The sequence below is a fragment of the Staphylococcus massiliensis genome (assembly GCF_043186315.1).
Taxonomy (GTDB): Bacteria; Bacillota; Bacilli; order Staphylococcales; family Staphylococcaceae; genus Staphylococcus; species Staphylococcus massiliensis.
Genome location: NZ_CP171119.1, coordinates 2,364,389 through 2,406,514, shown reverse-complemented (window position 1 = coordinate 2,406,514; position 42,126 = coordinate 2,364,389). Strand labels below are relative to the sequence as shown.

The 42,126-nt window shown below is 35.3% G+C and carries 35 protein-coding genes, 1 pseudogene and 1 riboswitch (1 of these 37 running past the window's edge); of the genes and pseudogenes, 21 read left to right on the top strand and 15 right to left on the bottom strand.

From position 1 onward, the window contains the following. Nucleotides 1-61 precede the first annotated feature (61 nt). Nucleotides 62-736, bottom strand: coding sequence for an IS6 family transposase (locus ACF3N8_RS11510; RefSeq protein WP_002512555.1), 675 nt, complete (start codon nt 734-736; stop codon nt 62-64). 170 nt (nt 737-906) lie between these two features. Here ACF3N8_RS11510 and ACF3N8_RS11505 point away from each other — a divergent pair, with 170 nt between their 5' ends. The 3 genes from ACF3N8_RS11505 (at nt 907) to ACF3N8_RS11495 (ending at nt 12,263) form a co-directional block, all read left to right on the top strand. After that, the gene (locus ACF3N8_RS11505; protein ID WP_017176827.1) at nt 907-1,446 is read left to right on the top strand and encodes a helix-turn-helix domain-containing protein; all 540 of its coding nucleotides are present in this window, start codon (nt 907-909) and stop codon (nt 1,444-1,446) included. 312 nt (nt 1,447-1,758) lie between these two features. Beyond that, the gene (locus tag ACF3N8_RS11500; protein ID WP_392449992.1) at nt 1,759-2,325 is read left to right on the top strand and encodes a CPBP family intramembrane glutamic endopeptidase; all 567 of its coding nucleotides are present in this window, start codon (nt 1,759-1,761) and stop codon (nt 2,323-2,325) included. 815 nt (nt 2,326-3,140) lie between these two features. Next, a complete protein-coding gene (locus ACF3N8_RS11495) occupies nt 3,141-12,263 on the top strand; it encodes an Ig-like domain-containing protein (RefSeq protein WP_392449990.1) in 9,123 nt (3,040 codons plus the stop codon). 201 nt (nt 12,264-12,464) lie between these two features. On the opposite strand, the gene ACF3N8_RS11490 is transcribed toward ACF3N8_RS11495, so the two are convergent. From ACF3N8_RS11490 to ACF3N8_RS11475, 4 genes are all read right to left on the bottom strand, one after another. After that, on the bottom strand, nt 12,465-13,106 hold the full coding sequence (locus tag ACF3N8_RS11490) for an IS6 family transposase (RefSeq protein WP_392450451.1): 642 nt from the start codon (nt 13,104-13,106) through the stop codon (nt 12,465-12,467). Between the two features lie 33 nt (nt 13,107-13,139). Then, nucleotides 13,140-13,814 (bottom strand): IS6 family transposase, encoded by a 675-nt coding sequence (locus ACF3N8_RS11485; protein WP_002512555.1) that lies wholly within the window; start codon nt 13,812-13,814, stop codon nt 13,140-13,142. Between the two features lie 731 nt (nt 13,815-14,545). Then, entirely contained in the window at nt 14,546-14,998 is a 453-nt protein-coding gene (locus tag ACF3N8_RS11480; RefSeq protein ID WP_009384930.1) for a DUF3021 family protein, read from the bottom strand. Continuing rightward, nucleotides 14,995-15,435 carry a LytTR family DNA-binding domain-containing protein gene (locus tag ACF3N8_RS11475; RefSeq protein ID WP_009384928.1) on the bottom strand — a complete coding sequence of 147 codons (441 nt, stop codon included), beginning with the start codon at nt 15,433-15,435 and terminating at the stop codon, nt 14,995-14,997. Before ACF3N8_RS11475 ends, ACF3N8_RS11480 begins: the two co-directional genes overlap by 4 nt. 171 nt (nt 15,436-15,606) lie before the next feature. Between ACF3N8_RS11475 and ACF3N8_RS11470 the strand changes: the two genes are divergently transcribed. Then, nucleotides 15,607-16,140, top strand: coding sequence for a hypothetical protein (locus ACF3N8_RS11470; RefSeq protein ID WP_009384926.1), 534 nt, complete (start codon nt 15,607-15,609; stop codon nt 16,138-16,140). Nucleotides 16,141-16,243: 103 nt separating this feature from the next. On the opposite strand, the gene ACF3N8_RS11465 is transcribed toward ACF3N8_RS11470, so the two are convergent. The 6 genes from ACF3N8_RS11465 to ACF3N8_RS11440 form a co-directional block, all read right to left on the bottom strand. Next, entirely contained in the window at nt 16,244-16,474 is a 231-nt protein-coding gene (locus ACF3N8_RS11465; RefSeq protein WP_009384924.1) for a hypothetical protein, read from the bottom strand. Nucleotides 16,475-17,061: 587 nt separating this feature from the next. Further along, nucleotides 17,062-18,027, bottom strand: coding sequence for a tagatose-bisphosphate aldolase (gene lacD, locus ACF3N8_RS11460; RefSeq protein ID WP_009384922.1), 966 nt, complete (start codon nt 18,025-18,027; stop codon nt 17,062-17,064). A 15-nt stretch (nt 18,028-18,042) separates the two neighbouring features. Then, nucleotides 18,043-18,978, bottom strand: a complete 936-nt coding sequence (lacC, locus tag ACF3N8_RS11455) for a tagatose-6-phosphate kinase (RefSeq protein ID WP_009384920.1) — start codon at nt 18,976-18,978, stop codon at nt 18,043-18,045. A gap of 18 nt (nt 18,979-18,996) precedes the next feature. Then, a complete protein-coding gene (gene lacB, locus ACF3N8_RS11450; RefSeq protein WP_009384919.1) occupies nt 18,997-19,512 on the bottom strand; it encodes a galactose-6-phosphate isomerase subunit LacB in 516 nt (171 codons plus the stop codon). Between the two features lie 33 nt (nt 19,513-19,545). After that, entirely contained in the window at nt 19,546-19,974 is a 429-nt protein-coding gene (lacA, locus tag ACF3N8_RS11445; protein ID WP_009384918.1) for a galactose-6-phosphate isomerase subunit LacA, read from the bottom strand. Between the two features lie 465 nt (nt 19,975-20,439). Further along, the gene (locus ACF3N8_RS11440) at nt 20,440-21,204 is read right to left on the bottom strand and encodes a DeoR/GlpR family DNA-binding transcription regulator (RefSeq protein WP_009384917.1); all 765 of its coding nucleotides are present in this window, start codon (nt 21,202-21,204) and stop codon (nt 20,440-20,442) included. 880 nt (nt 21,205-22,084) lie between these two features. On the opposite strand from ACF3N8_RS11440, the gene aroD reads away from it, so the two are divergent. Together aroD and ACF3N8_RS11430 are read left to right on the top strand one after the other, a co-directional pair. Next, nucleotides 22,085-22,822: a type I 3-dehydroquinate dehydratase gene (aroD, locus tag ACF3N8_RS11435; protein ID WP_009384914.1), complete on the top strand. Its 738-nt coding sequence runs from the start codon at nt 22,085-22,087 to the stop codon at nt 22,820-22,822. Between the two features lie 46 nt (nt 22,823-22,868). Continuing rightward, nucleotides 22,869-23,414 (top strand): nitroreductase, encoded by a 546-nt coding sequence (locus tag ACF3N8_RS11430; RefSeq protein WP_009384913.1) that lies wholly within the window; start codon nt 22,869-22,871, stop codon nt 23,412-23,414. Nucleotides 23,415-23,464: 50 nt separating this feature from the next. On the opposite strand, the gene ACF3N8_RS11425 is transcribed toward ACF3N8_RS11430, so the two are convergent. Next, on the bottom strand, nt 23,465-23,785 hold the full coding sequence (locus ACF3N8_RS11425) for a co-chaperone YbbN (RefSeq protein ID WP_017176632.1): 321 nt from the start codon (nt 23,783-23,785) through the stop codon (nt 23,465-23,467). Nucleotides 23,786-24,061: 276 nt separating this feature from the next. Here ACF3N8_RS11425 and ACF3N8_RS11420 point away from each other — a divergent pair, with 276 nt between their 5' ends. The 7 genes from ACF3N8_RS11420 (at nt 24,062) to ACF3N8_RS11390 (ending at nt 28,408) form a co-directional block, all read left to right on the top strand. Then, nucleotides 24,062-24,415, top strand: coding sequence for an arsenate reductase family protein (locus ACF3N8_RS11420; protein ID WP_009384911.1), 354 nt, complete (start codon nt 24,062-24,064; stop codon nt 24,413-24,415). A 64-nt stretch (nt 24,416-24,479) separates the two neighbouring features. After that, nucleotides 24,480-24,860 carry a glycine cleavage system protein GcvH gene (gcvH, locus tag ACF3N8_RS11415; protein WP_009384910.1) on the top strand — a complete coding sequence of 127 codons (381 nt, stop codon included), beginning with the start codon at nt 24,480-24,482 and terminating at the stop codon, nt 24,858-24,860. A 92-nt stretch (nt 24,861-24,952) separates the two neighbouring features. After that, a complete protein-coding gene (locus ACF3N8_RS11410; protein ID WP_009384909.1) occupies nt 24,953-25,348 on the top strand; it encodes a toprim domain-containing protein in 396 nt (131 codons plus the stop codon). Next, entirely contained in the window at nt 25,314-25,613 is a 300-nt protein-coding gene (locus ACF3N8_RS11405; protein WP_009384908.1) for a thioredoxin family protein, read from the top strand. Before ACF3N8_RS11410 ends, ACF3N8_RS11405 begins: the two co-directional genes overlap by 35 nt. Before the next feature lie 58 nt (nt 25,614-25,671). Then, a riboswitch (SAM riboswitch) is annotated at nt 25,672-25,775 on the top strand. Nucleotides 25,776-25,857: 82 nt separating this feature from the next. Further along, on the top strand, nt 25,858-26,889 hold the full coding sequence (locus ACF3N8_RS11400) for a methionine ABC transporter ATP-binding protein (RefSeq protein WP_009384906.1): 1,032 nt from the start codon (nt 25,858-25,860) through the stop codon (nt 26,887-26,889). After that, entirely contained in the window at nt 26,873-27,568 is a 696-nt protein-coding gene (locus ACF3N8_RS11395) for a methionine ABC transporter permease (RefSeq protein WP_009384904.1), read from the top strand. Before ACF3N8_RS11400 ends, ACF3N8_RS11395 begins: the two co-directional genes overlap by 17 nt. A 21-nt stretch (nt 27,569-27,589) precedes the next feature. Continuing rightward, on the top strand, nt 27,590-28,408 hold the full coding sequence (locus ACF3N8_RS11390) for a MetQ/NlpA family ABC transporter substrate-binding protein (protein WP_238093799.1): 819 nt from the start codon (nt 27,590-27,592) through the stop codon (nt 28,406-28,408). A 64-nt stretch (nt 28,409-28,472) separates the two neighbouring features. On the opposite strand, the gene ACF3N8_RS11385 is transcribed toward ACF3N8_RS11390, so the two are convergent. Then, nucleotides 28,473-29,333 (bottom strand): DUF368 domain-containing protein, encoded by an 861-nt coding sequence (locus ACF3N8_RS11385; RefSeq protein ID WP_009384900.1) that lies wholly within the window; start codon nt 29,331-29,333, stop codon nt 28,473-28,475. A 395-nt stretch (nt 29,334-29,728) separates the two neighbouring features. On the opposite strand from ACF3N8_RS11385, the gene sufC reads away from it, so the two are divergent. The 5 genes from sufC to sufB all read left to right on the top strand — a co-directional run bounded on the left by sufC (nt 29,729) and on the right by sufB (nt 35,012). Beyond that, nucleotides 29,729-30,502 (top strand): Fe-S cluster assembly ATPase SufC, encoded by a 774-nt coding sequence (sufC, locus tag ACF3N8_RS11380; protein WP_009384898.1) that lies wholly within the window; start codon nt 29,729-29,731, stop codon nt 30,500-30,502. A 27-nt stretch (nt 30,503-30,529) separates the two neighbouring features. Continuing rightward, a complete protein-coding gene (sufD, locus tag ACF3N8_RS11375) occupies nt 30,530-31,837 on the top strand; it encodes a Fe-S cluster assembly protein SufD (RefSeq protein WP_009384896.1) in 1,308 nt (435 codons plus the stop codon). A gap of 33 nt (nt 31,838-31,870) precedes the next feature. Continuing rightward, nucleotides 31,871-33,112, top strand: coding sequence for a cysteine desulfurase (locus ACF3N8_RS11370; protein WP_009384894.1), 1,242 nt, complete (start codon nt 31,871-31,873; stop codon nt 33,110-33,112). Next, entirely contained in the window at nt 33,102-33,551 is a 450-nt protein-coding gene (gene sufU, locus ACF3N8_RS11365) for a Fe-S cluster assembly sulfur transfer protein SufU (RefSeq protein WP_009384892.1), read from the top strand. Before ACF3N8_RS11370 ends, sufU begins: the two co-directional genes overlap by 11 nt. Before the next feature lie 63 nt (nt 33,552-33,614). After that, complete coding sequence (sufB, locus tag ACF3N8_RS11360) at nt 33,615-35,012, top strand: Fe-S cluster assembly protein SufB (RefSeq protein WP_009384891.1); 1,398 nt, start codon at nt 33,615-33,617, stop codon at nt 35,010-35,012. 67 nt (nt 35,013-35,079) lie between these two features. Here the strand turns inward: sufB and ACF3N8_RS11355 are convergent. Both ACF3N8_RS11355 and ACF3N8_RS11350 read right to left on the bottom strand, forming a co-directional pair. Then, a pseudogene (locus ACF3N8_RS11355) lies at nt 35,080-35,514 on the bottom strand (tyrosine-type recombinase/integrase); the annotation flags it as partial. A 143-nt stretch (nt 35,515-35,657) separates the two neighbouring features. Next, nucleotides 35,658-36,971, bottom strand: a complete 1,314-nt coding sequence (locus ACF3N8_RS11350) for an ISL3 family transposase (protein ID WP_009385730.1) — start codon at nt 36,969-36,971, stop codon at nt 35,658-35,660. Nucleotides 36,972-37,107: 136 nt separating this feature from the next. Here ACF3N8_RS11350 and ACF3N8_RS11345 point away from each other — a divergent pair, with 136 nt between their 5' ends. The 3 genes in view from ACF3N8_RS11345 to ACF3N8_RS11335 are tightly spaced (at most 11 nt apart) and all read left to right on the top strand, a layout consistent with a single transcriptional unit that may run on beyond the window. Beyond that, a complete protein-coding gene (locus ACF3N8_RS11345; protein ID WP_392449982.1) occupies nt 37,108-40,203 on the top strand; it encodes a hypothetical protein in 3,096 nt (1,031 codons plus the stop codon). Between the two features lie 11 nt (nt 40,204-40,214). Further along, the gene (locus tag ACF3N8_RS11340; RefSeq protein WP_009383408.1) at nt 40,215-41,198 is read left to right on the top strand and encodes a phage tail domain-containing protein; all 984 of its coding nucleotides are present in this window, start codon (nt 40,215-40,217) and stop codon (nt 41,196-41,198) included. An 11-nt stretch (nt 41,199-41,209) separates the two neighbouring features. Further along, on the top strand, nt 41,210-42,126 hold the beginning of the coding sequence (locus ACF3N8_RS11335) for a phage-like protein (RefSeq protein WP_009383409.1). It continues 1,312 nt past the right edge of the window; the window shows 917 of its 2,229 coding nt (coding positions 1-917); it begins with the start codon at nt 41,210-41,212; its stop codon lies beyond the right edge, outside the window.

Genomic DNA, 42,126 nt, shown 5'->3' with positions numbered 1-42,126 from the left:
GGTTCTGTTGCAAAGTCAGAAAAAATATAACTAATTATCATTTTAACATGGTAGTATTCTCTTAACTGGCCAACATGTGATTAATTTCGTAGCACGGCGAAAATCCGTAGATCTGAAGAGACCTACGGTTCTTTTTATATAGACCATAAATACATTCAATACCTTTGAGTGTATTCTTTGCCGTATTGACGCTTTGATATCTCGTCTTTCTCACTTTAATATGACGGTGATCCTGCTCAATGAGGTTATTAAGATATTTAGATGTACAATGACAGTCGGGATTAAGTTTAAAATCTTTAATCAACTTAGACATTGCCACCTTCGTCGAAGGTGCCTGGTCTGTAATTATCATTTGAGGTTTACCAAATTGTTTAATAAGTCGCTTAATAAACGCATATGCTGAATGATTATCTCGTTTCTTACGTAACCAAATATCCAATGTATGACCATCTGCATCAATGGCACGATATAAATAGCACCATTTTCCTTTTATTTTAATGTATGTCTCATCAACGCGCCATTTATAATAAGCTTTTTTATGCTTTTTCTTCCAAATTTGATACAAAATAGGAGCATATTCTTGAACCCAACGGTAGATCGTTGAATGATGAACGTTAACGCCGCGTTCTCTTAGTATTTCAGATATATCACGATAACTAAGCGCGTATCTTAAGTAATAGCCAACGGCTACAGTTATTACATCTTTATTAAATTGCTTATATCTAAAATAATTCATAGAGAACGCTCCTTTTTTGTTAAAATTATACTATAAAATTAACTTTGCAACAGAACCGAATGTTATAACCTTGTTACAAATTGTTTAATTAGCAATGTAACAAGGTTGTTTCTTTTAATTTATATTCATTGTGAGATTATAAGGTTATGAAAAGGAGGGAGAAAAAAATTATGCTATCTGAGAAGTTAAAATCTGCACGTTTAGCAAAAGAATTAACTCAATCTGAAGTAGCCAAACAATTATATGTAACAAGACAAACCCTCTCTCGTTGGGAGCAAGGTAAAACATTACCGAATATCTATGCTATCCAAGAATTAAGTAGAATTTACGACATATCATTAAATGATTTAGTGAAAAATACAGTGTTTGAAAATAAGGAGAGTCAAAATGTGAAAAGATTAAACTTTTTCGCTTTATTTGGAGCATTAGTTTTTAATATATTTTTGTTTTCTTTAGTCATATTATTTTTTAGTGCTTCTTTTATAATGTTATTAGGGATATCATTAACTATGATTTTTAGTCCATTGATTTTTATTATTTTTGTTATAAAAGATATACAAGATTTTAATATTTTCCAACTATCTTTAACTATATTTTTCTTTTGTATAGGTTTGTTTTCTATTCCTATATTAAAAAAGTCGATTTACATTTCGTTTAGAGTTTTGAAGAATTATTTAAAGTATAATTATAAATCAGTTTTTCTGAATTGAATTTCAACTCTAAAACTATAAAGAATATAGAAGAAGATACTAAGGAGTTTTTATGAATACGAATTATAGAACAAAGCCATTTATAATCTATATAGTCATCGTTTTTGGAACTACTTATGTTATTGGAGGAGTATTAAATTTTATAAATGATAAAAGCATATTATCAAATTTAATAATGTTATTTCCTTCTATATCTGCAATTATTGTTTGGAGTTATTTTTATAAAAAAAATGAAGGATTTGTCGAATTTTTTCGTTACGTATTGGTAAGCTTATACATTGGGTTATTTACCCACTTATGATGGTAAGTATTATGACTTTAATCTATTTAATATCTTATATTATAAATTCTAATCTGTTTTATAATTCATTTGGGATGAATTATAAATTATTAACTCCTTTATTAATTAATGTAACCATTGGCGTATTGATTAGTTTTTTAGCATATTTAGGTGAAGAATTAGGTTGGCGATCTTTTATGTATCCTCAACTAATAGCTAAATTAGGGACAAATAAGGGATTATTTATCGGCGGTATAATATGGGGATTATGGCATTTACCACTTATTTTACAAGGACACAATTATCCTAATAATCCTGTTTTAGGTAATTTTTTTATGATAGCTATGTGTATGCCATTAGGAATTATTCTTTATTATACGTATATCAAAACGAAAACTATATTTATACCTGCAATTTTACACGGTATTTTTAATCAATTTGCAACTACTGTTTATATATTTGCTATTAAAAAGGATGACTTTAACTCACTAATTTATGGTCCAACAGGAATAGTTGGAATAATAATTTTGAGTATTTTAGCATTGATGTTGCTTGTGAAAATGAATAAGGCATACAAAAGCACTACCCATAAGAACTAATTATGTTGAATAATTAATCCTATTAATCCTTTTTCAATAAAAATGAACTATCAGCACAGAGTTGTTTACACAATTGATGAAGATAATAAAGAAGTTTTTATTCTTTCCACATAGCCATATTCTTAGATAGAAACAATGAAATTTTTAGTATTGCTTTTTTATTACTTTGTCATATAAATTCCAAATGTTGTTCTCAATTTTTTAGATACTGTTATCTATTGTAATCCTCCCTTATAAACACCTAATTTTTATACATTTTTTGAAACTACACTAAATATATTTTTACTACGTATCGAATATTGTAATTGTTCTTTACACTGTACTGTCACACTTAATTTATTTAGCTTCTCTTGGGTATCTCCAGGACGACGTTTTAGGTAATAAATTAAAAGTGTTATTCAGTTCTTTCATATTTCTTTTAGATGGATTAATAAATTTATAGTTATCAGTGTTTTCATAAGATCTGCTTATAAATGTTTGAGTTCTATATTTGTCACGTTCGTTTTATTATTATAATTTTCACTTAAATTATAAATCTATTTTCTCTCATATATTTCAATGCAGTATAAAATTTAGCAATAAACAAAAACCGAAAGACTCTACACAAGTGATTCGATCCTATCTTTATTCTAAATGTAAAAAATATTAAAGTTTATGTTATTTTTATCTATAGGGTAGAATTATCTATATGCATTAAGTACTATATATAGATACACCTTTAATTCAAATTTTTTGAAATGTACATAATTAGATGTATATTAACTTTCAATAGTGTATCATAAAGTTGTAAAAAAATTATTTTGGGGTGAGTAAATATGGGGAATAAACAAGGTTTATTACCAAACAAGTTAAATAAGTATTCTATCAGAAAATTCACAGTGTGTACTGCGTCGTTGCTTGTGGGAGCAACACTTGTTTTTGGAATTGGAAGTGAGGCGCAAGCAGCAGAATTAGATACGATCACAAAAGAAGATGTTAAGAGCCAAGACAAAGGTGAAGCATTAGACATAAAAAATATTAAAGAATCAGAAAAAGATGTTACTACTGAGGATGACAACAATGCGCAAGTACAAAATAGTGCTCAGACAGTTGACAAATCAGAAAATTCCAATGACACTGCTGTTGAATCTACGAATGACAGTGTGAAAACAGATGAAACAAAAGAAACATCGGAAAATAAATCTGCACAAGATGATGATAACATTAAAGAGGACTCAAATACTCAAGAAGAATCAACGAATACATCATCACAATCTTCTGAAGTTCCTCAAACTAAAAAAGACACAAATGAAACATCAGAAACAGCAATAGATGAAGATGCATCTACCAAAGAACAAAATAATAAAGACAACGATACTGCACAAGATGATGATAACATTAAAGAGGACTCAAATACTCAAGAAGAATCAACGAATACATCATCACAATCTTCTGAAGTTCCTCAAACTAAAAAAGACACAAATGAAACATCAGAAACAGCAATAGATGAAGATGCATCTACCAAAGAACAAAATAATAAAGACAACGATACTGCACAAGATGATGATAACATTAAAGAGGACTCAAATACTCAAGAAGAATCAACGAATACATCATCACAATCTTCTGAAGATTCGCAAACTAAAAAAGAACAACCAGACAAATCATCTAATTCAATTAAAGAGCCAGATAAACAACAAGAAGAAGTAGCAAAAGAAGAAAAAGCTACTACTGAAATAGCTGATAAAAATAAAGAATTAGAATTAAAGAATAATAAAACTGATAAAAATGAAGAATCTGAATTAGAAAGTAACTTATCTTCTTCAGAAAATAAGAAGGATACAGTTGAATCTTTCTTAAATAGTCAACTGTCCGATTCAGAAACCAAAAAAATCATGGAAAATGCTAACATTGACTATGATAAAGCAACAGATGAAGAAATTAATACAGAAATTTTAAGAGCTTCATTAATTGAAATGGCGAACAATAAGAAAAAAACAGAAACTTTAGCAACACCACAAAGAACTATGTTCCGTGCTATGGCTACACCAACAGCATTGCGTGCAGCAGTTAACCAAGATGAAGAACTACAAAAATCTTTAGGTTACACAGATGATTATACATTTGCTTCAATGTTATTTGATCCAGGTAAATTAGATTCTGATGACGCATTAAATAGTAATATAATTCCATTTGACCTACATAGTTACATGTCAGGATCAAACTCTGGAAACAGATATAAAATTGATTTGAAATTAGATCCAATTATTGCTGAACATGTCACTAAAATTTCAGCGAATCCTTCTGGAAGCAATAAACCCGTTGAGTTTGTAAGAATTAAAGATGAAAATGGTAATCTAACAGATACTTGGGAAGTCAACTTTATTCGTGCAAATGATGGTTTATTTGGAGGTGCAGAAATTCTTTCACAATATACTGCTAAGAATGGCAAAATAGAATTGGACGATACAGTTGGTAATATCATATCTAACGCTGGCGATTTATCTAATAATAAATTGAATTATCAGGTGTTTGTTCGAGATTCTAGAGAAAATAAAATTATTCGTACTTCTGAAAGCAATGGTTATTTCTTAACAAAAGCTGATGATGATTTAGTTAATTTAGAAAATAATGTATCTACAGAAAATAATAATGCATTTAAAGCAAGTAGCGGTTCAGCTACATATAATGAAAACGTTGGAGAATTTGGTGGTATTTTAATTGACCAACAAATCATGAAGAACGGTATTTTCTCATATAGTAAAACAAAAGCTAACCAATGGGCATACAATTATCAAATTGATAAAGACTTACTACCCTATATCGAAGGTGTAGAATTGCACCAATACGATTATAAAGGCTTAAATGGTTTTGACAAAAATTATGATGCAAAAAATAAAGTTGCTGACTTAACCATTGACGAGGTTGGTAATGGCACAATTACGAGTGACAATTTAAATAAACTAATCGAATTTAATAATGCATTACCAGAAACTGTAGGCGTTAGAGTCGTACTTAAATTGAATCAAAGCGTAAATAACATTTTAACAAAAGATGCAAAATATGATTCAGAAGGTAATTTGATTAGAGAAACAACAAAACAAAAAGAAGATTTCACATTTGCTGGTTATTTAACAGATAGTAAAGGGGCATTAATTAATAATACTTTAGGTACTTCAACACTAGCGCTACAAGATTATGATAAAGATGGTTTATTAGATAGATATGAACGTCAATTATCATTATCTGATGCAGAAAACGAAGATACTGATGGCGATGGTAAGAATGATGGCGATGAAGTTGTAAATTATAAAACATCACCACTTGTAGGCAAACCGCAAGCAGCAGATATTACAACAGAAGACACAGTCGTTTCTGGTTCTGTTCCTCTTAAAGAAGGTGCAGCAACACAAACAGCTAAAGTAATTAATGCAGAGGGTACAACAGTTGGTACAGCAACTGTAAATTCAGATGGTACATTCTCAGTGTCAATTCCAAATTCACCAGAAGGAACCTATACTATTGCAATTGATTCACCAAATTATGATAATGATGAAGTAAACATTTTTAAAATTGTTGATAATTCTAAACTACCAGCACCATCTATTAATCCTGTTGACGATAACGATCAACAAATTGTTGTAAATGGTACGTCAGGTTCAACTGTGACAGTAACAGATAGTAATAATAATGTTTTAGGTACTGTAACAATTCCAGTAGATGATACAAGTGCAGCAATTAATGTTGATACTCCTTTAGAAGCAGGTACAGTATTAACTTCAACAGCTAGTAAGGACGGCAAAACAAGTGATGTATCTGATCAAATCACAGTAACAGATGCGACAGCGCCAGATGCACCAACATTAGATGAAGTAAATACAGATGCAACACAAGTTACAGGTCAAGCAGAACCTGGTTCAACTGTGACAGTTGCATTCCCTGGTGGTGGAAAAGCATCAACAACTGCAGACGATGCAGGTAATTTCATAGTAGATATTCCATCAGAAGTAAATCTAGAAGGTGGCGAGACGTTTACGGCGACTGCTACAGATGAAACTGGCAATGAATCTGAGCCAAGTACAACAACGGTTGTTGATACTACGGCGCCAGATGCACCGACAGTTAATGATGTAACAAGTAATGACAAAGTAATAAACGGCACAGCAGAACCAAATTCAACAGTAACTGTAACGTTCCCTGATGGCACAACTGCTACGGGTACTACAGATAGTAACGGAAACTATACAGTAGACATTCCAGAGAATATGTCACTCAAAGGCGGCGAGACAATTAGCGCTACTTCAAGTGACGCAGAAGGTAATGAATCTGAAAGTGCAACTACAACAGTTGTTGATGCGACTGCTCCAGACGCACCAACAATAAATGAAGTTGACACAAATGCCACTGAAGTTAATGGTACAGCAGAACCAAATTCAACAGTAACTGTAACGTTCCCTGATGGCACAACTGCTACGGGTACAGCGGATGATCAAGGGAATTATACAATCGAAATACCATCAAATGTTGATTTAAGAAATGGTAATAAAATAGAAGCTGTATCAGCAGATGAAGCTGGTAATGTATCTGGACCAGGTACGACAACAGTTGCAGGTGAAGATACAGCAACAGCACCTACAATTAATAACGTGACTAGTGATGATACACGAATCACTGGTACAGCGGATGCAGGTAATACAGTTACAATTACCTTCCCTGACGGTACAACTGCTACGGGTACTGCAGATGACCAAGGTAATTACACAATTGATGTTCCATCTAATGTTGATCTAAACGGTGGCGAAGAAATTCAAGTTAAAGCGACGGATAATAGAGGACGCGATTCAGTAACTGTTACAACAACTGCTACTGATGTAACAGCGCCAGACGCACCGGTTGTTAACGGAGTATCAAGTGACGATACGCAAGTTACAGGTCAAGCAGAACCTGGTTCAACAGTAACTGTAACTTTCCCTGACGGTACAACTGCTACGGGTACTGCAGATGATCAAGGTAATTACACAATTGATATTCCATCCAATGTTGACCTAAACGGTGGCGAAGAGCTACAAGTAACAGCAACTGACAAAGGCGGCAATACTTCTGAACCAAGCTCAGCGAACGTTACAGACACAACTGCTCCTGATGCACCAACGGTGAATGATGTGACTAGTGACGCTACTCAAGTTACAGGTCAAGCAGAACCTGGTTCAACAGTAACTGTAACGTTCCCTGATGGTACAACTGCTACGGGTAAAGTTGATGAAGACGGTAACTATACAATTGAAATACCTTCGAATTTGAATCTAGTAGGTGGAGAAAACATAACTGCTAGTACAAGAGATGAATCTGGAAATGAATCAGAAAGTACAGAAACAACAGTTGTTGATGCAACAGATCCAGACGCACCAACTGTGAATGACGTGACTAGTGACGCTACTCAAGTTACAGGTCAAGCAGAACCTGGTTCAACAGTAACTGTAACGTTCCCTGATGGCACAACTGCTACGGGTACAGCGAATGATCAAGGTAATTACACAATTGATATTCCAACAGGTGTAGAACTAGAAGGCGGCGAAGAAATCTTAGCTACAGCTACAGATGATAACGGGAATACTTCAAAAGCTACTACTACTACCGTTACAGACACAACTGCTCCTGACGCACCAACGGTGAATGATGTGACTAGTGACGCTACTCAAGTTACAGGTCAAGCAGAACCTGGTTCAACAGTAACTGTAACGTTCCCTGATGGTACAACTGCTATGGGTACTGCAGATGATCAAGGTAATTACACAATTGATATTCCATCCAATGTTGACCTAAACGGTGGCGAAGAGCTACAAGTAACGGCAACTGACAAAGACGGCAATACTTCTGAACCAAGCTCAGCGAACGTTACAGACACAACTGCTCCTGACGCACCAACGGTGAATGATGTGACTAGTGACGCTACTCAAGTTACAGGTCAAGCAGAACCTGGTTCAACAGTAACTGTAACTTTCCCTGACGGTACAACTGCTACGGGTACTACAGATGACGAAGGTAATTATACAATTGATATTCCAACAGGTGTAAAACTAGAAGGTGGTGAAGAAATTACTGCTACAGCTACTGATAATACTGGTAATGTATCTGATACAGGGGCTACGAATGTTACAGATACAACAGCGCCAGACGCACCAGTTGTTAACGGGGTATCAAGTGACGATACGCAAGTTACAGGTCAAGCAGAACCTGGCTCAACAGTAACAGTGATATTCCCTGATGGTACAACTGCTACGGGTAAAGTTGATGAAGACGGTAACTATACAATTGAAATACCTTCGAATTTGAATCTAGTAGGTGGAGAAAACATAACTGCTAGTACAAGAGATGAATCTGGAAATGAATCAGAAAGTACAGAAACAACAGTTGTTGATGCAACAGATCCAGACGCACCAACTGTGAATGACGTGACTAGTGACGCTACTCAAGTTACAGGTCAAGCAGAACCTGGTTCAACAGTAACTGTAACGTTCCCTGATGGCACAACTGCTACGGGTACAGCGAATGATCAAGGTAATTACACAATTGATATTCCAACAGGTGTAGAACTAGAAGGCGGCGAAGAAATCTTAGCTACAGCTACAGATGATAACGGGAATACTTCAAAAGCTACTACTACTACCGTTACAGACACAACTGCTCCTGACGCACCAACGGTGAATGATGTGACTAGTGACGCTACTCAAGTTACAGGTCAAGCAGAACCTGGTTCAACAGTAACTGTAACTTTCCCTGACGGTACAACTGCTACGGGTACTACAGATGACGAAGGTAATTATACAATTGATATTCCAACAGGTGTAAAACTAGAAGGTGGTGAAGAAATTACTGCTACAGCTACTGATAATACTGGTAATGTATCTGATACAGGGGCTACGAATGTTACAGATACAACAGCGCCAGACGCACCAGTTGTTAACGGGGTATCAAGTGACGCTACTCAAGTTACAGGTCAAGCAGAACCTGGCTCAACAGTAACAGTGATATTCCCTGATGGTACAACTGCTACGGGTAAAGTTGATGAAGACGGTAACTATACAATTGAAATACCTTCGAATTTGAATCTAGTAGGTGGAGAAAACATAACTGCTAGTACAAGAGATGAATCTGGAAATGAATCAGAAAGTACAGAAACAACAGTTGTTGATGCAACAGATCCAGACGCACCAACTGTGAATGACGTGACTAGTGACGCTACTCAAGTTACAGGTCAAGCAGAACCTGGTTCAACAGTAACTGTAACGTTCCCTGATGGCACAACTGCTACGGGTACAGCGAATGATCAAGGTAATTACACAATTGATATTCCAACAGGTGTAGAACTAGAAGGCGGCGAAGAAATCTTAGCTACAGCTACAGATGATAACGGGAATACTTCAAAAGCTACTACTACTACCGTTACAGACACAACTGCTCCTGACGCACCAACGGTGAATGATGTGACTAGTGACGCTACTCAAGTTACAGGTCAAGCAGAACCTGGTTCAACAGTAACTGTAACGTTCCCTGATGGTACAACTGCTATGGGTACTGCAGATGATCAAGGTAATTACACAATTGATATTCCATCCAATGTTGACCTAAACGGTGGCGAAGAGCTACAAGTAACGGCAACTGACAAAGACGGCAATACTTCTGAACCAAGCTCAGCGAACGTTACAGACACAACTGCTCCTGACGCACCAACGGTGAATGATGTGACTAGTGACGCTACGCAAGTTACAGGTCAAGCAGAACCTGGTTCAACAGTAACTGTAACGTTCCCTGATGGTACAACTGCTACGGGTACTGCAGATGATCAAGGTAATTACACAATTGATATTCCATCCAATGTTGACCTAAACGGTGGCGAAGAGCTACAAGTAACAGCAACTGACAAAGGCGGCAATACTTCTGAACCAAGCTCAGCGAACGTTACAGACACAACTGCTCCTGATGCACCAACGGTGAATGATGTGACTAGTGACGCTACTCAAGTTACAGGTCAAGCAGAACCTGGTTCAACAGTAACTGTAACGTTCCCTGATGGTACAACTGCTACGGGTACTGCAGATGATCAAGGTAATTACACAATTGATATTCCATCCAATGTTGACCTAAACGGTGGCGAAGAGCTACAAGTAACGGCAACTGACAAAGGCGGCAATACTTCTGAACCAAGCTCAGCGAACGTTACAGACACAACTGCTCCTGATGCACCAACGGTGAATGATGTGACTAGTGACGCTACTCAAATTACAGGTCAAGCAGAACCTGGTTCAACAGTAACTGTAACGTTCCCTGATGGTACAACTGCTACGGGTACAGCGAATGATCAAGGTAATTACACAATTGATATTCCAACAGGTGTAGAACTAGAAGGCGGCGAAGAAATCTTAGCTACAGCTACAGATGATAACGGGAATACTTCAAAAGCTACTACTACTACCGTTACAGACACAACTGCTCCTGACGCACCAACGGTGAATGATGTGACTAGTGACGCTACTCAAGTTACAGGTCAAGCAGAACCTGGTTCAACAGTAACTGTAACGTTCCCTGATGGTACAACTGCTATGGGTACTGCAGATGATCAAGGTAATTACACAATTGATATTCCATCCAATGTTGACCTAAACGGTGGCGAAGAGCTACAAGTAACGGCAACTGACAAAGACGGCAATACTTCTGAACCAAGCTCAGCGAACGTTACAGACACAACTGCTCCTGACGCACCAACGGTGAATGATGTGACTAGTGACGCTACGCAAGTTACAGGTCAAGCAGAACCTGGTTCAACAGTAACTGTAACGTTCCCTGATGGTACAACTGCTACGGGTACTGCAGATGATCAAGGTAATTACACAATTGATATTCCATCCAATGTTGACCTAAACGGTGGCGAAGAGCTACAAGTAACAGCAACTGACAAAGGCGGCAATACTTCTGAACCAAGCTCAGCGAACGTTACAGACACAACTGCTCCTGATGCACCAACGGTGAATGATGTGACTAGTGACGCTACTCAAGTTACAGGTCAAGCAGAACCTGGTTCAACAGTAACTGTAACGTTCCCTGATGGTACAACTGCTACGGGTACTGCAGATGATCAAGGTAATTACACAATTGATATTCCATCCAATGTTGACCTAAACGGTGGCGAAGAGCTACAAGTAACGGCAACTGACAAAGGCGGCAATACTTCTGAACCAAGCTCAGCGAACGTTACAGACACAACTGCTCCTGATGCACCAACGGTGAATGATGTGACTAGTGACGCTACTCAAGTTACAGGTCAAGCAGAACCTGGTTCAACAGTAACTGTAACGTTCCCTGATGGTACAACTGCTACGGGTACTGCAGATGATCAAGGTAATTACACAATTGATATTCCATCCAATGTTGACCTAAACGGTGGCGAAGAGCTACAAGTAACGGCAACTGACAAAGACGGCAATACTTCTGAAAGTACCAATACGACTGTAATCGATTCTGATGACAACTCTGATAACGGAAATAATTCAGGTGCTGGAGACAATTCAGATTCTGATAACAACTCTGGTAACGGAAATAATTCAGGTGCTGGAGACAATTCAGATTCTGATAACAACTCTGGTAACGGAAATAATTCAAATGCTGGAGACAATTCAGATTCTGATAACAACTCTGGTAACGGAGATAATTCAAATGCTGGAGACAATTCAGATTCTGATAACAACTCTAATAACGAAGATAATTCAAGCTCTAACAAAGATTCAATTAATCAAGACTCAAATGTAAATAGTAATGATAGTAAACATGATAAACAAAATGAATTACCAGAAACGGGTGAAAAAGAAGTACGTAATGGTACATTATTTGGAACGTTATTTGCTGGTTTAGGTTCTCTATTATTATTTACCAAACGTCGTAGAAAAGAAAATGATAAAAAATAAATATTTAAATTATTGTAAATAAGTACAGGGCTCTCCACTTACAAAGGTGGAGAGCCCATTTTATTATTACTTATTGAAAATGTCTCTTGATTCAGGTCATTCAATTAATTTGAATTTCATTTTTTATACAGAGGGTAATTATGGTTCTGTTGCAAAGTAAAAAAATATAGCTAACCACTAATTTATCATGTCAGTGTTCGCTTAACTTGCTAGCATGATGCTAATTTTGTGGCATGGCGAAAATCCGTAGATCTGAAGAGACCTGCGGTTCTTTTTATATAGAGCGTAAATACATTCAATACCTTTTAAAGTATTCTTTGCTGTATTGATACTTTGATACCTTGTCTTTCTTACTTTAATATGACGGTGATCTTGCTCAATGAGGTTATTCAGATATTTCGATGTACAATGACAGTCAGGTTTAAGTTTAAAAGCTTTAATTACTTTAGCCATTGCTACCTTCGTTGAAGGTGCCTGATCTGTAATTACCTTTTGAGGTTTACCAAATTGTTTAATGAGACGTTTGATAAACGCATATGCTGAATGATTATCTCGTTGCTTACGCAACCAAATATCTAATGTATGTCCCTCTACATCAATGGCACGATATAAATAGCTCCATTTTCCTTTTATTTTGATGTACGTCTCATCAATACGCCATTTGTAATAAGCTTTTTTATGCTTTTTCTTCCAAATTTGATATAAAATCGGGGCATATTCTTGAACCCAACGGTAGACCGTTGAATGATGAACGTTTACACCACGTTCCCTTAATATTTCAGATATATCACGATAACTCAATGCATATCTTAGATGGTTCTGTTGCAAAGTCAGAAAAAATATAACTAATTATCATTTTAACATGGTAGTATTCTCTTAACTGGCCAACATGTGATTAATTTCGTAGCACGGCGAAAATCCGTAGATCTGAAGAGACCTACGGTTCTTTTTATATAGACCATAAATACATTCAATACCTTTGAGTGTATTCTTTGCCGTATTGACGCTTTGATATCTCGTCTTTCTCACTTTAATATGACGGTGATCCTGCTCAATGAGGTTATTAAGATATTTAGATGTACAATGACAGTCGGGATTAAGTTTAAAATCTTTAATCAACTTAGACATTGCCACCTTCGTCGAAGGTGCCTGGTCTGTAATTATCATTTGAGGTTTACCAAATTGTTTAATAAGTCGCTTAATAAACGCATATGCTGAATGATTATCTCGTTTCTTACGTAACCAAATATCCAATGTATGACCATCTGCATCAATGGCACGATATAAATAGCACCATTTTCCTTTTATTTTAATGTATGTCTCATCAACGCGCCATTTATAATAAGCTTTTTTATGCTTTTTCTTCCAAATTTGATACAAAATAGGAGCATATTCTTGAACCCAACGGTAGATCGTTGAATGATGAACGTTAACGCCGCGTTCTCTTAGTATTTCAGATATATCACGATAACTAAGCGCGTATCTTAAGTAATAGCCAACGGCTACAGTTATTACATCTTTATTAAATTGCTTATATCTAAAATAATTCATAGAGAACGCTCCTTTTTTGTTAAAATTATACTATAAAATTAACTTTGCAACAGAACCTAATAATACACAGAAAAAATTTACATGAGCTTAAATTAAATTGAAGTTGTTTGAATTACGCTCAATTCGATAGGTTGAAATGGCTTTGTGACAACGTTGTAAACGTTATCAATGAAATTGTTTAGAAAATCAGATAATTTAATGTAAATATATGTCAAATTTATATTTAAACGCGCGTGATGTATTTGGGCGTAAGTTGTTATTTGAAAATAGTAATTATTGATTGTGTGTCATGGTCTTTTAAATGTTAATTAATTGTAAATTTGTAAAGACTTTTTGAAGAATCCCTCCTTGAAATGAATTTGAATTTTATATGAATGAAGTGCTTCTTTTGGCTCGAATTTTTAACAGTTTTTATACTATCATCATATTTTTGGGCTGAGTCAGTTATTGCCTAAATGTTTAAATTCGTGCCTTAATTGTTACTTCACGTTTTGATTAAAAAATTAATTAAACTCAAACAATTCATTATTCTTCTTAGAAATGAGGTAAATTGCATCACGCAAATTATGATTGAACGCCTGCACTATCACGTTTTAGTAAGTTTTGCATAGGTGATTTCAATATTTACCTAAAAGTTTTGATATGTATTTTCACAAATTATTCGGAAAAACTGATACATTTAGGCATTAAAAGACCTCGTTACTGTTCAATTTAGTAACGAGGTGAATGAATTATTTTTTTGAAGATAGTGTTTTGTTGATATCATAAATGATTTTTCTATGGTAGAAATATATAATGATCCAAATAATCGTGTACACAATGAGATACATGACTAAGAAGTTTAGAATCCAATATAAGCTGATTGGAAACCATCCTGCGAGTACAGCTACCGGGAAGAAGAAAACGAGCATGAGTATAAAATGTAATACCGTTGATTTTAGTAAAGCATAACCCTTTTCATATATGATACCGCCTATCGCAAAAATAATACCAATTATCGCCCAGTAGAACACGGAAAGTACCATAACTTGAATCTCGGTTAAGTGTTCATAGTAAATGTGACCCATAGTAGAGTACATAGATAGTGGATAGTAATTGCTACCATCTTTAATGAATGATAATATAATGGATAAGATGAGACCGACTGTTATACCAATGATTGAACCGGATAGTATTTTTTTCATAACTGTAAACACTCCTTGATTGTTTTTAAATAACGCCTAGATGAATACGTAAATGTATCGTTTTTAAATGTAATTTTGACAGTGCCGTTAGGCTTCATAGATACATGATATATGGCATGAATATTGATGATTTCTGATTTAGAAATTTGAAGAAAGTGAGTGCCGAGCTTTTCTTTGATTTGATAAAGACGTGTGTTTTTGGTGTACTGTTGATCGTGTGTGTAAATCATAAGTTTTCCATTTTCAATTGTAATGTTATAAATATCGTTCGTTTCGATTTCATAAATCTTATCATTGGATTTAACTGTTAAAGTTTGTTCTAAGTCGAAGTGCTTAAATGAAGTAACAAAATCAGTGAGTGCTTTGGATTGTTTTTGAGTGAGGATGTGCCACTCGTTATCTGGTATTTCAGGTTTGATTTTTATTAGTAGTTTCATAAGATTACCTCCAACTTAAGTAAACCACGGTCAACGGCTCTATGCTATAGCTTTTCAGTAAGTGGTCGTTATCTTAATGTAAGTGGTTTTATCATACGAAAGAGTTTTATATAAATAATGAATATGTTATGATTGGAAATTCAATGTGGCTTTTCAGGAGGTGAAAGAAAGATGCAATTAATATCTGCTATTGGTTCAATAGGTACCTTTATCATGGCGTTATTCTATTTAATATCTGTGTCAATTCAGTTATATCAACTACGTATTAACTTTATGCCAGCACTAGGGTTCAACCAGATTCTGCTATTTAGAAATGGGTCAGGGATGACGCTTAGAAATACGACAGAGGATAGTAAGCACGATAAGGAAGAGGACTTTATAAAACTGTACAACCTAGGTGGTGGTGCTGCTAAGGAAATCAAAATTAGTATTTCTATTGGTAAAGAGCGAGAATTACAGAATAAATATGTAAGCATCTTACCTAGTAAAGAAGGTTATTTATTACCAATTAACGAAGAAGTCTTTAATGAACTTGAACGTACAATCCAAGATAATGGTTATGAATCTAACTTAAACATTCATATTACGTATAAGCATAGTGTAAGTCGTAAAGTTCAACACACGCATTTAGTAGGTAAAATTGATATGTTTAGATCTCATAAGCAAGAAACGATTTATGAATTACAGTTTATTCAGAGCTCATAAAACTAAAGAAGTTGCTAAAACATTTCCCCTTGTTTTAGCAACTTCTTTAGTCTGTTTTATGTAAGGTTATGTCACATAACCATGTCATTACTGTACTATCTTATTAAATCACTAATTGTTGTTTGATGATTAAGCTTTTAATGTCTTGCGTTTTAAAATGGTATTGTCCATGTTTGAAAGCATAAGGTTCTAAAACTTTTTCTCTGATGTGTTCACGAATTTGTTCTCTATCTATACCTTCTAAGATTAAATCATTTTCACTAGTAATAAAACAATCCCATTCAATAGCTAGATCTTGAATCTGAATTTTCTCTTGGCTTTTCGACTGAATCATAATGAATAAATCTCTCCTATGCTAGTTTGTTAAAAATTTGGGTGTTCTTACTATTAATAAAATGAAATTTAGTACAGTATATTTGCCAAATACATTTTGGCAGTATTATATTAACCCATTTAAAAAAAGATAAACATTATATTTTAATATGATTCATTCTAAAGTAAATTAAATCTTAAAGTTAAATCAAACAAGTAAAATTAAATTTGTCGGTCATAATGCGTGTTTAGGAAAGATTCTAATTAATATTAGATTGTTTGGCTTGATACGTACTTTACTTTTATGAACGCGCAAAACTTTATAAGGGGAAACAGTGACTATTCAAAGGTGTGCGTATATACATAAAGTTGAGCGTATAGAATATCATTGCTTTTTATAAATTGATGTCATACTAAAAATCAAATTAGAAATCAAAAAGCGTGTACATCATAGCATTTGACAGGTGTTTTCATGCTATGAGACACGCTCTTAAGTAAGGAGGCTAAGCCCCTTAAGGACATTCTAGTACACATCAGTAAAAAAAGAAACCTTTTGGTACTTATTTACAACTATAGAACAAAAAAATTGCTACATATTTATTTAAATAATTAAGATATTGGGTTTGCGGTAACTTTTAAAATGTCATTTAGCGCTTGGATGTTTGCTTTACCTACAGTTTGCATCCATTTACGGGCTTCGTCTTCGCCTTCTTTAACAAATATTTCAACGCCGTTAGCCCAAGTTGCACGTCCACATAGAACGCCATTAAAGTTTGACTCTGCTTCCTTCGCAAATTTGAGCGTTTCTACAAATAATTCAGAGCTAACGCCAGCGCTTAAAAAGATATAAGGTAAGTGCGTTGCGTCACTTTGTGCTTTAAAGTGAGTCATTGCTTCTTCTTTCGTATAAGCTACGTCACCTGTAGCATACCCTTCAACATAATTCATATTCACAGGTACTTCTACCTTTAAGACATCTACACGATATTGTGGCTGAGAGAATTCCTTCATCATCTCGTTCACTTTATGCGGCTTTTTAAGCGCATATGCTTTGGTAGATGTATCGTTGTCTTGTGCATCATATGATACTAGCTCTAAGAAAAATGGCAATGATTCTGCTTCACACTCAGCACCTAAACGTTCAACAAATGCTTTTTTACGTGCATTAATTTGAACATCTTCATCTACATCGTAATATAATAAGAACTTACAAGCATCAGCATGTTGTTCTTTTAAACGCTTTACTGACCACAAATCTAAAATATCAGGTAAGCGACCTGGTACCGTAGCATCGTAACCCGTTTTCTCATAAGCAAGGAGTAAACCGGCTGTATCAGCTCTATGTTTGCTTGCTTTAAGACCATATTCTGGGTCTAAAAGAATTGAAGAGGCAAAAGGTGTTAACTCTTCTGAAACGATTGTTTTGAATGTTTCGATTTCAATATCTGTTGCTGGTTGGCTTTTATGTCTTTGGATCATCTTTTTTAAAGCGCCACGTTGATCGATTGCAAGCGCACTAATAATGCCGTCCTGTGTCATTAAATTTTGTAAATAAGCTTGTTTATTGTTAGTCATCTTGTTGTACCTCCGTCATTGAACTGTTGAAACTTGTATAGAATCATAAATTGTTTGAAATTGTTCTAAGTCGACATGCCCAGTTTGCGGCGACATCGCATTGAGTATGCCAAGCGTGTTACCTGTACGAAGTATTTCTTCATCTGAACGTTTGTGATGAATCGCATGTGCGAAACCAGCTATCGTTGAATCTCCAGAACCTACTGAATTCATCACGTCAACTGAAGGGATATCTACTTTATAAAACGTTTGATCATGCTTCGCAAAGACACCATCTTTTCCGAGCGATACTACGACCCACTTGATTCCATTAAATATTGGATTCGATAGGTGCATTTTTAAGTCCTCGATGCTTGGTTTGTATTTTAAATTAAGCAATGAAGCAAGTTCTTCTATATTAGGTTTAATTAAATACGGTTTGTTAGGCCCCTCTAAAATTGTCTTTAAAGTTGAACCCGAGCAATCTAGGATAGCCGTCTTATGATTTTCATTGGCGATTTTAATCATATCTTGATAAAACGTGTCTTCAAGCCCTTTAGGTAAACTACCTGACATAATGACGAGTGAGATATCTTGAATCATCTCTCTATACATATGAAGAAATTGGTCTTGCTCGTCTTTAGAAATAGAAGGGCCATGTTCTAAAATTTCAGTTTGTTTACCTTCATGTAACACGGCGATGCAATTACGTGTTGGTTCCTGTATGTCTTGAAATTGATGTCTGATTTGTTGGCGATGGAGTGCTTCTTCAATAAATGAACCGTTTGCACCACCTAAAAAGCCTGTTGCCATAACAGGATGTTCTAACTGTTTCAGAACGCGTGTTACGTTAAGTCCTTTTCCACCAGGAGTTTTCGTCACATTTGAAACACGATTGACGCTATCAATTTTAAGCGTTGATAGGGGATAACTGATATCTACTGAAGGATTTAAGGTTACGGTTAAAATCATAGGTGCCACTCCTTTTTATTAATCGTGATAGTCACCACGGTCCCACTTATCTAAAAATTCTTTAAAGAAACCTTCTTGATGTTGTTCATCATGTGCGTGCTCTAACGCAGATAATTTCTGTATGAGTCTCTCACTTTCAGGGGTAGGTTGATATTCAGCATTTATAAAAGCATCAATAATATCATTAATGAGAAATTCGCCTGTAACTTTGGCACCAAAGCCAATCACGTTCGCATTAAGTGCTTCTTTAGCGTAGATCGCAGATGTCATGTCACGAACTAGTGCGCTACGAATGCCTGGTACTTTATTGACTGCGTTATTGATACCAACGCCTGTACCACACAAGCACACACCTAAATCTGCTTCTTTAGATACGACTTTGTCGCCAACTTTTTTACCATAAATTGGGTAGTGCGTACGCGTGAAATCGTAAGTTCCAACATCTATAACTTCATGGCCTTTGCTTTTTAAAAAGTCAGAAACAGCCATCTTCGTATCGGTAACGATATGGTCACAACCTATAGCAATTTTCATATTTTAACTTCCTCTCGTTGTTTAATGAATGCTTTAGCACATTTTATTAAGCATATCTACTCGAATTTGGTGTCTACCACCGTCATAATGTGCTTCTAAAAATGCATGCGCGATAGCCTTAGCAAGACCTTCACCTACAATATTTTTGCCCATTGTAATTATGCGTGCATTGTTATGTTCACGTGTCATGTATGCTGATCGCTCATCAGATACTTCCGCTGCAATCATGCCTTTAATTTTCGTCGCGGCCATAAAACTGCCGACACCGTAGCTATCTATCACAATCCCAAGACTGTCTTCATCCTTTAAAAGGATGTCAGATACAGCAACTGTTGCGTCTATAAAATCGTTAGCCGGTGTTTCTGATACATCTTGGACGTCATATTCAGATGCGATTAAATCAGCTTTAACGACATCTTTAAGCGACATACCTTCATGATCTGCACCTATAATTACTTTCATAACAATAACCTCCTAGGGGAAATCGATTTTGTTTGTTTTTGTTTATTCGTCATTATAATAAAACATTAACAAACATAAATCAACGGATAGGTGTTTAGGTATGTTGACTATTTTTTAAACACATGTAAAAAGATAAAAAATAAGCTATAACGCCCTTAAGTGGAGCTGGGACATAATACTACAATTCCCTTAAACAGCATGCTTTCCTGGGGCATGGCCGGAGCCTGTAGTCTTCTAAAGTCCAACTCGTATTTTTAATACGGTAGTTGGACTTACAAAGAAGCTCAGGCTTCTTTGTTCATGAGAAAGAGCCCCGGCTTGCATAGCTTGTCAATTTGCTACGCAAATTTCTTTGCCGGGGCCCCGCCCTTTGAGTCAGCTGTTTTGAGAATTGTATGAAATAAAGCTTAAAGGCTCTATTTCACGACTTATGTCTCAAAACCTTAAGTAAGGACGCTATAGCCATTAAATTGATTTAGAGATTTTAACCTGTGTATATTGTTTTAATTTTTTAAGACGGTCTTTAGCACCTTTATCGGTAATCAGTGTTGACACATCGTCTAACTGATAGTACGTATAGAAATCTTCTTTACCTATTTTAGAAGCATCCATTAATAAATAAGTTTCCACAGCATTATCAATCGCGATAGCTTGAGTTTGACCTTCTTCAATCGTCGCAGTCATAATGTCGTTATCCTTCAAGGCATTACAGCTGAAGAATGCTTTATGAAAGTGCATGTTCTTTAGCGTTTGATTAGTAATATCGCCATTAAAGGCTTGCGTACGTTCACGCATCTTGCCACCTAATAGATATACATCAAGCGCATTTGATTTTGATGTCAATGTTTCAAAGACAGGTAGAGAATTCGTTACGATACGTAAATGCTTGAAGTCCATCGCTTCAGCAAGCATATGTACCGTCGTACCTGGACCTAAGTAAATCGTTTCATCTTCATTTATGTAATTCAGCGCCTCTTGGACGATTGCTTCTTTTTGGTCACGATTCATAATTTGTTTATCATGATGAGACAACTCAGTCGGTCGATAAACGTTTAGGCTTTTAGCTCCGCCATGCACCCGCTTTAAAAGCCCTAAAGTTTCAAGCTCTGACAAATCGCGTCTTACTGTCATATCAGAAACACCTAAGCGTTGCGTAATGTCATTAACTTGCACGGTACCGTCACGATCTACAAGTTCTACGATTGCATTAAATCTTTCTTCTTTTAACATTAGAATGCTTCCTTTCGTCGAATTAGTATGTAAATTTTACAGTAAATAACTTTAAAAAGATAGTTATTTGAAGCGAGATAGGGTGGAATAAGGTTGGTCCAATAAAGTTTTTATAGCGCGTGTCTTTAAAGTGTTGTAAAATTATATTAATTTTAAAATTAAAAACCGATTTATATTATACTAGGAGACTTCTATGAATCAACATCTTATGACACTTTTCAAAATTATTCAAAGTTGCATCGTTTCCTTGAAAAGGCTCAATTTGAACTGGATGAAATGGATTGTTGTCCTACTCATTTTAGAATCTTTTCTGTTACTATTTCAACAAGCATCCAATTTAATGTTTATTATTAAAGTATTCATAATCTTTTTCGTAGCCATTTATTTATATTACGACGATATCATATCTCTAGAAATTAAGCCTAAAGGTCGGTATATCTCAATAGATGATTTTATTTATTTTTTAGCAACCTTTATTGTCGTTGAATTATTATGGATATTAACGCTATTTTTCACGAATATGCAGACCTACTATGGGCAATTTATTATTTTCAATGCAAAAGGCCAACTCTATCAAAATGTCTTTCTTTACGGTGTTATCAAACCTGTTATAGAAGTTACAGTATTTATATACTTGTTATTATGGAAGCTTATGCGTAATCAGTTGTTCATAGGAATGTTTATCGTAAGTTTACTTTACACATTCTGGTTAGGACCTACCCATATCGTGGAGTTTTTTATTATATTTTTAATGAATATATGTTTGACTCTGCTATTCCTGAAGTCAAGGGAAATCATGTTAATATACGTATTTCAAATATGTACACACATCGTGTATTTTGTTGCGATTTACACATAAATTTAAAAAGGAAGTGAACATGTGGATACTAAAGTTGCTGTAACGATAGCGCCTGAACATTTAAATGAACTAAATCAAGACATTATGGATATTAAGGCTAACGAGGAGTATATTGATGTTATTGAACTAAGAATTGATCAGATTGATCATATTGAAGCATCAAGTATTGATCAGTATTTAAGCGTATTAAGCGATGCCCATTTAGAGCTTCCCATTTTGCTAACGTATCGTACGGGTGCTCAAGGTGGGAAAGGTCAACTTGAAGGAGAGGACTATTTAACGTACCTTGAGCGTTTATTGAATTTAACTGGGTTTCAAATGATTGATATAGAGTGGGATGAGCGTTCTAATACGCAACTACTTGAAAAGCTTGTCGCTAAAGCTAAAGCACATCATATTGAGGTGCTGATATCCTATCATAATTTCAAATATACGCCATCAAGCGATGTACTTAGAAAAACGTACTATCATATGAGTCAATTACAAGGTGATATCTTGAAAATTGCGGTAATGCCACTTTCGCATAAAGATACGTTCACGTTGCTTGAAGTATTAGAACATGCACGTGATTCCCTAGACGCTAAAGTCGTTGGTATATCTATGGGAGACTTAGGAATAATGACGCGTACCGCTCAAAATATGTATGGTGGCTACTTGTCATATGGTTGCTTAAACGATAGTCAAGCACCTGGCCAAATTCCAGTAAAAACACTAAAAAATCAGCTTAAGTTTTATCAACAATTTGCTAAAAGCATATAAATTCCCTATAATTGATAATAGTTATCATTTGTAGGAGGCGAATATAGTGGAACTAAGAGACGCAATCAAAGATAGAAGAAGCATTAAGAAATTCAAAAGAGATATGACTATCGATGAGGATAAATTATATGAAGCGTTAAATCTTGCCACACATGCACCTAATCACTGCCTAAGAGAACCTTGGCGCGTGGTGCATGTACCTAAAGATGATTTAGGTGCAATGAGCCGTAAATTAAGTAAAATAGCTTTTCCTAAAAGTGAAGATAAGCAAGAAAGCCACTACAACGCTGTGACAAATTTAGGTGGATTCTTAGTAGTTGTAGCAAAACGTGATCCAAGACAACGTGAAGATAATGAGAATATGCTAGCTGTTGGTGCATTCGCTCAGAACCTTCTACTATTGTTACACGAAGTTGGCATTGGTACCTGTTGGAAGACACCAGATTATATCTTTAATCCGAGAGTAAAAGATTTATTTAAAGTTGAAGCGGATGAGTCTATTGTTGGTTTTCTATATCTCACAGATTTAGAGGATGAATTTAAAGCTAAGCCACGTAAAAATGATGAATATGTATCTCGTTTCGAAGGCTAATTTGTAAAAAATAACCCTATGAACGTAATTCGTTCATAGGGTTATATTCATTATTTTAAGTTTTCTTCTAGGAATGATTCAACTTGCTCAGGTGATTTAGCGTTTGCTGAATGTAAGTGTGCGAGTTTGTCGCCGTCTTTAAAGATTAAAATGCTTGGAATACCCATTACTTCATGAGTAGTAGCTGCTTCTTCAACTTCGTCGCGGTTTACAACATACCATTTATAGTCATTGTACTTTTCAACGATTGGATCAATCCACATATCCATTGCTTTACAATCTGGGCACCAATCGGCTTCGAATTTAATGATTACTGGTGCATCGCTCTTAATAACATCGTTAAAAGTATCCATTGTTTTAATAGGTTCCATTTATATCGACTCCTTAAAAGATATTCTGACTAATATCTATAATTGTAGTTTAAATATAACGTATTTCTAAAAGCGAATAAAGATTATTGTTTACGTTTTATTTTGCAGGCGTTATGCTGCGGATGTTTCTGATTACACTTAAATTTTAAATATGTTCAATTTATGGATTATTTCAAATTTAATCTCAATTATAATTTTATGAATTATTATAAAACAGAGCATTTTTAATAAATTTTTGATATATTGTAACTAACAAGTTGAGGAGGTTTTTAAGCCATGATCAAATTTTACCAATACCAAAATTGTACTTCATGTAAGAAAGCTGCAAAATTCTTAACAGAGTACGGTGTAAGCTATGAACCTATTGATTTAATCCAATTTACACCTAATGAATCAGAATTCAAAGAGATTATTGAACAAACAGGTGTAGACATCAACAAATTATTTAATACACGTGGTGCGAAATACCGCGAACTTGGTCTTAAAGATAAACTTAAGACATTATCTAATGACGAAAAACTAGAACTTTTAGCATCAGATGGCATGCTTGTTAAGCGACCAATGGCGATTTTAGGTGATAAAATCACGCTTGGTTTTAAAGAAGAAGAATATCGTAACACATGGCTATAATAGTTGATTGCCATGAATTGTTATGGCATGATTGAATTGTAAATATATTTAGGAGGGGATTTTCGTGGCAGTGCCAAAGGAATTAAAATATTCAAAAGAACATGAATGGGTAAAAGTTGATGGAGATACTGTATTAATTGGTATCACTGACTACGCTCAAAACGAATTAGGAGATATCGTATTCGTTGAATTACCAGAAGTTGACGAAGAAATCAGCGAAGGGGATTCATTTGGTAGCGTTGAATCAGTAAAAACTGTATCAGAATTATACGCGCCAGTATCTGGTAAAGTAGTTGAAATCAACGACGAATTAGAAGATAGCCCAGAATTTGTTAACGAATCTCCGTATGAAAAGGCATGGATGGTTAAAGTTGAATTAAGTGATGAAAGTCAATTAGATGCATTACTTGATGCTGAAAAGTACGAAGAAATGATTGGTGAATAATATGCCCTAAACTCCACGATATTACATAATATCATGGAGTTTTTCTTTTTAATCCTTTTACGTGGACAATAATTTTTTAGAGGGTGAATACCATGACGATGATTCAAAAAGTAATTGTTGTAGAAGGTAAATCAGATAAAAAACGCGTTAAAGAAGTATTAAATGAATCAGTTGAAATAATCTGTACTCATGGCACGATGAGTATTGAAAAAATAGATAACATGCTTGATGATTTATACGACAAGGATGTCTTCATCTTAGCTGATGCTGATGAAGAAGGGGAAAAAATCAGAAAGTGGTTTAGAATGTATTTAAGTGAAAGTACGCATATTTACATTGATTCTACTTATAACGAAGTTTCACGTTGTCCTAGACATTATTTATCACGTCGATTAGAAAGATTTGGCTTTAAAGTTAAGAAAGATTTTGTTTTGAAGGGAAAATACACGTACCATGAATGTTACAGAGCAATCGAACAATATATCTGAGCATTTTGACAAAGAGAAACATTTAATATTCGGTTATACACCTACATGTGGTACCTGTAAAGTTTCTGAAAGAATGCTCGATATCGCAAACGAAATTACAAAGCTTCCTATCACGAAGTTGGATTTGAATGTACTACCAGAATTTAATCAACAACACGAAATCCAATCAGTACCGATACTTATGATTATGTCATACGGTAAAGAAGTAAAAAGACTGTATGCGTTTCAATCAGTTACCAATTTGTTAGAAAATTTGAAAAATTAGATTGACGCATCGCTTTTTAGGTGGTAGGATTATAAACAATAAATGAATACGACAAATACTCTTATCGAGAGTGGTGGAGGGATGTGCCCTATGAAGCCCGGCAACCGTCTTAGGATATGGTGCCAAGTCACATGAAATCTTTTGGATTTCTGAAGATGAGAGAAAGATACTAGATAGCTTTCTCTTATTATTTTAAGAGAAAGCTTTTTTCATTTATTTAGTAAGCTTTGGGAGGATAGATAGTGTGATTGAACTTAAAGAGATTGTTAAAACATTTTCAACGAAAAAACTTAACGTTACTGCAGTTGATCATGTTAATCTTACAATTCCTAAAGGTAGTATATTTGGGGTTATTGGTTTCTCTGGTGCAGGTAAAAGTACGTTGATACGGCTTTTTAACTATTTAGAGCAACCTACATCAGGCCAAATTTTAGTCGATGGTGAAGATTTAGGAAAGCTATCTAAAAAGGAACTTAGGCAGAAACGCCAAAAGGTTAGTATGATTTTCCAACACTTTAATTTATTATGGTCACGAACGGTTTTAAGGAACGTTATGTTTCCACTCGAAATTGCTGGGGTTCCGACTCAAGAAGCAAAACAACGTGCACGAAACTTGATAGAACGTGTAGGTTTGAAAGGCCGGGAGGATGCATATCCTTCTGAATTATCAGGTGGTCAAAAGCAACGTGTTGGTATTGCGCGTGCTTTAGCGAACGACCCTACAGTTTTATTATGTGACGAAGCGACAAGTGCTTTAGACCCTCAAACAACAGAAGAAATCCTAGATTTACTTGTTCAAATAAAGGAAGAACAGAACTTAACGATTGTTCTAATCACACACGAAATGCAAGTCATCCGTAAAATATGCGATGAGGTTGCTGTGATGGAACAAGGACGTGTGATAGAGCAAGGTTCAGTTAAAGATGTGTTTGAGAACCCTCAAAGTGATGTAACGAAACGTTTTGTTAAGAAGGATTTAAATCAAGAGTCTGATATTGAAACTCATACATATATAGACGCGTTTCAAGAAGGTCATTTATTGCATTTAAAGTTCGTCGATGGGAATACAACACGACCTATAATTTCAGAAATTTCAAAACAGTTAGACGTTTCTATTAATATTTTAGAGGCGCATATCAAGCATCTTAAATCAGGTGAAGTTGGCTATTTAATTGTTCATATTCCTAAAGTATCGGTTTCGATTGATACGTTGCTTGAGGCGTTTGAGCATCATCATGTAGAAGTGGAGGTGCTTCAAGATGGGCAAAAGCTTTAGTGAAATCGTACAAGAAATGATCACGATGCCGAACATTAAATGGGATGAAGTTTGGCTTGCTTTATATGAAACCGTATATATGACCGTTGTTTCAACCCTATTTGCTTTTGTATTCGGTCTTATCTTAGGGATATTGCTTTTCCAAACATCAAAGGGCAAATCGACATTTAGTAGAGTGTTCTACAGTATCGTTTCCTTTATCGTGAATTTATTCCGAGCGATACCATTTATCATATTAATCCTATTATTGATACCGTTTACGAGTTTAATATTAGGAACGATTAGTGGACCGACTGGTGCATTACCAGCACTCATTATTGGAGCTGCACCTTTCTATGCGAGACTTGTTGAAATTGCTTTAAAAGAAATAGATAAAGGTGTTATTGAAGCGGCTACTTCTATGGGAGCGAATACGTGGGCTATCGTATTTAAAGTTTTACTTCCTGAATCAATGCCAGCTTTAGTTTCAGGTATTACAGTTACATCTATCGCTTTAGTTGGTTCAACTGCAATTGCGGGTGTTATTGGCGCAGGCGGTTTAGGTAACTTAGCTTATTTAACAGGTTTTACTCGAAATCAAAATGATGTGATCTTGATTTCAACAATCTTTATTTTATTACTTGTATTTATCATTCAATTTTCAGGTGATTTTATCGCTCGAAAAATAGATAAACGTTAATTTATGGGAGGTTATTTAATTATGAAAAGGTTATTATTTTTATTAGTGTTAACACTTGTATTAGTAGCTTGTGGTAATAAAGAAGCTAAAAAAGATGGTGATGATAAGTCGATTACAGTAGGTGCTTCACCAGCGCCACATGCTGAAATTTTAGAAGAGGCTAAACCGCTTTTAAAAGAGAAGGGCTATGACTTAAAAGTTAAAACAATTAACGATTATACGACGCCTAACAAATTATTAGATGCTGGAGAGCTTGATGCTAACTTCTTCCAACATACACCATATTTAGACACTGAGAAGAAAGACAAGAAATATAAAATTGAATCTGTAGGTAATGTTCACTTAGAACCAATGGCTGTTTATTCTAAAAAGCACAAAAGCTTAAAAGATTTACCTAAGGGTGCGGAAGTATTCGTATCTAATAACCCTGCTGAAGAAGGACGTTTCTTAAAATTCTTCGTTGATGAAGGTTTAATTAAATTAAAAGATGGCGTTAAAATTCAAGATGCGAAGTTTGATGATATTGTAGAAAATAAAAAAGATATTAAATTTAACAACAAGCAATCTGCAGAATTCTTACCTAAAACGTATCAAAACGGTGAAGGAGACGCTGTAATCATTAATTCTAACTTTGCGATTGAACAAAAGTTAAATCCTCAAAAAGATTCTATCGCCCTTGAGAATCCTGAAGATAACCCATATGCGAACTTAATCGCTGTTCAAGAAGGTCAAAAGGATTCTAAGAAAGCTAAAGCACTATTAGAAGCATTACAGTCTAAAGAAATCCAAGAATTCATTAAGAAGAAATATAACGGTGCAGTGATTCCTGCTACTGAATAATGTATACACGCAACAAAAAAGCCAACGTGGTCTGATGTGACCGCGTTGGCTTTTTAAATGTTGTCTAATCAATTGTTTCAGTCTTAGCTGTTTCTTTTCCGAGGAAGTAACTGATACAAAAACCTACAATTAACGTAATAATTGAAACGATCCATGTTAACGGTGTTGTAGGTAAACCAGGGAAAATTGCAGCTATAGAACCGATTACAAGTCCTAATATAACCGCATAGGTTAAGTACGGGTGATGCGTTAAGCAATAATTTATAAGCTTACTTGTTGTTGCAAAGCCTACTAAAATACCAAGTCCTACTGCAATAATGACAGGTAATACTGAGAAGTTAAACGACGTTAACTCTGAAATTGCGAACGTTACAGAACCATAAATACCTATAAGTAAAAGTATAAATGATCCTGAAATACCCGGTAGTAACATTGCACTTGAAGCTAATATGCCACCTATGAAACATTTGATTAAGAATCCAAGATTGATATCTAAGTGAGCAGGTTCGTGTTTAGAACCGCCGTTCATTAATGTTAATCCAACTAATAAAGCAATACCTAAGAAGATTAGGACGTAGTGCTTGCCTTTGAAGTTTTTCTTGTAATTCGCAAGTGTTAATAGGAAAGGAATAATACCAATGATTAATCCTAAGAAGAAAAAGTTAGTTGGCACGTGGTGTTCACTTAGTAAGTAATTGATAAGTTTACTTAAAGAACCTATCGCGAGTAACATACCAATTCCGATTGGTATTAGAAATAAAATGCTTTTCAAGAAGTCTTTAGAGAACAAGCGACTGACTGCGTTAATGAAGTCGTCGTAAATTCCTAGAAGTAGGGCGATTGTTCCACCACTTACACCAGGAATGAGATCGCTAGTACCCATAGCGAATCCTCTAAAGATATTTGTCCATTTAAATTGTTTCATCTTATACATCCTTCGCAATTTTTTGATAGTGTAACATTTAACAATAAAGATTGAACTGACCTTAAGATGTATTTTTTGTACATTGTCTCATGTATTCTATCATATACGACATCTTTTAGATAAAGGTTTAAATTTTAAAGTGTAAATGACGACCTCTTTTGTAAAAGTATATTGAGAACAAAAACCTGTTGATTATCATTTGCTTTTTTTAATTGTTATAAATAAGGAAAACGATTCGAGATTTTAACTAAACGATTATAAAGGGAATCATGTTTATAATTGTGCATAATTACGTTATAATTAGGTGACAAGCAAATATCCTAACATTTTGACGTTAGATTAAAATTATTATAAACTAAATAGGAAATCACAATATTATTCTGGAGGGAATTTTAATGCCATCAACATTAGAAATTAAAGACTTACACGTGTCTATTGAAGATAAAGAGATTTTAAAAGGTGTTAATTTAACAATTAATGCAGGTGAAATTCATGCGGTTATGGGACCTAACGGTACTGGTAAATCAACTTTATCAGCTGCAATCATGGGTCACCCTAACTACGAAGTTACACAAGGTGAAGTTTTACTTGACGGTGTAAATATCCTTGAATTAGAAGTAGATGAAAGAGCTAAAGCAGGTTTATTCTTAGCTATGCAATATCCATCTGAAATTTCAGGCGTTACTAATGCTGACTTCATGCGTTCTTCTATCAATGCTAAACGCGAAGAAGGCGATGAAATTAACTTAATGCAATTCATCAAGAAGTTAGACAAAGAAATGGAATTCTTAGACATGGATAAAGACATGGCGCAACGTTACCTTAATGAAGGTTTCTCTGGCGGTGAGAAAAAACGTAACGAAATCTTACAATTATTAATGTTACAACCTAAATTCGCTATTCTTGACGAAATCGATTCAGGTTTAGATATCGACGCATTAAAAGTCGTTTCTAAAGGTATCAATGAAATGCGCGGAGACGAATTCGGTTCATTAATCATCACACACTATCAACGTTTATTAAACTACATCACACCAGACCACGTACACGTTATGTACAACGGTATAATTGTTAAATCAGGTGGCGCAGAACTTGCTAAACGCCTTGAAGAAGAAGGTTATGAGTGGGTTAAAGAAGAACACGATTCATTAGAAGCAGCTGAAAAATAATCAATCATCAATAGGAGGAAATAAAGTATGACTACTGAAACATTAAATATTTCTTTAGACCAACTTGTTGATTATTCACAAGCCCAACAAGAACCTTCTTGGATGACTGAATTACGTAAAGAAGCGTTTAACAAACTTGAGTCTTTAGAAATGCCAAAACCAGATAAAACGAAATTAAATAAATGGGATTTCGATACTTTTAAACAACACAACGTTGAAGGTAGTGCGTATGAAGATTTAAACGACTTACCAGAAGCTTTAAATCAAATTATCAACGTTGATAATTCACCAAACTTAATCATTCAACATAACAACTCATTAGCCTTTTCAAGAGTATCTGAACAAGCTCAAAAAGACGGCGTTATCGTTGAAGGTATCGAAGAAGCGCTTAAAAACCATAGCGACCTAGTCGAAAAATACTACATGAAAGATGCTGTAACTGTTGATGAACACCGTTTAACAGCGTTACACACAGCATTAATGAATGGCGGCGTATTTGTTTACGTACCTAAGAACGTTGTAGTTGAAGATCCTGTTCACTACGTTGTTTTACACGATGATGACAACGCTAGTTTCTTCAACCACGTATTACTTGTTACTGAAGAAAGCGCTGAAGTAACATACGTTGAAAACTACCTTTCAACAGCTTCAGGTGAAGGTAACCAATTAAACGTTATTTCAGAAGTTGTAGCAGGTGCTAACTCTAAAGTAACTTACGGTGCCGTGGACTATTTAGACAAAGGCTTTACTGGCCACATTATTAGACGTGGTGTAACAGCTCAAGATAGTTCTATTAACTGGGCATTAGGTTTAATGAATGATGGTAACCAAATCATCGATAACACAACTAATTTAATCGGCGACCGTTCTACAAGTGAATTAAAATCAGTTGTAGTTGGTGTTGGTGAGCAAACAGTTAACTTAACTTCTAAAATTGTTCAATATGGTCAAGAAACAGATGGCTATATTCTTAAACACGGTGTAATGAAAGAGAACGCTTCATCAATCTTTAACGGAATTGGACACATCAAGCATGGTGGCTCTAAATCAATGGCTAACCAAGAATCTCGTGTATTAATGCTTTCTGAAAATGCACGTGGTGACGCTAACCCAATTTTATTAATCGATGAAGATGATGTTGAAGCTGGTCACGCTGCTTCAGTAGGTCGTGTTGACCCTGAACAACTTTACTATTTAATGAGTCGTGGTATCTCAAGAAAAGAAGCAGAACGCTTAGTTATCCACGGTTTCTTAAACCCAGTTGTACGTGAATTACCAATTGAAGATGTTAAGAAACAATTACGTGAAGTTATTGAACTTAAAGTTAATAAATAACGTATTTATATATACAGAAAGGCCTGTGATACAGTGACCGAGACAACTTTTAACGTAGAGAATATTATTAAAGACTTTCCTATCTTAGATCAACAAGTAAATGGAAAACGCTTAGCATATCTAGATTCTACAGCTACAAGTCAAACGCCTGTACAAGTGCTTAATACTTTAGATGATTATTATAAACGTTATAATTCTAACGTTCATCGTGGTGTACACACACTAGGTTCTCTTGCGACTGACGGTTATGAAGGTGCTAGAGAAACTGTCCGTGATTTCATCAATGCACAATACTTTGAGGAAATCATTTTCACAAGAGGCACAACTGCTTCAATCAACTTAGTTGCTTATAGTTATGGTGATAAGCATGTTGAAGCGGGCGATGAAATTCTTGTTACGCAAATGGAACACCATGCGAACTTAGTACCTTGGCAACAATTAGCTAAGCGTAAAGATGCGACATTAAAATATATTCCGATGACAGATTCAGGTGAAATTGACTTAGAATCTGTTAAGGAAACAATTTCAGATAAGACAAAAATCGTTGCCATTGCGCACGTTTCTAACGTACTAGGTACAATTAACGATATTAAATCTATCGCTAAAATTGCGCATGAGCACGGTGCTATTATTTCTGTTGATGGTGCGCAATCTGTACCGCATATGAAAGTAGACGTACAAGATTTAGATGTGGACTTCTATAGCTTTAGTGGCCATAAAATGTTAGGTCCAACAGGCGTAGGTGTCTTATATGGTAAGCGAGATCACTTAGAAGAAATGGAACCACTTGAATACGGTGGGGATATGATTGATTTCGTTGATTTATATGATTCAACATGGACTGATTTACCAACTAAATTTGAAGCAGGCACACCATTAATTGCTCAAGCTATTGGATTAGGTGCCGCAATACGTTATCTTGAAAGTGTAGGCTTTGAAGAAATGATTAAACATGAAGAGATGTTAACTGCTTACGCTTACGATAAAATGTCTGAGATTGATGGCATTGAAATATATGGTCCAGCTAAAGATAAAAGAGCAGGTATTATAACGTTTAATCTAAAAGATGTTCACCCACACGATTTAGCAACTGCACTTGATACTGAAGGTGTAGCAGTTCGAGCAGGGCACCACTGTGCACAACCATTAATGAAATGGTTAAATCAATCATCAACTGCTCGTTCTAGCTTCTATATCTACAACACGAAAGAAGATGTCGATCAACTTATTGAAGGGCTTAAGAAAACGAAGGAGTTTTTCTCTTATGAATTTTAATAACTTAGATCAACTATACCGTTCGGTAATCATGGACCATTATAAAAACCCACGCAACAAAGGTAAGCTTGATAATGGTACAATGACTGTAGATATGAATAACCCAACATGTGGTGACCGTATCCATTTAACATTTGAAGTTAAAGATGGCTTAATTGAGGATGCGAAATTTGATGGAGAAGGTTGTTCAATATCTATGGCGAGTGCTTCAATGATGACTGAGGCTGTAAAAGGCCAAAGTTTAAAGACAGCAATGCAAATGAGCCAAGAATTCTCTAAAATGATGTTAGGTGAAGACTATAACATCACTGAAGAGATGGGTGATGTTGAGGCACTACAAGGTGTATCTCAATTCCCAGCACGTATTAAGTGTGCAACACTTGCTTGGAAGGCACTTGAGAAGGGTACAGTAGAAAAAGAAGGTAAAGAAGAGTCTTAACCCAACTTTTCGATTTTTGACGTTTAACGCATGTCGTTTAATTATATATAAGGAGTGATTGAAATGGCTAAAAAGGCACCTGATGTTGGAGATTACAAATATGGTTTCCACGATGAGGACGTTTCCATTTTCAGATCAGAGCGCGGACTTACAGAGAATATCGTTCGCGAAATTTCAAACATGAAAGATGAACCAGAATGGATGTTAGATTTCAGACTTAAAGCGCTGAAATTATTCTATAAAATGCCAATGCCTCAATGGGGTGGCGACTTATCAGAACTTGACTTTGATGACATTACGTACTACGTAAAACCATCAGAACGTTCTGAAAGATCTTGGGATGAAGTACCTGAAGAAATCAAACGTACATTTGATAAATTAGGTATCCCTGAAGCAGAACAAAAATATTTAGCTGGTGTATCAGCTCAATATGAATCAGAAGTTGTTTATCACAACATGGAAAAAGACCTTGAAGAAAAAGGTATCATCTTCAAAGATACTGACACTGCACTTAAAGAAAACGAAGATATCTTCAGAGAACACTTCGCTTCAGTAATTCCAGCAGCAGATAACAAATTCGCTGCATTAAACTCAGCAGTGTGGTCAGGTGGATCATTCATTTACGTTCCTAAGAACGTTAAATTAGATACACCACTTCAAGCTTATTTCCGTATTAACTCAGAAAACATGGGTCAATTCGAACGTACATTAATCATCGCTGACGAAGGCGCTTCAGTAAACTATGTTGAAGGTTGTACTGCGCCAGTTTACTCAACAAGCTCTCTACACTCTGCTGTAGTTGAAATTGTTGTTAAGAAAGATGCGCACGTTCGTTATACAACTATTCAAAACTGGGCAAACAACGTTTATAACTTAGTTACTAAACGTACATTTGTTCATGAGAATGGTAACATGGAATGGGTAGATGGTAACTTAGGTTCTAAGTTAACGATGAAATATCCAAGTTGTGTACTTCTAGGCGAAGGTGCGAAAGGTAACACATTATCAATCGCATTAGCTGGTAAAGGCCAAGTACAAGATGCTGGTGCTAAAATGATTCATAAAGCGCCAAGAACATCATCAACAATCGTTTCTAAGTCTATCTCTAAAGATGGCGGTAAAGTTGTTTATCGTGGTATCGTTCACTTTGGCCGTAAAGCTAAAGGTGCACGTTCAAACATCGAATGTGATACGTTAATCTTAGATAACGAATCAACTTCAGATACAATCCCTTACAATGAAATATTCAATGATGATATTTCATTAGAGCACGAAGCGAAAGTTTCTAAAGTATCTGAAGAACAATTATTCTATTTAATGAGCCGCGGTATTTCAGAAGAAGAAGCTACTGAAATGATCGTAATGGGCTTCATTGAACCATTCACTAAAGAACTTCCAATGGAATATGCGGTAGAAATGAACCGTTTAATCAAATTCGAAATGGAAGGTAGTATCGGATAGCTATAACCCGCATGGTTGAGCCATTTTACTTGTGGATAAGTCGAAATTGATACCATTTTGATACCACTTACTCATCAAAAACGGCTATAGCATCGTGTTTTTTCTGGGTGTATAAATGACTGTAAGTCCCCATCGTTTCAGTGATTTGGGCGTGTCGCATTAAAGATTGAAGCACGAAGATATCTACGCCGTTATTTGCAAGGAAAGATGCATAAGAATGTCTCAATACATGTATGTTATAATGTGGGAAAGCGCGTTGGAATTTCTTGTGTACATGACTATAATGCTTAGGCGCTAAACCACCAAAAATAAAATAATTTCGTTCATTAAAATGCTTATGTGAACGCTTTTCACGTTCTAAACGTTCACTCATCATCTTATTAATGAATTTAGGTAAAGGGACAATATCCTCTGAGCTTTCAGTTTTAGCTCGGGGATATACGGTCCGATTAGAGATATCCAGTGTCTTGTTAATGGATATCTCTTTTTTGTATTTATTATAGGCTCTACGTCAAATTCGGTTGGTAAAACCGTAGACGAATGATTTGCTTTTCGCTTTCCTGTGGCGCTCGTTGGGAGCTAAAGCTTCGCTTGGATCTCCCTTACTCACAGAGCCACGGGAGTCTTCAAGCAATCATTCTACACCTATGCTACTTCATGCATAGGTGTTTTTCTTTGTCTAAGTTTATATAAGCGTGACATGAGTAATATTCTGTCTCTAAAGTTTGCGTAATTTCTATAACCATAAGCATTTCTTTTAAGTAATTTTATTTTATTATTTATGCCTTCAATCGGACCGTTAGTTATCATAGGGTGATTTAAAGTATTACATATGAAGGGTAAATACTTCATAAATGATCGCAGTACTCTCATTAAACCTTCTGAAATGTGGTTTTGACGAGATTTATACAGTACTGATCGAAATAAATCAATATCATTATGCTTCAATGCCAGTATTAATTCTTGTCCTATCTCGTAAGTGTTATTGAGCGTATTATCGTTAGATAATAAGTACGAAACGATGTCTTTTTCAGTAATTAAAGTTTTGAATAATCGATGATATTTATAGTTTATAGCGTTAAGATTTAACTTAGGTTTTAAAAGTAGTTTCCAATACCGTTTATATTTATTGTAAAGTGGGCGCCTATTACGTCTAGCTTGATTCATGACTTTAACTCGGGTACGGTTAATCTCACGATTAATTGCCTGAACGATATGAAATCTATCAATAATAACTAAAGCATTAGGGAAAACATCTGATATTAGATCCATGTATGGTTCATACATATCTATACATACTGTCTTAACGCGCTTTCTTGCGTAAAGATCAAACTTCATGAAGTAGTTTTTGAGGTTAAACTTTCTTCTATCACTGACAATGTCAATAATTTGATGAGAAGTACTGTCACAATAGATGAAACTCATTGAAGCATCAACATTTTTAACGCTTTTGAACTCATCCATCATAATGTGCTCAGGCAAATGCGAACCTACTTTATGTCTAATTTCATCAACGGTTTGTTTAATGATTCGAACCACCGTAGGTGATGATACACAACAAGATTCGGCAACAGATTTAATGGAACGTACTTCTCTAACTTTGTCAGCTATAAACATTTTCAAGTTGTTAGATAAGCAACAATACTTATCTACTATAGATGTTTCAGCTACAAAAGTTCGATTACAATTGTGACACAAATAGCGTTGCTTCTTTAATTCTAGTAGACATGGAAACCCACTTAGGCGTGGTAATTTAACATTAATTACTCGAAATCCATGCTTTATAATAGTGCGTTGATGATTAGTGATACCACAGTGTTGACACTTATCAGCTTTGGAAGAGAGAACCCCATAAAGCATTATATAGATTCTTCCTTTTATTTCTTTTTCATCAGTCTTTTCCTCGATGACTAAATTTGGTTCTTTCAATCTTAAGAGTTCTGTTATAAAATTATTCACAGGCGCATTATCTCCTTTTTGTTAGTTTGGTCACTTACAATTATAGAGATAAATGCGCTCTTTTAGTACAAAAAATAATTCGGCTAATGACCTCGAATGAGGTCACCAACCGAATTTATTATAGAGCCTCTTTAAGATGATGGGTTCTACAGGCGTTGATATATTCAACGATATGTTATCGGCTTTAGGTAGCTTTGGTAGTGGCTTTATAGCACTATTTACGAAGCTAGCACCACTTACAAAATGGGTAGCCAAAGGTTTTAAAAACATGGGCAAGTCATTTGATGAATGGGCTGCCAGTGTAGAAGGATCTAAAGCAATACAAGATTTCACAAACTATGTTAAACGCAACTTACCTTTAATCGGCAAGATATTTTCTTCTACATTTAAAGGAATCTTTAATTTAATGAAAGCTTTTGGACCTATGAGCCACATTGTATTAAAAGGTCTAGCTAATATGGCTAAAGGCTTTGAGAAATGGTCATCTACAGTAGCTGAATCAGACGGTTTTAAAAAATTTATACAATATGTTAAACAAAATGGTCCAAAAATTATAGATATCATTGGTAACATTATAGGCATTATTATTAATGTTGGTAAGGCATTGGCACCACTAGGTTCAGTTGTATTAGATGTTGCTAAGGCTTTTTCAGAATGGTTAAAAAATGTTACTGATACTAATCCACGAGTTGCAGAACTAGTAGGCATAGGTATGGCGCTAGTCGGTATGTTTGTAGCCTTATCACCAGTTATTAGTGCCGTTGCATCAGTAGCAGGACCTTTAATTTCTATATTCGGTGCTATCCTTAAAGCTTTAGGTGGCTTCACTGGAATTGGTGGTGCTGTTATTTCAGCATTTGAAGGTATTGCAGGTGCTATTGCTGCAATATCAGGTCCAGCATGGGTAGTAATAGGTGTTATCGCTGCATTAATCGGTATATTAGTAGGCGCTTATAAATCATCTGAAAAAGTAAGAGATAGCTTTAATAGAGCGTGGAATGAAATTAAGGAAACTGTAGGTAATGCGGTAAATGAAGTTATTATTTTCGTAAAAGAATTAGGCGCAATTTTCCAAGATTACCTAGGACCAGCTATGAAAGCAATAAAAGATATTGCCAAAAGAGTTTGGGACGATATTGTACTATTTATCGAAAGAGCATGTGACATTATCGGTCCGGGCGTTAAACACACTTGGGAAAATCTCAAGACTATAACTTACGTTGTTTGGGAAGCAATCAAAATGGTTATTAAGGTTGCGCTCAATTTAATTTTAGGTATTATAACCGCTGGATTACAGCTATTGTCTGGCGATTGGCAAGGTGCATGGGAAACTATTAAGAAAATGGGCATAAATATTTGGAATGCCATTAAAGAAGGAATCGGAAATATTGCTAAGGCCTTATGGGAACGATTAGTTGATATATGGAATGGAATTGTAGAAGATACTAAGGGTATCTGGCAACCATTATCACAATATGCAAGTGATATATGGGGGCTTATAAAAACCATCATATTAAACTTAGTGGCTGGTTTAGCTCTTGCTTTAGTAGGCAAGTGGCAAGAGATCGTTAATACTGCAGCTGAATGGTTCGGTAATTTAATCGGTCGTGCTATGGAAATTTGGGGCATGATACGACAAGCTATAATAAATATTGTCGTTAATTTAGTTTTATCACTAGTTGGTAAGTGGCAAGAAATTGTTACGACCGCTCAACAATGGTGGACAAATTTAACTAACATAGCTAGACAAATATGGAACATGATTGTACAAGCTATCATAGATACTGTAGTTAACTTAGTCTTAAATCTCATAGGAAAATGGCAAGAGATTGTTACGACCGCTCAACAATGGTGGACTACTTTAACTAATGTAGCACGTAACATTTGGAACTTAATTGTTCAGACTATTATTGAAGTTGTAATGAATTTAGTTTTAAAACTAGTAGGTTGGTGGCAACAAATCACGACTACAGCTCAGGAATGGTGGACAACACTTAAAAATGTCGCGGCTACAATTTGGCAATCAATCGTCCAGACGATTATACAAAAAGTTATGGGTATCGTTACTAAATTAGTCGGTTATTGGCAACGAATCGTTAACACGGCGCAACAATGGTGGACGAACCTCCAAACTATTGCTAGTACAATTTGGGGTCTCATCGTCCAAACAATTATACAAAAGGCTATGTCCGTTATTGGTGAAATTGGTCAAGTTTGGCAACAAGTGTTACAAGTATCGCAAAACTTATGGCAATCAGCTTTAAATACTGCACGTAATATTTGGAATCAAGTCAAAAATGCCATTGTTCAAAAAGTATCAGAAGTAGTTAGTAAGGTTCAAAACGGTTGGAACCGCGTTAAATCATGGACGGCTCAAGTAATGGGCGAAGTCTTAGCAAAAATCGCAAATATATGGAGCCAAATTACAGGTAAAATCGGTCAGTTTATGGGTCGAATCGTCCAAAGAATACAAAACGGCTGGAATCGTGCTAAATCAGCAGTAGCCAATGCATTAACCCATATTCTAGGAAAAGTAGCTAATATTTGGAGTCAAATCACTGGTAAGATTGGCGAATTCATGGGTCGTATTGTTCAAAGAATACAGAATGGTTGGAATAGAGCGAGATCAGCCATTGCATCAGCTATGGGTCGTATATTATCGGTAGTCACTAACAAAATGAATTCTGTAGTTGAAAGTGTAAAAGGTGGCGTAAATCGTGCCGTATCTGCCGCACGAGGATTTATTGGCGACTTTATGAGCGCGGGTCAAGATTTAATTAATGGTTTAATTGACGGAATTAAACAAATGGCTGGCGATGCTGTAGCAGCAGCTAAAGGCGTAGTAGGTGATGCTGTAGCAGGCGCAAAATCTTTACTAGGCATTCATTCACCATCTAAAGTATTTAAGCAAATAGGTGTTTATACGATGCAAGGTATGCAAATTGGCTTAAATAAACGTGGGCGCAAAGTTGTAAAAGACACTACACGCATTGCTAACGCTATGACTGGTGCTTTTAAACCTAACCTTAATACAGCTACTAACTTTAGCGGTATGACAAACGAAATGAAACGTTTATCATCAAAAGGTTCTATAAACAATAATCACAATTACACATTGAGAACGGAACCTAATAAAACACATTTAACGGTTTCTTTAGATTTTGATGATGAAGCTATCACAGCTAAAGTTAACGGAATAAATGCACGTGATGAAGCAGTATTCATATTCTAGGAGGTGAACATGTGGACTTAAAAATAACTAAAAAAGATGGCACATCATACACATTACAAGAACATGGTTTCAATATAACCGATGTTAATATACAAGGTATTGAATTAGAAGATAATTTACAAGAAATAGACGGCTTACATGGTTATTTTGACCTAGGCGCTACTTTTAAGGGACGTGAAATAAGCGTCCCTTTTTCATTTAAGGGTGAAAATTTAACTTCATTTCCTTTGATGCGTAATTTGATTTATGAGTTAACAACGAGTACAGAACCATTCTATATACAAGAAATGAGAAGGCCACAAATTGCTCAATATACATTCAAAGATGTTGAAGCAAAAAGTAACGCTATTAGCATTGACCAATATGGCAAAGAAACGGTATATGACGACGCTCAATCTGAAAATGAAAATTCTACTGGTATACGTTACCTAGTAAGGTTAACAAGTGCAACAGAAATAACACAGAAAAATCATTCATCATATGGTTCTGGTGAATTAACTTTTTCAACGTGTGGTTTACCGTTTGGTGAAAGTATTGGTACGTCTTTAGATTTACATGATAATGGGTTGGAATATACAGATAACCCACTGTGGTCATACGGCATGGGGTTATCAAGAGACCCTAAAACGAGACAGTACAGGTTTTCTAAAGCAGAAGATAGTCAAAATGGTTCTTATTACTTCTATTACGCTGGCAATGTAGCGAACGACCAATTTAATCAATACCAAAAGATAACTTTTAAGTTTAATGAAGATTTACCACAAGGTTTCGCATGGCGTTTTAATGGCGCAAGGTTTAGTGTGTTTGACTCAACATCTATAAAAAAAGGTGATGTAGTTGAATATAACGCACCCGACATAACTAAGAATGGTTTATCAATCATTAATCACACTAACTTTGTTACACCATCTATCCAAGTTGGTTATAACGAAATTAAATTATTAACAGATTGCGACGTCAACATTGATGTTGATTGTCGTTTTTATTATTTGTAGGGGGAATTACTTTGACAAGAAAAGAGATAACAACACCTTTAGACATTAAAAATATGGATAATCACAATTCAAACTATGAAGAATTATATAATAAAATAGCTGCTACCACGCAACACATTGTAGATGACCTATGGGAAGTTATGCAAAAGGTAAATTCAATCAAATTAAAAGAACCAGTTAACAATGAATCTGATTTACCTCAAGATGAAGAGAATAACACATTAAGAATGGTTTTAAGTGAAGGCAAGGTTTATGCGTACAACAACGATGAATGGAAACCGTTCCAAGAGATTGAATTAGATCCGTACAAAACATTTAAAATCGAATTAAAACAAATTGTCGATGACTATGAAACTAAAATTAATAACTTAACTTCATCAGTCAATGAAGTAACCAACGCTACCAATGAAAGCATTGAAATGCTTGATAAAAAACGTCAAGAAGCTGAAAGTAAAATGACTGGTTACATTCAACAAATAGAAGATAAACAAAAGCAAGTTTTAGACGAATTAGAAAACTTTAGAGCAATCGACACATCAAACTGGCAAAAATCTAAAATCACTAAGGATAATGGGCGCGTTCGTGAAATCAAAGAATTAGATTTAAGTAATCCAGATTCTAGTTTAAGCGATAAAACTCAAGTGGTGTATGTATCTGATGCCTTAAATAACTTAGGGCAACCTAATGGCTTTCTTTATTATGTGGTTTTTGAACCAGATTTTAAACGAATGACATGGAAACCAGACGGCAGCAATGATGTATACGTACGTGAAAAAGTTTCTGGAAAATGGAATGAATGGACTAACCTATCAAATGACGCGATTGAGATTCCTGAAATACCTCAAAAAGATATTACAATCGAATCTAACAGTGAACGACCACCTAAGCCAGCTGATTTAGGTAATAACTACAAACTTATTCAAAAGTT

Excerpts from the sequence above, each read along its gene's own strand:
- ACF3N8_RS11510 (WP_002512555.1), bottom strand. The coding sequence starts at position 736 with ATGAATTATTTTAGATATAAGCAATTTAATAAAGATGTAATAACTGTA.
- ACF3N8_RS11505 (WP_017176827.1), top strand. The coding sequence starts at position 907 with ATGCTATCTGAGAAGTTAAAATCTGCACGTTTAGCAAAAGAATTAACT.
- ACF3N8_RS11500 (WP_392449992.1), top strand. The coding sequence starts at position 1,759 with ATGACTTTAATCTATTTAATATCTTATATTATAAATTCTAATCTGTTT.
- ACF3N8_RS11495 (WP_392449990.1), top strand. The coding sequence starts at position 3,141 with ATGGGGAATAAACAAGGTTTATTACCAAACAAGTTAAATAAGTATTCT.
- ACF3N8_RS11485 (WP_002512555.1), bottom strand. The coding sequence starts at position 13,814 with ATGAATTATTTTAGATATAAGCAATTTAATAAAGATGTAATAACTGTA.
- ACF3N8_RS11480 (WP_009384930.1), bottom strand. The coding sequence starts at position 14,998 with ATGAAAAAAATACTATCCGGTTCAATCATTGGTATAACAGTCGGTCTC.
- ACF3N8_RS11475 (WP_009384928.1), bottom strand. The coding sequence starts at position 15,435 with ATGAAACTACTAATAAAAATCAAACCTGAAATACCAGATAACGAGTGG.
- ACF3N8_RS11470 (WP_009384926.1), top strand. The coding sequence starts at position 15,607 with ATGCAATTAATATCTGCTATTGGTTCAATAGGTACCTTTATCATGGCG.
- ACF3N8_RS11465 (WP_009384924.1), bottom strand. The coding sequence starts at position 16,474 with ATGATTCAGTCGAAAAGCCAAGAGAAAATTCAGATTCAAGATCTAGCT.
- lacD (WP_009384922.1), bottom strand. The coding sequence starts at position 18,027 with ATGACTAACAATAAACAAGCTTATTTACAAAATTTAATGACACAGGAC.
- lacC (WP_009384920.1), bottom strand. The coding sequence starts at position 18,978 with ATGATTTTAACCGTAACCTTAAATCCTTCAGTAGATATCAGTTATCCC.
- lacB (WP_009384919.1), bottom strand. The coding sequence starts at position 19,512 with ATGAAAATTGCTATAGGTTGTGACCATATCGTTACCGATACGAAGATG.
- lacA (WP_009384918.1), bottom strand. The coding sequence starts at position 19,974 with ATGAAAGTAATTATAGGTGCAGATCATGAAGGTATGTCGCTTAAAGAT.
- ACF3N8_RS11440 (WP_009384917.1), bottom strand. The coding sequence starts at position 21,204 with ATGTTAAAAGAAGAAAGATTTAATGCAATCGTAGAACTTGTAGATCGT.
- ACF3N8_RS11425 (WP_017176632.1), bottom strand. The coding sequence starts at position 23,785 with ATGGAACCTATTAAAACAATGGATACTTTTAACGATGTTATTAAGAGC.
- ACF3N8_RS11420 (WP_009384911.1), top strand. The coding sequence starts at position 24,062 with ATGATCAAATTTTACCAATACCAAAATTGTACTTCATGTAAGAAAGCT.
- ACF3N8_RS11410 (WP_009384909.1), top strand. The coding sequence starts at position 24,953 with ATGACGATGATTCAAAAAGTAATTGTTGTAGAAGGTAAATCAGATAAA.
- ACF3N8_RS11405 (WP_009384908.1), top strand. The coding sequence starts at position 25,314 with ATGAATGTTACAGAGCAATCGAACAATATATCTGAGCATTTTGACAAA.
- ACF3N8_RS11395 (WP_009384904.1), top strand. The coding sequence starts at position 26,873 with ATGGGCAAAAGCTTTAGTGAAATCGTACAAGAAATGATCACGATGCCG.
- ACF3N8_RS11390 (WP_238093799.1), top strand. The coding sequence starts at position 27,590 with ATGAAAAGGTTATTATTTTTATTAGTGTTAACACTTGTATTAGTAGCT.
- ACF3N8_RS11385 (WP_009384900.1), bottom strand. The coding sequence starts at position 29,333 with ATGAAACAATTTAAATGGACAAATATCTTTAGAGGATTCGCTATGGGT.
- sufC (WP_009384898.1), top strand. The coding sequence starts at position 29,729 with ATGCCATCAACATTAGAAATTAAAGACTTACACGTGTCTATTGAAGAT.
- sufD (WP_009384896.1), top strand. The coding sequence starts at position 30,530 with ATGACTACTGAAACATTAAATATTTCTTTAGACCAACTTGTTGATTAT.
- sufU (WP_009384892.1), top strand. The coding sequence starts at position 33,102 with ATGAATTTTAATAACTTAGATCAACTATACCGTTCGGTAATCATGGAC.
- sufB (WP_009384891.1), top strand. The coding sequence starts at position 33,615 with ATGGCTAAAAAGGCACCTGATGTTGGAGATTACAAATATGGTTTCCAC.
- ACF3N8_RS11345 (WP_392449982.1), top strand. The coding sequence starts at position 37,108 with ATGATGGGTTCTACAGGCGTTGATATATTCAACGATATGTTATCGGCT.